Source organism: Aquirufa salirivi (assembly GCF_045310485.1).
In the GTDB taxonomy this organism is placed as follows: Bacteria; Bacteroidota; Bacteroidia; order Cytophagales; family Spirosomataceae; genus Aquirufa; species Aquirufa salirivi.
Genome location: NZ_JBEWZH010000005.1, coordinates 115,344 through 173,014 on the forward strand (window position 1 = coordinate 115,344; position 57,671 = coordinate 173,014).

Below are 57,671 nucleotides of genomic sequence, written 5' to 3' on the forward strand. Positions count from 1 at the left end.
ACTTAGTAAACCTAATGCGAGTTGTTCTATTGTTTCTAAAGTATCTGTATTTGAATAATTTTTCCAGTATCCATCTTCTTTTTTGTTAAATAAATCAGACTTATGGAAATTTTTATAAACGTCTAGTAAATCAAATACTCGTGTTAATGAAGCATGTTTCATAAAAATGGTTCTAGTTTAAACAAATCTAAGTTAGCCAAATCTAAAAACAAAATGTGAGAATTGGATTATTTTTTAGGATTGAGTTTATACAATTAAGGGATAGCTAGGTGCTTTCGAATATCTTGTAAATAAATACTACTTGGATACTTGGATACAAATTGTAGGCTTAAATCCTTATTTCTATAATCCGTTAATTGTAAATAGTGAAATAGCGCATCATCACCGTATATATCTTGATCAAATCGATCATAAATATCTTTAAATAAAATTATGGCCTGTTCTACTTGCTTTTTTTCTAATGACCTTTGAGCCATTTGATACAATATATCATCTTCCAAACTCTGGCCTTTCTGATTTTTGAATAATTCATTCAAGGCCTTATCGGCTTCTTGCTCTTTCTTTTGTTCAAATAGCCATTGAATCGTAGCAAAAGATTTTAAAGCAGTTTCTAAGGTGTCTATACCTGTATTATCTTCAATAACCCAACTTAAATGCAAAGCATCATTGGCAATTTCTTTTTGTGTACTTTGTTTTAATACATCAAAATTGGCTTTCGCTAATTCGAAATCCCCTGTATAATAGTATAATTTACCCGTCTTCAATTTAGCTTCATAAGCTATCGGTGAATCTTTAACCAATTTCTCCACTTGGGCATATTGAAGTAATGCATCGTATTTCCTACCAGCATATAAATACACATCTCCTAACTCCAATTTCATCTGCGCCTGTAAATTGACATTAAACTCTGTTAACTCAATTCCTTTCTGATATACTCTTTCTGCGGAATCCAATTGATTTAATTGATACAAAAATATTCTGGCTTCAGATAAATAGGTCTCAGCAGTACCAGGATTATTTCCTCTGTCCTTTCTTAATTCTCGATAGGATTGAATTAAATTTGAAAACTCTGTTTTTTCAATCACCATCTTATTCTGGATACTTTGTTCTCGAGAAGCTAATGCTAATTGCTTCCAATTCAACAATTGTGGGGAACGAGGGTATGTTTTAATCAAATAATCAAATACTTGATTTACTAAAGGCCATTGCTGTCGTTGAAAACAAGCTATTCCAAAATCATTAACTTCCTTTCCTCCCCACTTAAAACGAATATCCAATGCCTTTCTCTGCATCCAAACTTTTTCCCATTGTTGATTTAAGGCATACCAATGAATGATTAATTCAACAGGATTGGCTTGTTCGGGATTAGCCTGTATCAATGAAACAAGCATTTGCTCTACTTCTCGATTAGCAATTCCCTGATCTTTTAAGCCAATTAACCAATCTTTACTTACTTCTAAGCCTTGTGTATTAATTAACTTATCAACAATTTGTCCACAATACTTAATCCAAAACGATGCTAAATTTTCTTTTAATATTTCATTAAACGAGTAAAATGTTAAAAAAGAACCATTATTAATGCTTTTTTTGAACAATTCATCTAAGTTCTTAGATCTTTTCTTCTCTTTCTTAATTTTTAGAATTTGATGTAATCTATCTACAAATAAAGAATCAGAACTTTTGAAGATAGCTTCAGCCTGAGTAGGATGGCCATATCCTATCAGCAAGAAAGCTAGAAAAAAGTAAGATTTAGAAAATGTTTTCCACATGACTTATTTAAAAAAAATAAAAGTTTTATAAATCTCTTTTTTGTTTCTTATTGTTATTCAATGTGGATAAGTGGATAAGCTGATTTTTGATATATAACATATTGATTATAAATTAATTATATATTTTAAACTTAGATTGATTATGTAGATAAGTTTATAAAAAGCTGTGGATAGTTTTGTAAAATTGTCTACAAATTGGCAGGTCAAATATCTTTCCACAATTTACGTTTGAATTGTTCACTGTTTTGCTTACTTATTAACATGTTTTCCACATTATTTTTGTGTATTTATCAACAAATCAGAAATTTGAAAGTTAGCCTTTAACTTGATTTTACCTTCAAAGAAATATACAGGCTCTGACTTTTTCCTAATTTTAAAATTACCAATATCCCAGTAGCCATTGTTATTTTGATCAGCAATAACGCGTATTTGATACAGCCCAGGTTCCACGTGAATAAATTCAAAGCGTTTGCTTGTTTTAATTGTCATATAGGGCTCAAACGAATCAGCCTTAATTAATTCTACAATGAAGTGACTATTGGGATCTTGAGTGGAAATGTGACCATCTATACTACCGTAATTTTCTACATCTTGCCATTCCATCTTTTGGGTATATGTTTGGCTAGAATCAGCGTCTACACCAACGAATGCATTTTTGTTGAGGCTTAATTCGAATTTTGTTCTACTGGGTAAATAAGCATTTTTGATGGTAAGATTATTTTGGAATTGATTCCATTGAAATGCATGATCGGGTAAAGTAAGAATTTCTCCTTCTTCTGTTTTAAATAAGATACCCGTAGAAGCCCATTGCTGAACGGGTTTTGTAAATTTAATGTGCAAGGAATCAGAGGGAGAAAGTAATTTTCCTGGCCCCGGCCTTACTTCAAAGTTTAGATCTAGCTTTTGAACTTTTTCTTTTTTGGTTAATTCTCTAAATTTTATTTTAAGAGGTATTTGATACTTTCTATCCAAAGAATCCGTCATGGTAGCTTGAACAAAGAGGGTATCTGTGCTTGTTTGGTTTAGTACATAGAATCGAAGGTTTTTGTTGTCTTCCTGTTGGTAATATAGTTGGGCCTTGGGAGGATTTTGTAATGTGAGGAATTTAATACCTCGATTGAATTCATACAAAACCGTTTTGGCAGAAGCTGTTGTCTTACTTAGTTTTAATGAATCTTGATTTTGTAAGCTAATAGCAAAATGTTGTTCTTGATTTTTACTTAAATCAATATACTTGTCGGAAATGAAATCCACCGATTCTTTATTCGAGTTATACAGCAAATTATTATTGATGTCGTTAAAGGCCGCCATATAATATTTTCCTTTAGCTAGGTTTTCAAGTAGGTAATTTCCTGATGTATCCGTTTTAACGAAATAATATGGTTTAGTAAGTTGAATGGACAGGGAGTCATTCCAAGGATATAGTGCCACTAATATATTTTCTGGACGCTTTTGTGTCATTAATTGCTTGACACTCCCTTTGATTTGTAGGGAGTCTATTTCATTGGAAGTACTAAAAACCAATTTTATATTTTTACCGACATTTCTTTCTGAAGCGTCTTCAATGGCATTTCTAAAATTGAATGTATAGGTGGTATTATCTTTCAAAGAACTATCTAATACGATACTGAGACCTTGAGGTTTTATTTTTGTTTGATAGGTTCCTACCGAAGGAGTTATTAATAGTTCTTGATTTAGGTTTCTAATACCGACATATTCATTAAATGTAAGTTCGATTTTTTTTCCTTTAAAATTTCTGCTTTTATTTAATGGAATGGATTCACTGATTTTAGGTGCCAAGGTATCTTTCTTTCCTCCTGGAGGGTTAGCCATTTGGGCACAGCTTTGTAGGATCAGAACGATAAATATTCCCGATAAAAAGGTAAAAAGTACAATGTTTTTTAGCCTACTGAGCATGTTCGAAGATATATAAATTACTGGAATAATTACCTTTTCCTAAGTAGGCTTTGATATTAGAAATTAGACCTATGATAAAGGATAAAATTATTTTTTTAGAACCACTTTGGTATTCATGGCTCATTAACGAAATGTAAAAACTATCAAAGATTAAACCTTTTTTTTCTTTTAATGAGAATCCATATTGTTTGGCTATAGCTTGTATTGTTTCGGGTGTAAAGTGATAAATATGCCTTGGTACATCATATGCTGCCCAGTATTCTTGAAAGTATTGAGCATCGTAGCTGTTGCAATTGGGTAGAGCCAATAACAATTTACCATTAGGGGCTAAGTTCTTTTTAAAGAAAGTAAAGTACTCATGTATTTCATAGACGTGCTCAAGTACATGCCAAAGACTAATGACTTGAAAGGTATCTGATTCTGGAATATGGGTTAAATGAGGATAGATTGATTTACCTGTTAATTGTGCTGCTTTTTGAGCTGTACTTGGATCTAGCTCCATGCCATGAATGTGCCAACCCCTTTCTTGACAAGCTTGAAGGAAATGTCCCGTACCGCAGCCTATGTCTAATATGTTTTTGTCACCCTTTTTCTCCGATTCTATCCAATTGGTTTTTAGTTTCAGGGTAATATTTCTTACCCATTGGTACAATTGGTTTATGAGACCTTTTTCTGTATTGCTATGGGAAATGTAATTTTCTGATTTGTAATAGGGCCCTGCTTCACTTGCTTTGGGTCTTGGATTTGTAAAGCGTAAATGGCAGCTTTGGCATTCTATCACTTGGAATGTTTGATGCGATACGGTGTAATCTTTGGCACTCAGAATTAACGAAAATTCTTTGTTTGAGCAAGCGGGGCATTCTTCTAGTTCTTCCATAATTATCGACCCATGAATAAAAGTAGAATGGATACATCGGATGCAGATACTCCTGATATTCTGCTAGCCTGACCAATAGTTTGTGGTCGGATGGATTTTAATTTAATTCTAGATTCGGTGGAGAGTGTTTTAATTTTGTCGTAGTCAAAAGTATCTGGAATTTTCAGATCTTCCATGGTTTTCATTTTATCTACCATAAGCCTTTCTTTCTCGATATAGCTTTCATATTTAACAATGATTTCAGCTTGTTCGATGACTTCCTGGGAATATGTTTCTTGTATATGCTGAATCAAAGGATGTTGTAATAAAGCGGAGAAGCTTAAGTCTGATCGTCTCAGTAGGTTGACAATGGGAGTTCCTTCTCTAAGGCTTGAACTACCTTGGTTTTCTAACCAGGTATTCATCTCGTCAGGCTTAACTTTATTTGTTTTAAGGTGGTCAAGTAATCGAGCAACGTCGCTTTGCTTTTGTATGAATTTATCCATGCGTTTTTTTGATGCAAGTCCTAATTCAAAGCCTTTTACTGTTAATCTTTCATCCGCATTATCTTGTCTCAAAAGCGTTCTAAATTCAGCTCGTGAAGTAAACATACGGTAGGGCTCGTCTGTTCCTTTGTTGATTAGGTCATCAATCAATACTCCGATATAGGCATCTGATCTTGAAAGAGTGAAGGGGTCTAGTTGTTGTGCTTTTTGGTGGGCATTGATCCCTGCCATAAGTCCTTGACAAGCGGCTTCTTCGTATCCTGTTGTTCCATTTATTTGTCCAGCAAAATATAGTCCTTGAATTAGTTTTGTTTCTAAGGTGGCTAGTAATTGGGTTGGGGGGAAATAATCGTATTCGATGGCATAACCTGGTCTGAAAAGTTTTGCCTTTTCGAAGCCAGGGATAAGTCGAATGGCCTCATATTGTATCTCTTCGGGAAGGGATGTAGAAAAGCCATTCACATAGATTTCTACGGTATTCCAACCTTCTGGTTCTACAAAAATTTGATGACTATCTTTATCAGCAAATCGGTTAATTTTATCTTCTACGGATGGGCAATATCTAGGACCGAGGCCTTTAATTCTACCGGCAAACATGGGAGATTTATCAAAGCCTCTTCTTAATACTTCGTGTACTTTTGTATTGGTATGTGTAATCCAGCAAGACCTTTGTTCTTGAATGGGAGTTTCTGTCAAATAGGAAAAACTGCTAGGGTTTTCATCTCCTTTTTGTTCTTCCATCGCTGAATAGTCTAGGCTTCTCCCATCTACTCTGGGCGGTGTGCCCGTCTTCATTCTTCCCGATTCAAAGCCTAATTGAACTAGCTGTTCTGTTAATCCTTGTGCCATAGGTTCGGCCATTCGTCCTCCCCCAAAATGCTTTTCACCTATGTGTATTAAGCCATTTAAAAAGGTTCCATTCGTAAGTACTACGGTGCGCGCTTTAAACTCAATTCCCATACGGGTTATTACTCCACAGACCTCGTTGTTTTTGATCAGTAATTGTTGAACAGAATCTTGCCAGAAATCGACGTTTGTATTTTGTTCTAAAACCATTCTCCACTCTTCTGCAAAGCGCATTCGATCTGATTGGCATCTTGGTGACCACATGGCAGGCCCTTTGGAACGATTTAGCATACGGAACTGAATCATGGTTTTGTCTGATATCAAACCTGACATTCCTCCAAGTGCATCAATTTCTCGTACAATTTGTCCTTTTGCTACCCCACCCATCGCGGGGTTGCATGACATTTGTGCGATGGTTTGCATATTCATGGTGATGAGCAAGACGCTTGATCCCATTTGAGCGGCAGCATGTGCTGCTTCACAACCGGCATGCCCCGCTCCTACTACAATTACATCGTATGCTTGTTGTTGCATTTTCTATTTTGTTTCACGTGAAACATTTATTGTTCTTTAAAATATAGTGCCAAATAATAATCTTCTTTGGCGGTCATTATGGCTTTATCCTCCTTCTTTTTGTCTTTATACCCAGCTAAATGAAGCAAACCATGAACCATGACGCGTTGTAATTCACTACTTTCTGTATCGAGTTTTTTGCCATTTTCTTGGATTCTATCGTAGGAAATAAAGATGTCTCCTTCAAGTTTTTTGGAATCTTCTGAGTTGTCAAACGTGACAATGTCCGTTAAGGTATCATGGTTTAAATATGTTTTATTGATTTCTAACAGGTAGTCGTCAGAGCAAAATATGTAACTTATTTCTCCAATGGATTTCTGTTCTTTTGTGGCTACGGCTTTTAACCAGGCTTTATGCTTGTTTTTGTTTGGCAGTGAAAAGGCAATCTCTTCTGAGCAAAATTGTATCATGGTTTTTCATTCAAAGAGCTAATTTACAAAAAAGCATCCTCGAAATGTTCTAATTTGGTTGCTTGTGGTAAAAAAGTAATCGATATACTATCGAATCGAATCTCTTTTTCCCAATTTTGTTCTGTTTGGTATTCATTAGCAGCTTGAGAAAGCATGTTGATTTTATGCGTATTGATTTGTTCTTCTGGATAACCAAATCGGGTTCTTTTAAGGGATTTCACTTCAACAAAGACTAAGGTATTTTTATCTAAAGCGATGATATCTACTTCCGCTTTACCTGTTCTGTAATTTTTATCAAGTATTTGGTAGTGATTTCTGCGTAAATAGTCAATTGCTATTCCTTCTGCTCGTCTGCCAAGCTTTAAATGTTTTGCCATTCTCTTATCTTTGTGCGGCAAGGTATATAAGGGAATCATTCCTTTTCAATAATTCCTTGATATTATGAGATGCCTAATAAAGAAGTTCAATTTGTTGATATTGGATTAGCCCCTTACCAAGAATCGTGGGATTTGCAGGAATCGCTCCTGAATCATATTGCTCAAATAAAATTGAGGAATCGTCGCGAGGGATTAGTTCAGGAAACCCCTAATTTTTTACTTTTTTGTGAGCATCCACATGTTTATACGTTGGGGAAAAGTGGCGATGAATCACATTTGTTGATGCAAGAGCCATTTTTAGCGAGTATTGGAGCGAGTTTTTATCGGATTAATCGCGGTGGAGATATTACTTATCATGGTCCAGGACAATTGGTCGGCTATCCTATTTTGGATTTGGAGAATTTTTATACGGACATACATTTGTACCTAAGGATGCTAGAAGAAGCAATCATCTTAACTTGCCAAGATTATGGATTAATAGCTGGAAGAATTGATGGTTTAACCGGAGTATGGATTGATCCAGAGTCTAATAATGCTCGAAAAATATGTGCTCTAGGTGTGAAGGCTTCTCGCTGGATTAGTATGCATGGTTTTGCATTTAATATCAATACGGACTTATCGTATTTCTCGCACATTGTTCCTTGTGGTATCGCTACCAGGGGTGTAAGCTCTTTACAGCAAGAGCTAGGGCGAGAAATGGATATGCAAGAGGTGAAATCTGCTGTTTTAGTACACTTAGCGCAGTTATTCGAATGGAATTTACATCATGTTTCACGTGAAACATTGAACCTAACCCTAAATCAATAATCCATGGAGCCGAAAAAGAATTTTAAAAACACTTTATTTATTGATATTGAAACGGTATCAGGAGAATCTAATTTTTCCCGACTTTCGGATAAAATGAAACAATTTTGGCTAAAAAAAGCGAAGAATGTGACAAATCCACAAAATTTATCTTTAGAAGATTTGTACGTGGATCGCGCAGCATTGTTTGCGGAATTTGGCAAAATAGTGGTGATTGGAATGGGATTTTTATATCAAAATAAGGAGAAAGAGCTCTGTTTAAAAGTTAAGACCATTGCTAATCAGGATGAAAGATCCTTGCTTTTGGAATTTATCGAGTTTATCAATATTACTTATAAATCCAGAGAACTAACGCTGGTCGCCCATAATGGAAAGGAGTTTGATTTTCCTTATTTATGTCGTAGGATGCTAGTGAATGGATTAGAAATTCCTAAACCTTTACAGCTTCATGGTAAAAAACCTTGGGAAGTCTTACACCAAGATACGATGGAATTGTGGAAATTTGGCGATCGAAAAGTCTACATCTCCTTGGATTTATTAGCTGAATTGTTGGGAATTCCCGGTTCTAAAACGAACCTTACAGGAGATAAGGTTCATGGGGTGTATTATCACGAAAATGACTTAGCAAAAATTGGGGCCTACTGTGTAGAAGACGTAGTTACGCTCGCCCAATTATATTTGAGATATCATTTTTTGCAAATGGTGGAAGAAAAAAATATCGATCGAATTACATCAGTTTAGCGGGATTTCCGAAAACTCTTTTAGATGCGGGAACTGGTTCAATGACAACACTTCCCGCTCCTACTGTTGCTCCTTTTCCTATTTTGATGCTCCCTACAATGGTGCTTTGAATTCCAATAAAGCAATTGGTGTCTAATTTACACTCTTTACCAATCACGGAACCTGCTCCAATTTGAACGTATTCTTCAACCTGAGTGCCGGTTTCAATGATTACTCCAGCCCCAATCATGCAATGGTCTGCAAGTTTCGCTTCTGGCTGTATGATAGCTCCCGCACCAATAAAGACGCCATAGGCTAAGTTTTTAACATCAGCAATAATGGCAGATGGATGGATAGCATTCACTGGTTTCACTTGTCGGTCTTCCATGATGGTTTCAATCATCTTTTTTCTTTCTGTTGGGTTTTCTAGTGCAACAAATACACCACAATTTTTACCAATCAAACCCCAATAGGATTCTTCTTCTGTTCCACCTAAAACGGGAATTTCACCTACTTGTGTATCTTTTTTCTTAGGATCATCGTCTAAAAAACCGTAGATAACTACCTCGTTTTTTTGAAAAATAGAGGCAACTTCTAAAGCAAATGGATTAACGCCGATGATGATTACAGGTAAAGATGTCATATTAGGAATTGATTTTTTGAGTGTATGTAATGAGATCAAATGCTACTTGATTGTTTTTTGTCATAACAAGTTGATGATATACACCCTCTTTCTTAAGCATTTTTTCTGAATGCAAATGTAACTCTTCCCCATCGATTTCCGTCAATCCGAACCAAGGACTTAAATCTCCTATGTCTTCCAATATCCAGGCAAAATGGATGGACCCATCTTCCAAGGCGTACTCTTGGATGTTTAAACCAATATCTGCCCGACAAATAGGCTCTTCTTGGTTTAGGGGAGCATTTTTGATGAGTATATCAAAGATTTGTCTTTCATTCGTTGGTAAATGATGATATAGATGGGTCTCTTCTGTTCTCCAAGCTTCTAAGGCTATGGAATGAAAGGCATCCAACAATAAACAGGCATGGTATTTTCTTAAAGTTTGCTTTTCCAAATCCCATCCCGCACCTCCCGATTCCAATAATACCAAGCCATAACCTTTTCCTTGAGCAAAATCTCCAAATGCCCGCGCTTCAAATTCATCTGGCCATTTGGCTATTTTATCTTGTAATAATGGCTGTAATTGTCGGGCCATCCGATTCGCGATTTTAGCCGCTCTCAGCCTAGATGCTGTCCATGTGCCATGCTCATCACCTGCCGTAGCGAGTAATGCAATGTGTGTTTGATGTCGTGTTTTACCAACAGAATATAAACGATTATGGTCGTGTAGATTAAAAGAAAAAATAGGTTTAATTTCATCTAACCATCGAGCTAAAATTTTGGCCTCTGGACTATTCTGGGTTATTGCATCCCGATTCATATCGATGCCCAAAGCCGTCTCTCTTGTCCATCTTTTGGCCCCATCTGCATTTAGTTGAGGAATAATGAAAATACTGACTTTCTGATGTAATTCTTTCTTAAATTCAGACCAATTTGCCTCATTTTGGGATAAAAAAAGAAAAATATCAGCTAAAGCCATGGTGGCAGTAGCTTCATCTCCATGCATTTGAGACCAGGCAGCGATGTGGATTGGCCCCTCTCCAAATCGGACTTCTTGGATGTCCCTTCCTTCAAAAGTTTCACCTAATTTTCGGATACCGAAGAACGTATTTTCGGACCATTCTTGGAATAAATCATTCCAAATTTTTTCTGGAAATCTACGGCTTGAAATGCGCTTTTCTTGAAAGCTTTCGTAGTGATCAAGTAATAAATTAAACATCATGAATATAAAGGTTTAGGGACCCAGTTTGCCCATGCTTGATTTTTGAAAATACCATTTTTACCAGAAATGTACATCACCATGAGCGTACAAATAATGTAACAGAACCAAGCATGAGGTCCGAATAATTCCATACCCATAGCGATGGATGTCAAAGGAGTTTTAGCTAAGCCCATATATAAACTGGTAAAACCCAGAGCCGCTAATAAAGGAATTGGTAATGAAATGATTTCATGTAATGCACTGCTTGCATGTGCTCCGATTAAGAATATAGGAGTAGCTTCCCCCCCTTTAAATCCCAAACCTAAACTTAAGCTGGTGGCAATGGTCTTGCCCAAAGCAAAGTTGGCGGTTTCTCCAGATTCAAATGCGCGCAGTAAAAATGAGGATCCTAAGCCTATGGATTCTTGGAAAAAAGGAAATTGAAAAATAAGTAGTAAAATGAAGCCCGCTAGAATCCCTTTGAGAATGTAGTGAATGGGTAATTGGGCGAAGCTTTTAGAAATAATCGATTCTAGGCGCGAATAGACAAGGCCTAGAAGCCCTAAAAATAGGCCAATACTGGCCAATTTGACCCAAAATAACCCATTTATTTCAGGCAGAAAAATGAGAGGGTAAATGGTGTGATTCGTGCCCCACACGTGGACACTCACCCAATTGGCTCCAAAAGCAGAAAAAAGACAGGGTATGAAGGAGTGAAAAGAAAGATAACCCACTTTGGAGATTTCAAGTCCAAATAAACAACCTGCCCAAGGGGTTCCAAAGACGGAAGCAAAACCTGCCGCCATACCAGCTTGCAACCAATCTTTTTTATCCAACTCTTTTAATTTCAACCACTGGGAAAATTGATGCGCAAGCACTCCCCCCACTTGTACAGCCGTTCCTTCTCTCCCAACCGATGCGCCAAAGAGTTGACTCAACCAAGTGCCTAATAAAATGAATGGTCCTAAGTGCCATGCTATGTCATCTCTTTTTTGGTTAACTCGATCAATCAAATCATTTGTTCCAAATTTACTCGGAGAATGGGGAACTTGAGAGACAAATTGAAAAGCGGCACCAAGAAGGGGTAATGCATATAACAGGGCCAGGTGTTCTGTTCGGTAAATTTGAATCTTTTCCAATCCCCATAAAAACAAAGACGAAGCGGATCCCACTAGAAAAGAAGTGGATAATCCAATGAAAATTCTAGAAAGCCAAAGTCGGGTTGCTGGTATCAAGCTATTGGAATAATTCGCCCAAAGTTAGGGAAATAATGGAAGGATTGAAGAAGGAATGCTGCCAATAGGCAGCTATTCAGGCATTTCCATTAAATCGAATGAATTTAGCTACCTTTGTAGGCATAATTTTCTACGAAATGGTTGATTTTTTAAGCTTGGGATTGAACCCACAATTACAAAGAGCATGTGATGCCTTGGGTTATCAAGAACCTACACCAATTCAAGAAAAGGCTATTCCTTTACTTTTGGGAGGACATGATGTGTTAGGAATTGCTCAAACGGGAACGGGAAAAACGGCAGCCTATGTTTTACCTCTATTGATGCAATGTAAATATGCACAAGGACAAAATCCTAGGGCCTTAATTCTTGCGCCCACGCGAGAACTAGTCATGCAAATTTATGAGGTGATGGTGAGCTTGGCGCAATTTACGGACTTGAGACTTTTGGCATTATATGGTGGATTGGGGCCAAAGCCGCAGATACAAGCGATAGAAAAAGGAGTGGATATCATCGTTTCAACACCCGGACGATTTATCGAATTGTATCGAAAAGAAGTGATAATTGTTAAGGAATTGAAGCATTTGGTCCTTGATGAAGCAGATAAAATGATGGATATGGGTTTTATGCCTCAGATTCGTCAAATTTTGGAAGTGATTCCCTATAAAAAACGTCAAAATGGCTTGTTTTCGGCTACGTTTCCTGAGCGAGTAGAAAACCTATCACATGAGTTTTTGGAGTTTCCACATAAAATAGAAATCACCCCGCAAGCAACACCCGCTAGTCAGGTGAAACAACATGTGTTTGAGGCGCCTAATTTAAAAACCAAAATCAATGCTTTAGCATATTTTATGCAAAATGCTGATTTCGAAAGAGTTATGATTTTTTGTAGGAGTAAAGAGGTGGCCAATCAAGTGGAGAAGTTTTTGAGTAGAAAAATTTTGGCAGAAGATCAAGTTCGGGTTATACATTCCAATAAGGGCCAAAATACGCGAATCAATGCCATGCAGCAATTTAGAGAAGGCTTAGTTCGGGTTTTAGTTACTACGGATGTAGCGGCGAGGGGCATCGATATTCCTAAAGTTTCTCATGTCATCAATTTTGATGTTCCTCTGATTTATGAAGATTATGTTCATCGTATAGGTAGGACGGGTAGAGCGGCTGAAATTGGGGAATCGATCACATTTGTGACTTTAGCAGAACGTTACCATTGGGCAAAAATTGAAACAATCATTCAACAGAAAATAGAGATAGAGCATTTACCTTCAGAGATTTACGAAGAAGACACTCCTTTTTTAGAGCAGCAAGATATGTTGCGGGCTGTGGATGATCAGCGCAAAAGAGAAGATCCGGATTTCAAAGGAGCATTTCATGAAAAGAAGTTTAAACCTCGGACTAAGGCGGGAATAAAAGGTTCCGCAAAAGGCCCTGCTAAAGGAAATAATTCTAAGGGAAAACCTAAAAGCGCATCAAAATTTCGGTCAAATACATCCTCCATAAAAAAGAAAAGGTAGATTTGTGATATGATGCTAAGAAGAAAAGCCTATTTAATAGGATTATTATTATGTTTATCGGTGCCCATGCTAGCTGCCATGTCGGCAGATTCATTGCTTAGAATACCTCGATATCAGGCATTATTTGGAAAAAAGCCGCTAGATAAAAAGGATCAAGAGGAGGTTTCTCAGATTATTAGCAGTGTGGATCAAAGTTTTCCTAATCGAGCAGAAGGGGTTAAGTTTTTATCGGAAAGGGCTTGGGAATATGTCTCTGAAGGCAAATTAGATACGGCCACTTATCGTTTTAATTTAGTTCATGCTTTAGACTCGACAAGCGTGGAGGCTTATTGGGGATTAGGGGTGATCGCTTTTCAGCGTTTGGATTTTCCTGGTGCGATTGAGTTATTGGGGAAGGGTTTACAAATCAACCCCAAGCTGAGTGTCATGCGGGTAGATTATGCCATTGTAAAACTTAGTTGCTATTTAAAAAACATGGATTGTGGTACTTTGGAAGAGGTTGATGCTTTGTTAAGTCAATCTTTACAAGAAGATCCAACGAATGCTAATGCTTGGATGAAGAAAAGTCAGGTGGCATTTTTACAAGAAAAATACGAGTTAGCCTGGAGTTATTTTCATGAATGTCGGGCATTAGATTTGACCCAATTGGATTTAAATTTCTCACAGCAACTCATGGAAAAAATGCCAGATCCCAAGGGTATTTTTAAATGATAATTAGAAAGGAGCTATGGGTATTCGTTCTTTTTTCGCTAAGCCATTTGCCCATTGGGTAGTCAACAAGTATCGGATGACACGATCCGAGGCCATTGAAAAGCAGCATTTTTGGTTAAAATCAAATGTAGAAAAAGCTAAATCAACGCTTTTTGGAAAAGCTTATGGCTTGGATAAAATCCAAAATTACCTTGATTTCAAAGTTAAGGTTCCCATTTTTGAGTACGAGGACATTAAACCCTATATTGAAGAAGCTGTAGCAGGTAAAAAGGATATTTTGTGGCCAGGAAAGCCGGCATATTTTGCCAAAACATCAGGTACTACATCAGGAGCCAAATACATTCCAATAAGTTCAGAGTCCATGCCCTTTCATATTTTAGGAGCGAGGGACGCTTTATTGCATTATGTGCATCACAGTGGCAACGCCTCCTTTTTAGATCAAAAATTGATATTTTTATCGGGTTCTCCTGAATTGGCATTAAAGAATGGCGTCCCAACAGGCCGCCTTTCAGGCATAGTGAATCACCATGTTCCCTCCTATTTACGAACGAATCAGTTGCCTTCCTACGCTACGAATTGTATGGAGGATTGGGAAGAAAAATTAGCTGCGATTGTTCGAGAAACGATGGATCAGCGCATGGGTTTGATTTCTGGAATACCTCCTTGGGTACAAATGTATTTTGATCGATTGGAGGCACAATCAGGGAAAAAAATTGGGGAATTATTCCCTGATTTTCAAGTATTTGTCACCGGTGGTGTGAACTTTGAACCATACCGCGACAAGTTGATGCAGTCCATCGGTAGAAAAGTAGATGTCATTGAAACTTATCCTGCTTCCGAAGGATTCATTGCCTTTCAAGATTCTACGGGCGAAGAGGGATTACTTTTATTGGTAGATGCGGGAATCTTTTATGAGTTTGTACCAACAGACACTTATTTCTCAGCTAGTCCTACCCGACTATGTTTATCGGAAGTAGAGTTAGGAGTCAATTATGCCTTATTGATGACGACGAATGCGGGCCTGTGGTCATATTCCATAGGAGATACGGTTAAATTCGTTTCATTGGATCCCTTCCGAGTGGTGGTAACGGGGAGAATCAAGCATTTTATTTCTGCTTTTGGGGAACATGTGATTGCGGAAGAAGTAGAATTGGCGGTGAAGGAAGCGATGGAAGCATGCCCTGAAACCAAAATTGTGGAATTTACTGTTGCTCCAAACATTACTCCTAAGGATGGACTTATGCCGCATCATGAGTGGTTGATGGAGTTTGATTCAGCACCCAAGGATATGGAATTGTTTCAAAAGACCTTGGATGCTTCTATGCAACGGCAAAATATCTATTATCAAGATTTGATTACAGGTAATATCCTTCAGCCTTTAAGGATTCAATCTTTGGCCAAGGATTCCTTTATTCAATACATGAAATCGAAAGGGAAATTGGGGGGACAAAATAAGGTTCCACGTTTATCCAATGATCGGATATTAGCGGAGGGCTTATTGGGATTAAAAACGGAGTAATGCTGAATAAATGGATTGAATATTGTTATTCAAACCAACTAGCATATTTGACATAATTCATGGCAGTTCGCATGAATACTTCTGCCGCGTCTTCACTTACAGGTTTTAAAAATTTGGCTGGATTCCCAGCATAAATACTCCCAGATGGAATACGCATTCCTTGGGTAACGATGGCTCCTGCTGCAATAATACTTCCCGATTCCACATAGGCTCCATCCATGATGATGGCTCCCATGCCTACTAAAACGCAGTCTTCGATGGTGCAGCCATGGACAATGGCATTGTGGGCAATAGATACATAATTACCAATGATTGTCTCCGTTTTTTGATAGGTACAATGAATCACAGCCCCGTCTTGTACATTGCTATAATCTCCAATTTGAATGCGATTGACGTCTCCACGGATGACGGCATTGAACCAAACAGTACCGTGTTTCCCAATGGAAACATTTCCAACAACCGTGGCGTTGGGAGCTAACCAAACGTGTTCGCCGAACTGGGGTGAATGACCTTCTACTGCTAATATTGTTGCCATAGGTAATTAATTAGGCCATTTTCCTTGTAGTTTCATCACTTTCTCAATGACGTCTCTAACAGCACCTTGACCACCTTTAAAGGGAGAAATGTATTTAACAACTTGATGAATTTCAGGGATTGCATCAAAAGGGCAAGTACTTAGAATTTGAGGTCTAGATAGTATTTCTAAATCAGGAACATCATCACCCATGTACAAAACTTCATCTTCGGCAAGCCCAACTTCTTCTAACCACTTTTCAAAAGTTGCGGTTTTGTTGGAGCTTCCTAAGCTGCTATAAATGTGTTGAAATTTAAGGTTTTCAAGGCGTTTTTGAACTCCAGGATGGCTTCCTCCAGTAATGACACACATTTGATAGTCAGCATGTCGAGCTTTATCAATGGCATATCCGTCGCGAATGTAAAAACTTCTAAAGTGTTCGCCTGTTTCGAGTACATGTACTTGGCCGTCTGTCATGACTCCATCCACATCAAAAACAAAGGCTTTTATACGATTAAACAGGGAAAGGACGTTTTGCATAATGGGTTTATTTACCGCAAATATCCTAAAAATTTGCTTATTTTTACTTGCTTATCCCATGGTTTAGCTGAATATGTTTCGAACCCTAATTTTCTTCGTTTTTGTTTGTTTGGGGATGAGTTTATCCACACAGGCACAAAAATTTTCCAATTCGAAAGGAGACTTTTCTACCGAAGTTAAAAATTGGATGCTACTTAGTCGAAATAAGGAAGCCCCAGCTGTAGCTGATTTGTGGATGGCAAAATGGCCTTATTCCAATCTGAATGCCGCAGAGCAAGATCAGTTTGAAAAACTGGTCAAGACCATGCCTTCCATGGGCTTTAAATCTCCTCAATTAGCTTATCTATTCATTCGATGTACAGTACAATTTAGTGATGATGCGGAAGCATTAAAAAGCCTTATTCAGGTTTGGGGTAAATTAGTGGAAAAGAAAGACTTTCGGACGGCTTTAACTTTGGCAGAAACCGTTGAAAATTGGCAATATAATCAGCAGATACCTGGCTTGGCTTCTATGTCCATTCGGGTAAAAGGTCGATTATTGATTACATGGCCTAGTGATGTTTTAATGGCTGATTCCCTAGGACAAAAATCCGTTGATAATGATGGCTGGGATACGCCTGGTTCATCTGACATAGAAGCACCTAATGCCTCAGATAAAAATTGGCTTGTTGAGACAAAAACCGGCGGTCCTGTGTTATTATGGAAATTTCCTGAAATCAATTATAAAACAGGCAGAGATAGCCTAAATTTTTCCCCTAAAACTTTCCAATGGTCTGTGCTTAATAAGATAGGAAAAGGAACCGATGTAGAGATTGCTGGAGAATTACTCGGTTATCTGGATGCCAAATGGAAGATTAAGTCGTTCGAAATTTTACCTAAAAAAGGCCAGTTGGTGGGCTTGGAAGGAGATTGGATTCAATTTGAAAAGAATTTGGCAGGGAAAGGCAAACTAAGTTTGAAGCGAAAATCAAACTCCCATGTATTCCCCTTTGAATTTCGCTCCATCGATGTCATGGCGTCCCCCATTCAAGAGAAGTCGTGGAGAGCCAATGGACGATTATGGATTTTAGGAGACAAGCGAGGTTTGATTTCTTCTACTAGTCAAACAGCCTATTTTCAAGTGCTTTCAGATAAACAGGTAGTAGGTCAGATTAAAACAAAATTAATGTGGCTAAGTGCCGAGGGAAATGTAAACATCCCAGAAGGGCAATTTGTAGCTTATATGGGCAGTAGAGATACCTTGCAACATCCAAGTATTCGAGCCAACTGGTACCCGCTTCAAGAACTATTGCATATACGGAAAATAGATGGAGGTCCTATGGAGCGCCTATTATTTGAAGATACTTACCATCAAGTTCGAATTTCTGCAGATTTAGCGATTCTACATCCACAGGCAAAAAAAGTAGACTTTTTCCGTTTATCTGGCAAAAACCAAGTACCTGCCTGGGTAGAATCCTTTGATTATTTTGAAGAAAGTAGATTGACGGCCTTACAGGGGATTTTAAATTACAATCCCTTGCGCATATTGTATAATCAAATCATAGAAACAAAAAGTCCTCAGGTTTACCTCAGGGACATTGCTGTCAAATATAAACGGGATTATGCCGCTTTGAAGTCAGGATTTATGATGTACCGAGATGCTGGTTATATCCAGTATCAGCATGAAACGGATCAAATCTCTTTTACTAAAATGGGGCGTCATTATGCTTTGGTTCAATTTGAAAAAAAGGATTTTGATCGATTTTATGTGGCCTCTTTTGCGGATATGATAGAGAAAGATTCTGCCAATATTAGTCTGGAATTATCCAGACAAAGGTTAATTGTTCGGGGAATTGATGAAATACGCGTTTCGGATTCTTTAAAGGCAAATTTTGTTCCTCAAAATAAACAAATTGTCTTTACGAAAGGTCGGGACTTTGATTTTCAGGGAGAAATTAAAGTGGGGAATTATCGATTTAGAGGCCCGAACTTTCAATTTAATTTCGCTGAATTTATCGTCAATTTCCCCAAGATTGATTCTATTACCTTTTTGCCCAGGTTGAAAGATGGTTCATTGGGTACAAGAGAATTAGGAGGGCATTTTAAGTATGAATCAGGGATGTTACAATTAAGTCCTCCGAACAATAAATCCGGTCGATTAGGAGTGGCGGCTTATCCAAAATTAGTTATACCCAAGGGAGTTACGACCTATTTTGATGAATCTTGGCGAGCGCAAGGCTTGTACGGGAAAAAATACTATTTCAAGGTTCCTCGAATCGAATTGGACAGCTTATTGTTGAAGGATATTACATTTGATGGAAGCTTTTTTTCCGATGGATTATTGCCTGTACTTAAAACGAAATTGGAATTAATGCCCGATCAATCGTTTGGTTTTAAGTATTCCATCAAAAGCCCTTTAGATATTTATAAGAGCCAAGCCAAGTTTACGTTCAATGAGGTATTGTTGATGGATCGAGAGGGATTACACGCTTCGGGTAATTTGGCCATTTGGGGCTTAAGCTCCAATACCAAAACCACCACTTTTTATCCAGATTCCTTGGTGGCGAAAGGTTTGGATGGGAAATTGACAAGTATGTATCAGGGAAAAAACATGTTCCCTACTGCCAGTTTTGGCGTTCACCATTTGCATTGGTATCCTGCCGTGGATAGCTTATGGATTTATCCACAGAAAAACAGAATTGGCTTGTATAATAACCAAATCCAATTGGCAGGAAATTTAGGGTTTCACCAGAAAAAAGTGTTTGGACAAGGTCAAGTATTTTATGGAGATGGCATATTTAGCTCTCAGAATTTTCTCTTTGGTTCAAATGCTTGGCAAAGCGACCTAAGTGATGTGAAGATTGGGCGTCAGATGAATCTATTTAAGCCTTCCGTTTATGCTCAATCCATTTCGGTGGAAGCTATAATGGGTTCACAAAAAGTGTCCATGAGAGCAAAGAAATCCAAGGCATTGTCGGATGAAAATAGTACGCTATTGTTTCCGTTCATAGGCTATCAAAGTACTATTTCAGAAGCTACTTGGGATTTGGCGGCACAGCGATTTAAGTTGTCAGGAAAGTCGGGCTTTGAGCTAAGTCAGTGGTCTGCTGATTCTACCATGTTCAGCCAAGATTCAACGACCTTACAAAAGAAAATAGCCTATTCCGATAAGGGACTCATTCGGGCCAGTACAGCCGATTATGATTTAAAAGCTCAGGTATTACAATTGGGAGGTGTTAAACAGGTGGGTATTGGACCAGCCATTGTTTTTCCAGCTAAAGGACTTTTAGCGATTCAGAAAGATGGGCAGTTTAAGCCATTTATAGGCGCTAGAGCCATATTAGATCCAGATAATAAGCGACATATTGTAAGCGAATTGCAGGTTAGTGAAGCGAATGCCGATGGATGGAAAGGTGAGGCCACATACTTATTGCCTCGTGCATCGGGAGATAGTACCAAAATTAAAATGCGTAATTTCAGCTTTGTCGAGGAAACTGCTACTGCTAAAAAAGCAGCCGAAAAATACATTCAAGCGGAGGCCGTTTTGAGCGAAAAAGTTCCTTTGGCATTGTCAGCACATCAACAATTTAAAGGAGAAATTTTTTTTAAGTCCAATCAGGAGTTTTTGAATTTCAAGGGATTTATACGACCAGTCATAGGGCTATCTAACTTTAAAGCGGCATGGATTCCATTCGAAAACCAGGGTGGAGAATCTCCTAATTTAAAGTTGAGTCCAAGCTTACGTGATGAAGCAGGTAGACCTGTGACGGCGGGGATATTCATCAATGCAGACAATAAACTATATCCCACCTTTTTGGGTCCACAGTCGGATGATTTAGATCCAGTACTGTATAGTGCCGAAGGGGAGGTCATGGAAGAGAAAGATTTTTATCAAGTGAAGGGCAAGCAAAGTGATATGAAACTGTATGTCAAAGAGCGAAGGTTAGAAGCGGAAGGGGCCGTTCAATTGTTTACAGGGAATAAGCTACTAACGTCCTTTGGTAAAATTTCTATGTCGACGGATACACTAATTCCAAGATTAGAAACATGGACCAGTTTACAATTTCCTTTTGCTCCAACAATTTTAAAAATCATGGGGGATCGTATTGTGAAGTATAATTTGGAAGAAGGCTTAAGTACGGCTTCGGCAGATGAGCCAGAACTGCGGGATGATTATTTGAAAAGAGCCGAGCAAGTATTAGGTAAGGCGATACCCGAGGCTATAAAATCGAAGATGGATCAAAACCATTTGGCATTAGATAAGGTTTCTTTGGAGTTCAGTAAGTCCATCAACTTTTCGGCAGTGAAATGGGCTTGGTCGCCTAATTTGAGTGCATTTTACTCTTTGGGCGGAATTCCTTTGGTCAATGTAGGAACAGTGGATGTGAATAGTACGCTGAAAGGCTACATGGAAGTAATCAAGAAACCGAGTAAAGAGGAGTTTTATGGTTATTGGGAATTATCCGAAGATCTTTGGTATTATTTTGCGTATTTTAACGGAGAATTAGGGGTTTATTCCTCGGATAATCAATTTTTAGCGGCTGTGAGAGAGGCAGTTAAAAATGAAAAGAAAGATAAAAAAGAGGGAGAAGTTCGAGTGGTAGAAGCAGCCAGTGATGAAAAAGCGGTTTTTGTTAAGAAGTTTTTAACCTTGTATAGGCAAGAACCTCCAGTCAAAAAACAAGCGCCAAAATCAAAGGTAGCACCGAAAGCCACACCGAAAACAAGTCCTACGACAAAACCGAAAACGAAGTCTGGAGGATTTTAATATGGCATCAAAATTAACGCGCTTATTTCAATTTATGGATACGTTGGGTCTTGGAGAAAGGGACCCCTTTGGCAATCCCATTGTTTTTAAGCGTATCATAATGGTGGTTCTGGGCTTTTTGACCTACAGTCGTTTGGTCATGTACAATAAAACCAAAATCAAGGGGACGGAACATTTGGATGATTTGCCGGAGCGAGGCGTGTTATTTTTATCGAATCACCAGACCTATTTTATGGACGTGATTTGTTTGTATCATATTTTCTTTTCGGTCAAATGGGGTTTTAAAAATTCAGTCAATTATCCCATTTATTTGTTGGCTCCCCGTTCTAATTTGTTTTACGTGGCGGCCGCAGAAACGATGAAGGATGACGGGATTTTGCCCAAGGTTTTTGCCCAAGCAGGAGCCATATTAGTGAATCGCTCTTGGCGAGCTAAAGGAGAGAATGTCAAGCGAGAAGTGGATTTAGAAGCGGTAGAAAAAATTAAGAAGGGTTTGGGTTTTGGCTGGGTGATTAGTTTTCCTCAGGGAACTACAAGGGCATTTGCTCCCTTGAGAAAAGGAACGGCTCATCTAATTAAAAGTACGAATCCTATTGTGGTTCCTGTTCGAATTAATGGGTTTAGGCGAGCCTTTGATAAAAAGGGATTGTTATTGAAAATGTACAATACCCAATTGGAAGTAGAGTTTCGTCAGCCTATACAATTTCAAGAAGACGATACGGTGGAGGCGATATTAGACAAAATAGCTTTTGAAGTAGGCTTAACTTTAGAAGAAGAAAATAAGATTGATTAGGCGATGCAGCGGAAAACGAGGGGATTGGTGATTAACAACATGCGGTATCGTGAGACCTCCCTCTTGATTACCATATATACAGCAGAGTTCGGCATTGCTTCCTACATAGAAAATGGCGTTCGATCGGCCAAGGCTAAACATAAAATGGCCCTTTTTCAGCCTTTGACTTTGTTAGACTTAGAAGTTTACCATAAACCAGGAAAAGGTCTACATCGAATCTCTGAGGCCAAATGTTATTATCCTTATCAGCATATCCCTTTTGATATAATTAAGTCCAGCATCGCGCTTTTCTTAAGCGAAGTATTAGGAAAGGTATTGAAAGAAGAAGAAGAAAATATTCCTTTATTTGATTTTTTGGAAGAATCCTTTCAATTCTTGGATAAGACAGAAGCCCATGTTGAGAATTTTCATATTCAATTTTTATGGGAATTGAGTGCCTATTTGGGTTTTGGATCTAGTAGTTCTGCTGAGTTTTTTAGTCAAATGAGTCCGTGGATTGGAGTAGAAAAAATAGCTAGCCTATCTCCTATTTTAGGGGAATTAATTGGGACAGGCTATGGGAAAACGGTTTCTATGACTAAATTACAGCGCAAGGAATTGGTGGCGATCATGTTGCAATATTATCAAATTCATATGGAGTCCATCGGTGAGATTCGTTCCTGGCAAGTTTTACAAGAAGTGATGGCATCATGAAACAAGTAAATTTCTATCAGCTGACTCCCTCCAATACGGAGGAGTATTTTTTAAACATTATTTTTCGATTTCAGCTAAGTAAGACAGGAACTACCAGGATGCAATTGCCTATTTGGCGACCGGGTAGATATCAGGCTCAGCATTTTTCTAAGAATATCCCACAAGTGAGGGCTTTTGATTCAGCTGGTGAGGAAATCAAGCTGAACAAAAAGGGAACCTCCGCTTGGGAATTTCAGGGAAGCAAAAATCAATGCGTGGAAGTGAGATATGCCTATTATGCCCAGCAAGCAGATGCCGGGGGAAGCGTATCAAATCAGGAGATGCTTTATGTGAATTTCATCACATGTTTGCTGTTTATTCAAGGTCAAGAGGAGCGCGCATGTGAAGTCAAGGTAGATATTCCAAAAACGTGGAAGATCGTAACATCATTGAAAGAAAGTAAAAAGGGGCTTTGGTCTGCTCCTACTTATCGCGAATTAGTGGATGCTACATTCATGGCGAGTGAGAAAATAATCCAACATCATTGGAAAGAAGGTCATGTTCATTTTTGGGCAGAGGGGATTGGTCCATCCAATATTTTTCAAGGCAAGTTGTTGGAGGCCTATCGACAAATCTCGGCCTATCAATTGGAATGGATGGGGCATTTTCCTGTGAAGGAATATCGTTTTCTACATTGGATCAAAGAGGAGGCCTTTTACCATGGTGTGGAACATCGCAGTTCTACGATGATGGTATTGGGACCTCCTGATCGAGATTTATACGATGATTTGATTGGTTTGGCTTCCCATGAATTGTTTCACGTCTGGAATATTGCAACAATCCGCCCTAAGGAATTATGGCCCTATAATTATGCGGAAGAAGTGTATTTTCCAACAGCTTGGTTTGTGGAGGGAGTGACAACTTATTTAGGCGATTGGTTTTTAGTGGCCTCTGGGGTATATCAAACAGACGAGTATTTGGCATCTCTTTTAGGCAATCTGAAATTGCATTTTGAACGGGATGGAGCATCTAAGCAATCATTGATTGAGAGTTCGATCGATCTGTGGTTGGATGGCTATGGAAAGGCTATTCCAGGTAAAAGAGTTTCCATTTATTATAAAGGGGCTATTGTGGCTCTTGCTATGGATTTATTGATTCGGAAGAAATTTGCGCACCGAAAATCGATACGGGATGTTATGCTTCTAATGAATGAGAGGTTTGGAATGAAACAGCAAGGCTATACATTAGCAGATGTTTATCAAATAGTGGAAGAGGTCTATGAAGCTAGTTTGACTGATTTTTGGCAGGTGTGGGTAGAAGGGAATGAACCATTAGAAGAGCCATTGAATGAGCTTTTAGATTTTGTTGGCTTGCATTTGGCCCTGTCTGAACGAGGACTGTTATTGAATTTCACAGAGAAGGAATTGAATGTTGACGGTCAGAAATGGCTTCAAGGGTTTATCAAGTAATTGATAAATGATAAAATTTGTCGTGAAACGATTGCAAATGTCACACAAGTTTATTTTATGTCATTTGGCGCACACAGCAATCCTCTAATTCTTTTGGAATTTTACTGCGATGAAAGACTTCGCAAAAAGCATTCGAAAAATTAGATCAGATAAAGGATATAGCCAGGATTATGTGGCGATGAAATTAAATATTTCAACATCTTCTTATTCTAAAATTGAGCGGGGTCAAACAGATCCATCATTATCTCGGATGAAGCAAATAGCGGAGGTCTTGGAGTTTGATTTAGGAGAAATCTTATTGGAAAAACAGGCATTGACCATTGGCAATACCAATGATTTAAATCCCAGTGAGGGCTATAGTTTTGTGATGCGTAAGGAATTTGATGAATCCTTGCGACTGATTCTGGAATTACAAATGAAAATAGCCGAGTTGAGTGCTAAATTGGAGCAACGGGGATAATATTTATTCTGTAACTTTGCAGCTTAATTGGATCAATCATGTTGCAAAGACCTCGTAGAAATCGTCAAAGTGCTGTAATCCGTTCCATGGTGGAAGAAACTCGATTATCTGTTAAAGATATGATGTTTCCGCTTTTTGTCATGGAAGGTCAAAATACTCAAACGGAAATATCTTCCATGCCGGGAATTTACCGGTTTACCTTAGACTTGTTATTGTCAGAGATTGAATCCTGTGTTAAACTGGGTATTCAGTCCTTTGCTTTATTTCCTCAAATCCCAGAGTCTAAAAAAGATTCTATGGCAACGGAGAGTTATAAAAAGGGCAATATTTACACCGAATCCATTTATGAAATCAGTCAACGATTCCCTGAAATCAGCTTATTGACTGATGTAGCGATGGATCCATATAGTTCGGATGGACATGACGGCATCGTTAAAGAGGGTCAAATTTTGAACGATGAAACTTTACCAGTATTGGCCAAGATGGCGATTGCTCAGGCTCAGGCGGGAAGTAAATTGATTGGCCCATCGGATATGATGGATGGTCGAGTAGGACATTTGCGTCAGGCTTTGGATGATGCGGGATATTCTCAGGTGGGTATCATGGCGTATACCGCTAAGTATGCATCGGCATTTTATGGCCCATTCCGCGATGCATTGGAATCTGCTCCTAAGTTTGGAGATAAGAAAAGCTATCAAATGAATCCAGCAAATCGTCGGGAGGCATTGATAGAAGCAGAATTGGATGAAATAGAAGGGGCTGATTTTTTAATGGTGAAGCCTGCTTTAGCCTATTTGGATATCATTGCCTTATTGAAAGAAAATAGTCATTTGCCGATTGCCGCCTATAATGTTTCAGGGGAATATGCCATGGTAAAAGCAGCGGCCCAAAACGGCTGGATCGATGGAGAAAAGGCTATGTTGGAGAGTTTATTATCAATTAAGCGAGCGGGAGCTCAGGTTATTTTGACCTATTTTGCGAAAGAGTTTGCACAATTAAAATTAGCGTAATATATGTCCTCAGATCGTTATTTACAAAGAGGGGTTTCTGCATCAAAAGATGATGTACACAAGGCGATATCAACCTTAGATAAAGGATTATTCCCGAAAGCATTTTGCAAAATTTCTCCCGATATGTTGGGAGGAGACGAGGTATATTGCAACATCATGCATGCGGATGGTGCAGGTACAAAATCCTCTTTGGCATACCTCTATTGGAAAGAAACAGGAGATATTTCTGTTTGGAGAGGAATCGCTCAGGATGCGGTTGTCATGAATACGGACGACTTAATTTGTGTGGGGGCAACGGATCATATGTTGTTATCCAGCACAATTGGGCGTAATAAAAATTTGATCCCAGGCGAAGTTATTGCTGAGATTATTCAAGGTACCGAAGAGGTGCTTCAGATGCTTCGTGATAATGGAATAGGAATTTATAGTACTGGAGGAGAAACGGCAGATGTGGGTGATTTGGTACGGACCATCATTGTTGATAGCACGGTGGTTGCCCGTTTAAAACGTTCAGATGTGGTTTCTAATGAGCATATTCAAGCGGGGGATGTTATTATCGGTTTGGCATCAGATGGCCAAGCTAATTACGAAAAAACCTATAATGGCGGAATGGGAAGTAATGGATTAACTTCTGCCCGTCATGATGTGTTGGGTCATTATTTAGCGGGTCAATATCCTGAGAGTTTTGATCCTCAAGTTCCTCGGGATTTGGTTTATTCTGGTTCAAGAAGATTAGAAGAGGCTGTTGCTGGTACGCCCATGAATGTCGGTCAACTGATTTTATCACCTACTAGAACCTATGCTCCTGTGATCAAGGCGATATTAGAAGAGTTGCGTCCTCATTTGCACGGGATGGTCCATTGTTCGGGTGGTGCCCAAACCAAAGTGATGCATTTTGTGGATCAAGTGCACATCATTAAAGATCACTTGTTTCCAGTGCCTGCTTTATTTGAGATGATTCAAAAAGAGAGTGGAACCAGTTACCAGGAAATGTATCAGGTGTTCAACATGGGTCACCGGATGGAAATCTATGTTAATCCTACGTATGCAGACCAGATTATTCAGATTTCGCAAAGCTTTGGTATACCCGCTCAGGTGATTGGTCGAGTAGAATCTTCTCCAAGCAAGAAGTTGAGCATTCGAAGTGAATTTGGGGAGTTTGTGTATTAATCACAATTAAATCAAGCGCTTACTTGTAAGTTTGCCAATAACTTTTTATATTTGCACCCCCATTTAAAAGGCTTTTGAAAGGTATTCCTAGCCTCGTGGGATTGTTTCACTTAAATACATAAAAGAATGTACGCAATCGTAGAAATTGCCGGGCAGCAATTTAAAGTAGAAAAAGACCGTTCCGTTTATACCCACCGTTTGGCGGGAGAGGAAGGCGCTGCACTGGTTTTCGACAAGGTTTTACTTGTTGACAAAGACGGAGATGTGACCGTTGGAGCCCCTACTGTAGAGGGAGCTAAAATCACAGGAAAAATTGTAGCTCACGTTCGTGGCGAGAAAGTCTTGGTTTTCAAGAAGAAGCGCAGAAAGAGTTACCAAAAAATGAATGGTCACCGTCAGGATTTGACGAAGGTTTTGATCGAGTCAATTTCTTTAAAATAATTGTTTAATCAACGTTTTATACGTTTAACATAATAAAACATGGCACATAAAAAAGGGGCCGGATCATCCAAAAACGGTCGCGAATCGCATAGTAAACGACTTGGCGTTAAGTTATTTGGTGGCCAAGCAGTTATCGCAGGTAACATTATTGTTCGTCAAAGAGGAACAGCTCACAATCCAGGATTGAACGTAGGTTTAGGAAAAGATCATACTTTATTTGCTTTATCTGATGGTGTTGTAACCTTCAAAAAAGGATTTAAAGGTCGTTCTTTCGTTCACGTTTTACCTATCGCTGCTAGTGCAGTAGCTGCTGACAAACCAGCGGTTGCCAAAGCGCCAGCGAAGAAAGCAGCTCCAGCTCCTAAAGCTGAAGTAGCAGAGGAAGCTGTGGTAGAGGCAGCTCCAAAAGCGAAGAAAGCACCAGCAAAGAAAACAGCTCCAGCAGCTGAGTAATTTGACTGATTGATATTAAAAGAACCTGGTGTTTTTACATCAGGTTTTTTTTGTGCGTTTGAAACCAAAAAGCCCCTACCTTTGTTGGGTTAAATAAAAATGATATGCTGCAATCACAAATACATATATACACCGAGTCAACACCCAATCCACAGTCCATGAAATTTGTTTTCAATGTGGAATTATTGCCTGATGGCATGTCGTTTGACTATACTCAACCCGCTGATGGATTAACCAAGGAGAAAAATTCACCTTTGGCGGTAGCTTTATTTGGTTTTGATTTTGTCAAGCGAGTATTTATCACCAGCAATTTTGTCACTTTAACGAAAGCAGAACATGTGCTTTGGGAGGATGAACTTTTTGGAATCAAGCAATATTTAAAAAAGTATTTTGAAGAGAAAAGGCCCGTTTTTAGTTTACCAGAAAGTGCTATTTCAGAATCCGATGCTGAGGAGTCTGACGTGATTGCTAAAATCAAAGAAGTGTTGGAGCAATATGTGAAGCCAGCCGTTGAATCTGACGGAGGGGCGATCTCTTTTTATTCATTTGATGAGGAGTCGGGTCAAGTGAAAGTATTATTGCAAGGATCTTGCTCGGGTTGTCCATCATCTACCATGACCTTAAAGGCCGGCATTGAGGCCTTAATGACACGCATGGTACCTCAAGTGAAGGAAGTAGTCGCCGAAGGTGTTTAATCAGTTTCTTGGACAAGAAAAAATCGAATCTTTCGTTTACGTTGACAGCGTTTCAAACGCTGTCAACGTTTAGAGAAAATCTAAAACTTCAAACATTTCTTTCACTTCACGGAAGTTCTCATGAATGATTTGGTGAGAGACTTGTTCATGTGCCCAAGTGGTGTGAAAAGGGACATGAACACCATGTCCACCAATGGCCAAAACAGGTAAAATGTCCGATTTTAGGGAATTGCCAACCATGAGAAATTCGTTTGTTTGAATATCTAAATGTTGGATTAGTTTTAAATAATCATGCTCCTTTTTGTTGGACATGATTTCAATGTGATGGAAGTGTTTTTCTAATCCAGATTTTGTTAATTTCCTTTCTTGATCCAGTAAATCTCCTTTGGTTGCAACGACTAAGCGATATTTTTGAGATAAAGCTCCTAATACCTCTTCAACTCCTGGTAAAATTTCAATGGGTTTGTGGATTAATTCTTTTCCAATAGCTAGAATGCGCTCAATTCCATCCAGGCCAATAGTTCCTTTAGAAATTCGTGTGGCAGTTTCAATCATGGATAACATAAATCCTTTTACTCCATACCCATAGGTATCGAGATTGTCCATTTCTGTTTTAAAAAGTTCTTGTGATGTACTGTGAATAGGAAGGAAATCTTCCATCATTTGGCAAAAGTGCTTCTCTGCCTCAATAAAATAGGGCTCATTAACCGACAATGTATCATCCGCATCAAAGGCGATAACTTTCATATATCAGTTTGTTGGACAAGAAAATTAGCGGATTATCGTTAACCTTGACAGCGTTTAGAACGCTGGCAAGGTTTAGAAAAAATCAAAATTTTAGAATGACTTTGCAATTGTAATGAAATCTCCAGCTTTTAAAGAAGCGCCGCCGATTAGACCACCATCTACATCTGCACAAGCAAATAATTCTGCTGCATTCTGTGCATTGCAACTTCCTCCATACAAGATAGAACAAGCATCAGCAACCGCTTGGCCGTATTTACCAGCAATATGCTGACGTAAATAAGCATGCATTTCTTGAGCTTGGGCAGAAGAAGCTGTCAAACCGGTTCCAATTGCCCAGATAGGCTCATAAGCAATTACTACTTGACCAAATGCCTCAGCACTTAAATGAAACAAGCTTTCTGTTAATTGTTGTGCTACAAAAGCTAAAAATTCGCCACCTTCGCGTAACTCTAGGCTCTCTCCGCAACAAAAAATAGGGGTTAATTTATTTTCTAAAGCGGCATCCACTTTAGCAGCCAATTGAGCATTACTTTCTTGGAAATACTGTCTACGCTCTGAGTGCCCTAAAATAACATAAGGAATACCAGCAGAAGCCAACATAGGTGCAGAAATTTCACCAGTATAGGCACCAGAGGCCTTTTCGTGGCAGTTTTGGGCTGATACAGATAAATTAGTGATACCCTCAGTCGCTTTATTTACTTCAGAAATAAATAGCGATGGAGGAGCCATAATCACCTGTACGTTGGATGGTACATCCGATTTTACTAATGCCGCTACTTCAGCAGCTAATGCTACAGCTTCAGTAGCTGTTTTATTCATTTTCCAGTTTCCTGCAACAATCTTTTTTCTCATACGTTCATCTTTTTTGGTGTGCAAAATTACAATTCCTTTCTGGCTTAAGAAAAATTACTTCGAAAAATCAATCCCAAAGCCCCAAAGATTCAGGCTTTTGCCGTATTTTCACAGCTTGGTATTTTCAAATTCGACCATTCCATGAAACTTCAAATCAAAGCCTTTAGTGCAAGGTTACTTTTCTTATTTTTAGTCATCTTGGCTAATCTTACCTTGGCGCAATCCAGTTTATTTCCTCATACCAAGCAGAAATGGGTGGATTCGGTCTATGCAACGCTGAGCCTAGACCAAAAAATTGGTCAAGTATTAATGCCCCGTGGTAATACAGGACCCATTTATGATACGGCCCGACTGAATTCCATCGTGAGGGACTATCATGTGGGAGGCTTTGTGTTTTTTGCCGGATATCCAACGAACCAAGCCAGACTGGTTAATAAATTACAAGCCATATCCAAAGTGCCTCTATTTATTGGTATGGACTTAGAATGGGGCTTAAATATGCGTTTGGATTCTACGGTTCGCTATCCCTACCAAATGACGCTTGGAGCGATGCAAGGGAATGATGCTTTGATTGAAAAGATGGGTTTTCAAATAGCTCAGCAATGCAAGCGCATGGGTGTTCATATCAATTATGCTCCTGTGGTGGATGTCAATAATAATCCCAATAACCCTGTTATAAATTTTCGTTCCTTTGGCGAAGACCGAGATTTAGTCACTCAGAAAGCTCTGGCTTACATGCGAGGTCTTCAAAAAGGAGGGGTAATTACATCAGCGAAACACTTTCCTGGTCATGGAGATACAGGAACCGATTCTCATTATGATTTACCTATTTTAAGCCACAGTAGAAGCCGATTGGATAGTTTGGAATTATTCCCTTATCGTGAATTAATTCAAAAAGGTTTGCAAGGAATCATGGTAGGGCATTTAAATATTCCTTCTTTAGATACTACGGCCAGCTTGGCTTCCACGCTTTCTAAGCCGATTGTAAAGGGCTTATTACGCGATGAATTGAAATTTGAAGGTTTGGTATTTACGGATGCCATGGACATGAAAGGGGCCACCAAAATGTTTCCCGAAGGAACAGCGAATGTAAAAGCAATATTAGCTGGAAACGATATATTAGAAACATTTGTCGATGTTCCGTCTGCTTTTAATGCCATCAAGAAGGCCCTTAGTACGGGGGAACTATCTGAAGAAGATTTGAACTTTCGAGTAAAAAAAATATTGAATGCTAAAGCATGGGCGGGTTTAGATCAATATCAACTTATTGCCATTGAAAACCTGATTGAGGATTTAAATCCAATCCATTCAGAAGTGCTGAATAAGCAGCTGGCTGAAAAGACGGCAACTGTTTTGAAGAATGCAGATAACCTGATTCCACTTCGAAATTTGCAACAGCTAAAGGTGGCCACGTTAGCTATTGGTAAGGCCAATTATGGAAGTACTTTTCCTACAGAGTTTCAAAAAATGGCGCAGAACTACATGGAAATGGACCATTTTTATGTGGATGAAACCAGTGCTGATACGACGATTAGTAATACCCAAGCAAAATTAAATGCGTATGATGTTGTTCTTCTAGGGATTCACGGAACATCCATTCGTCCAGTCAATAATTACAGTATCAAAGCTCCTATCAAAACCTTGGTAGATCGTTTTATTAGTCCAAAAACGGTAGTTGTACATTTAGGTAATGCCTTTACTTTGACCAAATTTGATTCATTGCAAAAGGCAGCTGCCTTGATTACCATGTATCAAGATGGGATTGCACAACAAGAAGTGGCAGCCCAATTGATTTTTGGTGGATTGCCTGCCTCAGGAAAGTTTCCCGTGACCTTAAATGCCAGGTATGTACGTGGGATGGGTATTTCTACTCCTACTTTGGCTCGTTTGCAATACAATGTTTTGCCGGAGGCAGTGGGGCTTCAAGGAACTTACTTAAACAAACAAGTTGATTCATTAGCCAAATTGGCCATTCAAGTCAAAGGCGCCCCAGGAGTAGTTGTTTTAATTGCCAAGGAAGGTAAAGTGATTTACCATAAAGCTTTTGGAAATCAAATCTATGAATCCAGTATTCCATTACGTAAATCGGATATTTTTGACCTAGCTTCTATTACCAAAATATCCACGTCGATTCCCGCTTTAATGAAATGGGAAGATGAAGGTAAATTTTCTCTTCAAGAGGGCATGGGGGCATTAATTCCTGAATTAAAAACCTCCAATAAGGCGAATGTGAAATATTTGGATGTACTGACTCATCAGGCAAGATTAAGAGCTTGGATTCCGTTTTGGCAGGAATATGTGGATAGTACCGACATGATTTTTCACAGCAAAAAATTCAATGAGCGATTTGCCAAGAAAGATTTGAAAACAACGGTAGTAGAGAAGTTTATAACCAAGACGCAAGGAGAAGATCGAGTGAAAGCATTGATTAAGCAACAGTATAAAATGCTTTGGGATAGTTGTGTCGATATAAAATCTGAAGTAACTCGTTGGAAACCTAAAACCATCTCTTATCAATATTCAGAAGAATATCCAATCAAGATTACGGATCATTTGTGGGGACATAGCAGCTTATCTAGCCAATTGTTTGCAGCTATTAAAAACTCACCTTTAAGAGAGAAGAAAGAATATGTGTATTCGGATCTTTCTTATTATTATTTACCTCGAGTTTCTCCTCGAATGTCAGGTAAAGAATGGACGGAATTTTTATCGGATACTTTTTATAAACCATTGGGCGCAAGTACCTTGGTTTACCAAGCGGATAAGCATTTCCCTATGGACAGAATTGTACCTACGGAATATGATTCTTTATTTAGAAAAACCTTAATTCATGGAAAAGTTCATGATGAAGGTGCGGCGCTTTTGGATGGAATCAGTGGACATGCAGGTTTATTTGGAAACGCCAATGACCTTGCTAAATTGATGCAAATGTATTTGCAAAGAGGATATTATGGAGGCCAACAGTTTATCAAGGAGGAAACCATGAGAACGTGGTCATCCTATCCATTTTCCATCGATGAAAACTCACGCAGGGGAATTGGATTTGATAAACCAGACCGCAAGAAGCCAGGAATTTCTGCAGCGGCTTCAGCTAGTGCAGAAAGTTTTGGTCATTCAGGATTTACGGGCACATATACTTGGATAGATCCTGCACATGATTTGGTGTATGTCTTTTTATCCAATCGTGTTTATCCAACTCGAAATAATAGTAAGATAAGCGACATGAATATCCGAACAGGAATTAATGAAGTGATTTATCAAGCCATGAAAAAAGGGAACTAAATCCATGAAAATTCTGATCACAGGAGGTACGGGTTTTATTGGGAAGGAATTGCAAAAGCAATTAAGATCAAGTGGTCATGAAGTAGTTATTTTATCTCGAAGTGGTGGCGATTTTCATTGGGATCCTTCCATAGGAGAAATGGATAGTCGTGCTTTGGAGGGGGTAGATGCCATTATTCACCTAGCGGGAGCTGGTATAGCAGAAAAGCGTTGGACAGAATCTAGAAAGGAAGAGTTAATCCAATCTAGAGTACAAAGTTCACAAACTTTGTACCAGGCCTTGAAACAGCATCCTCATCAAGTGCATACGCTTATTTCTGCGTCGGGCATTGGATATTATGGAGCGGACACGGGTGAGAGAGTATGTGAAGAAAGCACAGAGCCTGGTCAGGATTTTATTTCCACTTGTACACAAGCTTGGGAGGGAAGCCTGAAAGGAATGGAGGATTTGGGAATACGCGTAGTCAAGTTTCGAATAGGTTTGGTCATGGGAAACGGAGGGGGGATTTTCCCTGTTTTACAAAAGCCGATTCGTTGGTTTGTAGGGGCAAATATCGGAACTGGAAAACAGTGGCAGTCGTGGATTCATTTGAAAGATTTGATCGGTATGTTCCAATGGGCATTGCAAGAAAAATCCATGAAAGGCGTTTATAATGCCGTAGCGCCTGAACCACTTCGTCAATCCGAATTGAACCAGCAATTAGCCCGTGCGATGCATCGACCTTTATTTTTGCCAGCGGTTCCAGCATTTGCTCTGCGATTAGTTTTGGGAGAAATGGCAGTTTTAGTGACAGGCGGAAATTTAGTTTCTTCGAATCGCATACAGAAAGAAGCCGGTTTTTCGTTTAGATTTGTACGATTTTCAGAAGCTCTAAAGGATTTAATCCCTTAATATGTCAAAAAAAATATTGATTTACTGTGGTTCATCGAAGGGAAATAACCCGGTGTATGAAGAAGAAGTTAAACGATTAGCTCAAGAGCTGAAGAAGCACGATTGTTCCATCATTTTCGGAGCGGGAAGTGTTGGTTTAATGGGTGTTATGGCCGATGAATACCTTCGTTTAGGTGGAGAAGTCATCGGTGTGATTCCTTCTTTTATGGAGCCTTGGGAAGTGAAACATTTGGGCATTCAGACTTGCCATGTGACAGAATCCATGCATGAAAGAAAGCAATTGATGGCCGAACTGGCCGATGGAGTTATTGCCATGCCAGGAGGTTTTGGGACATTTGACGAGTTATTTGAAATGTTGACTTGGAAGCAATTGGATCTACATCAAATGCCCATCGCGATATTTAATACCGCAGGTTATTATGATCTATTGTTGCAACAGTTGCAACACATGATTCAGGAAGGCTTTTTGAAGGAACGAAATTTGACTGCGCTGCATGTGGAATCTGATGCAGCAAAACTAGCGGAATGGATGATGGATTATGTGCCCGAGAAGACGGAAAAGAAATGGATATACCGCGCCTAATGCCATATTAAGGATGATGAAATATGTGATTTTTTTCTTATTGTTCCTTGGTCTTTTGGACACTCAGGCTCAAAAATTGCCTGAAAATTTGGGTTCAGCGATTAATTCTGATTATTCAGAATTGAATCCTGTGATGGCGCCCGACGGAAAGACGCTCTACTTTGGTAGGAAAAATCACCCATCCAATAAATATGGAACGACGGGCTCAGAAACCGTAGCAGGATCCCAGGATATTTGGTATAGCGAACGAATTGGAGATGTTTGGAGTACGGCCAAAAGAATGCCTGATGTGCTGAATCGTGACCAATACAATACGATTTTATCTATTTCCCCAGATGGTCAAACCATTTTATTGAAAGGGGCTTATGTTCAAGGGGTCTATGAAACTCGGGGTTTTTCTATGTCGAAAAAGACACTGAATTCATGGTCCATTCCAGAGAAATTAGATATTCCCGATTATGAAAAATTGAGTCGGGGAAAGAATGAATATGCCTATTTAACCATGGATGGTAAGGCGCTGTTGTTAGCCTTTTCAGAGAAAAAGAATTCGGATCGAGATGATTTATATGTGAGTTTTCTGAATGATGGGAAATGGACTGAACCTAAGAATTTGGGAAGATCCATCAATACGGATTTTTCCGAAACAACTCCATTTTTGGCAGCGGATGGTAAGACTCTCTACTTTTCTTCCGATAGACCCGGAGGTCAGGGAAGCCAAGATATTTATATGTCGAAGCGTTTGGACAATAGCTGGACGAATTGGCGTACTCCAATTAATTTAGGAGGACCTATCAATACGGAAGAATACGATGCTTATTATAGCTTGTCGGCCAAAGGAGATTTTGCTTATTTTTTATCTTCCAAAAGTTCTTTAGGGAAGAAAGATATCTTTCGGATTGCGATAGAAGCAGAGCCAGAAGTCCCTGTTCCAGCTAAGCCTGCAGAGCCTAAAGCGGAAGAAAAACCAGTATTAGCCCAACAAGATGTCAAAGGAAGCCCGAGGTCCGTTTCCAGTGAGCAATCGGAAGCGGTTGTTTTGGTCTCAGGCCGAGTTTTGGACCCACAAACGGGTAAAGTGCCAGATGAGACGAACATCAGCTATGAGGATTTAAAAACGGGTAAAACCATTGGTATAGCAAAACCTGATCCTAAGACGGGTTTGTATAAACTCGTGTTACCATATGGCGTCAATTATGGTATTACAGCTAAGGCCAAAGGCTTTTTGCCAAGTTCAATCAACATCGATTTAAGTAAATTGAGAGGACGTTATTTGGAATTGGACGAGCGTGATTTAGTGATGGCTCCTATTGCCAAAGGATCTAGTATGACGATTAATAACTTATTCTTTGAAACGGGAAAAGCGACGTTGACGGCTGAATCAGACCCGGAATTGAAGCGCATTGTTCAAGTCATGCAAGAAAACGCCACCCTGCAAATCGAAATCTCAGGACATACGGATAATACAGGTTCCGATGAGTTGAATAATAAGTTATCACAAGATCGTGCTGACGCGGTTAAAAATTACTTAATCAACCAAGGAGTTAAGTCGGACCGAATAAGAACCAAGGGCTATGGTAAAACGAAGCCTAAGGCGGATAACTCAACAGAAGAAGGCCGACAATTGAATCGTCGAGTAGAATTTGCGATCTTGTAATTAAGGTTGCTGGCGAATTTCGGGGATTTGCTCTTTCATGATAACTTTCATGTCTTTTAGATGAGCGTGTATCGTTTGGGTATAAGTGCTATACCCAATAGCTGAAAAGCGAATATTCCCTATTTCAGGAGCATTATTGATGGTAAAATGACCTTTGGTATCGCTGATGGTCTTGCTGTGATTCATGTTAATCCTAACTCCATGAAGTGGATTTCCTTTCTGATCCATGATTTGCCCATGAATAGTTTGCGGCTCCAAGTTTGGAAGTAAAATCAAGTATAAAAAGGCTAACATGTATCGATTCTTTGGGCATATGAGAGCACAAAGGACAGACAATTGTATGACCGAATTGTTAAGGAATTGCTATCAAATGATTAATTGATATGGGGCAATTAGATTTGAACTTTATCGATGAAGTTGACCACTTTTTGGAAAGGAAGGCTTAGGTACTTTCTAACACGCAAGAAGCGTTTTCTAGGTTTAGGCTCAGGGGCTTTGATATAGAAACAAGGAAATTTCTTGTACATCTCATGCCCATTTTTAATTAAAATTTGTGCGTATTGATCGAAAATCGTGGCGACATCGGACTTTTCTTGAAAGGTATAGCGATTTTGGTACTTTGAAATTTCAGTAGGATTTTCTGGATGATAACCTGAGAAATGGAAAAAGATGAGTGGCACCGAATCATTGACAGAGTAGGGAATATTTTCCCCAGTCAAGGTTCTTTCATGTAGGTTCCAGTAGGCCATATTTAGGCCTAAATGCCGACTAATGTACACATCGTCAAAGTAAATTGGGGCAAAATTCACCCACAATTGATCTACAAACATGCCATTGGCTAAATCGATGTAACATTGGTCGCGGAGGCGTTCTTTCCACCAATGTAAGAAAGCTAGGGTATTCGGACTACGTTTGGTGCCGAGGAATCCTAGGTTAAAAATACCCGTATTCAACAAATCCGTTTCTTGCGGACGAGAGGTGTCTGGATATGGGCTAACAATATGGGGAGTAAGAACTAGACTATGGTTTTTTAATGGAGACTCAATGTCACTAAGTGCTTGAAAAACCAAAATGTCTGGATCAAAGTAATGGACTATTTCAGCCTCTGGATAGGTATTGTACACATATTCCATGAAAAAAGGCTTCACGGCGGTGTTTAATTCGGTGATATTGTATTTATCGCAAAGCTCATCCAGATCCTCGATTCCAATGGTATGTAATTCAATCAAAGGATAAGCGGGCAATTGGGATTTATCGATGCTGGATTGGTCCAAACGATCCACTAGACCTATTAAAAAGGTGTAGTCCGGATTATGCTGTAAAAGAGAGTCTCCCAATGATTTAGCTTGCGCTAAATAATTAATGGAGCAAATGGTAAGGACAATTTTTTGCATGGTATAAATCCAAGATTTGTCAACTTTTTAAAAGTTGACAAATCTAAAGTGACAAATCTAAAGTGGCAAATCTAAGTTGACAAATCAAATCTACGGCGACAATTCGAGCTTGACAAATCTTAGCGTAGCAAACTGCTATAAATGACATTTTCAACCTTTCTGCTATAATCTCCATGTGAGTTAGGAGTATGCTGGGTCATGATGAGGCAGATCATATTTTCTTTGGGATCAACCCAATAGGTGGTTCCGTAATATCCACCCCAGTTAAAAGAGCCTTTGTTTCTGCCATGTAAATGGCTGGATCTTTCTGAGGTAATGGAAAAGCCTAATCCAAAATTATCGGCTCCTTCTTTGATGAAATCCAACTGCGGACTGGTCATCAGCTCTACGGTTCTCCTTCCTAAAATCTGTTTTCCATTGTATTTCCCCCCATTGAGTAACATTTGTAAGAATATGGCATAGTCAAATGCCGTAGAGGAAAGTCCTGCCCCACCTGAGAAATAAGATTTTTTATCTAGGGGATAATTGGGGTTGATATTTCGAAAAGTAGGGGCCCAGGCTATGATGTTTTTTTGTGCATCTTCGGTATAAACACTGGGAAGTCGGCTGGCCTTTTCAGCCGGGACATTGAAATAGGTATCCTTCATTCCTAGTGGATCAAAGATGTTTTTTTGAAGGTATTCTTCTAGACTTTGTCCACTAATCACTTCAATCAGGCAACCTAATAAATCCGTATTGAGGCCATAGGTAAATTTCTCTCCGGGTTGATGTTCCAAAGGTAATTTGCCTAAGATTTTCATTTTTTCTAACAAATTGGCACGAAAAGTCCCTAGGCCTGATGGAACACCAGCTTTGGCATAAATGGCCTTCATGCGATCAGAGCCGATATCAGCATAACCGAGACCTGAGCTGTGAGTTAGTAAATCACGAAAGGTAATTTCTCTTTTGGCATTTATGAAGGTGAAGCTAGTATCGGCAGGATTATAATCTTGGATGACTTTTGGTTTCTTGAATTCTGGGATAAAATCTCCAATGGATTGATCTAGGCTAAATTTCCCTTTTTCATACAGTTGCATGATGCCCACGCTGGTAATGCCTTTGGTTTGACTCATGATGCGGAAAATAGCATCAGGTGGCATGGGCTTTTTGGAGGCTAAGTCGGCATAACCGTGACCTTTATAATGAATGACTTGGTTGTCTTTGATCACGATGGTAACAGCACCTGTTAACCAATTTTTATCTACATACTGTTTCAAAACGGTGTCCACATAGGCCAATCGTTGATTGTCTATGCTTGGATGTGGCTTAATGCTGGGAGAAAGAACTTGGCCGTAGTGGCTAAAACTGATACAAAATAGCAGCAGGAAGAGTAAATATTTTTTCATGGATTCAATTTTCTGTGGATTTTAAGCCAAGATATAAGGATTTCAGGAGGAATAATAATTAGGTCAAAAATGGAAGTTTTGATTAGCCCATTTACCAACAAAAAACCCCTCCAATTGCTTGGAAGGGTTATTGTCGATTATCGTACCTGGGATGGGAATCGAACCCACACGAGCGTTACGGCTCACAGGATTTTAAGTCCTGCGTGTCTACCAGTTCCACCACCCAGGCGGCCCTGTAAAACTCAAAAGCACCGTGGGGTGCTTCCAAGTGGAGCGAAAGACGGGGTTCGAACCCGCGACCTCGACCTTGGCAAGGTCGCGCTCTACCAGCTGAGCTACTTTCGCATTTTCGTGGGGCAAAATTAAGAACCTTTGCTTATTTATGCAAGAGGAAACGTAAATTTCCCTTAAATATTCTATAATTTTGTTTTTTCTAACATTCCATGAACATCACAAAACTAGATCAAACCGATCACAAACTGCTGGAAATTTTGCAACAAAATGCCAAAATTACCAACGCCCAATTGTCGAAGGAAATAGGCCTTTCGCCTGCTCCTACTTTGGAACGTGTCAAGAAATTAGAGAGTCTTGGAATCATCCAAAGTTACCATGCTCAAGTAGACCGAGATAAAGTAGGTTTAGGTGTAACTACTTTTGTTACAGTGACTTTAACAGGCCACAAGAAGCAAGTGACGGAGTCATTTGTCCATCAAATCAACCAAATACCCGAGGTGATTGAATGCCATCACGTGACTGGTGCCGGTGATTTTATGTTGAAGATTATCTCCAAGGATATCTCCACCTATCAGAAATTGATGTTGGAAAAAATCAACGAAATCGAAGAGGTTTCTGCCACCTCCACTATGGTGATTTTATCGACTTTCAAAGAATCAAAAGTTTTACCAATTCCTTGATTAAAGACGCTGCATGAGCTGCGGAATCATGCGATTCTTCCAAGAAGTGAAACTTCCTTGGATAATTTCTTTGCGGGCTTCGCCTACTAACCATAGGTAAAAGCGCAGATTGCATACGCTGGCAATCATAGCGCCCAGCATTTCTTCACAGCGAATCAAATGCCGAACGTAGGCTTTGCTGTATTGGCCATGGACCGTGTCAGCAAAAGCGGGATCTAACACCGAAAAGTCGGACTTCCACTTTTCATTTTTGATGTTGATGATGCCTTGTGTGGTGAAAATCATACCGTTTCTCGCATTACGCGTAGGCATAACACAGTCAAACATATCAATTCCTAAGGCGATTCCCTCTAAAATATTGGCCGGCGTACCCACTCCCATCAAATAACGGGGCTTGTCTTTTGGTAAGATATCCGTTACCTCATCGGCCATTTCATACATATCCTCCACAGGTTCTCCTACCGATAGGCCACCAATGGCATTGCCAAAGGCACCCTTCTCTGCAATGTATTCAGCAGAAATTTTACGAAGATCTTTATATACGCTACCCTGAACGATTGGAAACAAGGCTTGATTGTGCCCATATTTTGGCTCTGTAGCCTCGAATCTGTTGATACAGCGATCTAGCCATCGGTGGGTCATTTCCATGGATTTGCGGGCATATTCGTACGTACATGGATACGGCGTACATTCATCAAAGGCCATCATGATATCAGCTCCAATGGTTCTTTGGATGTCCATCACGGATTCCGGACTAAAAAAATGTGTACTGCCGTCGATGTGCGACTTAAATTTGACTCCTTCCTCTACGATTTTTCTTCCTGTACCTGCCAAGGAATAAACTTGATATCCCCCTGAATCGGTTAAGATAGGGCCTTTCCAAGAATTAAATCGATGTAGTCCTCCTGCCGCTTCTATCACATCTAAGCCCGGTCTTAGGTAAAGATGATAGGTATTGCCTAAGATTATTTGTGCTTTTATTGGGTCTGTTAATTCGGAAATATGAACACCTTTTACGGTACCTGCTGTGCCAACAGGCATGAAAATGGGGGTTTGAATAGTACCGTGGTCGGTGCTTAAGCTACCGGCTCTAGCCTTGGAATGGGCATCTGTGGATTGAATCTCAAATTTCATACCACAAAGGTAGGGAAAAAATAAAGCGGTACATGAGTTCACATGCACCGCTTCTTTTATTTGATTTTGGACTATTCTACTTTCATGACCCCATTCATGATTCTCCAGTGACCAGGGAATGTACATAAATAAGGGTAGTTGCCTTTAGTAGTAGGTGCTTTAAATACCAATTTAGCTCTTCCATCTGGATCCACTAAAGCAGTATAAGCAATTACCTCTGGAATATTCGGAATATAATTCTTTTGAGCTCCATCAGCTGCGGTAATCATCTTATCGGCTGCTAAACCAATTTTCTCCTGACTTCCCATTTGTCCAATCACTAAATTGTGTTGCATGGCGTCAATGTTTTCAAAGAGAATTTCCACATTGGCTCCTGCTGGAACACTAAATTCTCGAATGTCAAATTGCATGGCTTCTTTCACTGTTTTAATGACTTTTCTAACCACATTGGCAGAGCCTGCATTATTGGCAATTTCGATTTTCCAAGTAGCCGCTAAACGCTCATAGTAATCAAAATCACTTGAACGAATAGAAGCGCCTATTTTTTTGAAATAAGCCAAATTATCCGCTGATAACTTAGGATCTTTTCTTGCATTCCAAGTAGCTGATGCTCCTTTCAAAGCTGCACCAAAAGCAGGAGATTCAATAATCTCGATACTGTTTAAGGTGTTCACTAATTCATCTCCTGACCAAGTAGATGCACCTCCACGGAAAACTTTTTCCATCATGTAAACATTCAATGAGCTTGGCCCACTGACTTCTAACGCTTTTCGATAAATGTTGTTATTACGTACACTTTCAGGCAAAGCTCCTGTTTTGTCTATCTGAATCTCCATGCTGTAAGAGCCCGCTATATCAGCACTCCAACCAAAATTACCTGTCCATGGACCATTGGTATTTTTAGTTACTGAAACTGTTTCTCCTGGCGCCACTCCATCCGTGAAGGTGAATGATTCCATGTCGATCCGACGGCCCATGCCTTCAATCTTTAAGAAAACAGGTAAAACCTTTCCTTTTTCTAAAGCCTGATCTCCCTTGTTTTTGATTCGAATTACAAAAGAACTATTCTCTCTCAACTTGAATTGACCACCTTTGATTTGGACCTCAGCTACCACTAAATCTAGTCCTTTGCTGGTTCCATCTACACTCGGATTATTCAATTCTTTTCCTACTTTTTCAGCTGTGGCAACAGGCTTTCTTTTACCTTCTGTCACAATGAAATCCTTCATTCTTTGACCTCCTTTAGCCATGGTCCAAGCAGAATAAGCTTCTGGTAACCAGCGATCACGATTGTTTTGTTCTTTCGCAATTTTTGCCTCCATGGCTTTGTTCAATACAGCACTTTCTGGCATTTCAATGCTAGCTAACACGGCATGAAGGGCAACCAAAGTATCTCGATCGTTCAGTACATTTTTTTGAACCAATACCTTAGACCATGCTTGTGTTCTAGGCAAAATTTGAACAGCATTTTTACGTACGGCTGCACTTGGGTGGGATAGAGCCTGAGTGAGTCCTATTTTAACCGCAGGAAGTTCTAAAGCTTGTAAGCCTTCCAATGTTCTAAGTGCGTGAATAGCTCCTACATTCAATCCTAAATCATCTACTTTTTTGTTCGCAATAAGGGCAATTAAAGCAGGAACGATGTCTTTTTTGCCACGCTCAACTAACAATCTCTGGGCATGTAAACGCCAGAATAAATTGTTGTTAGATAAGGCTTTGATACAAGCTGCTGGATCATTGGCAGACAAGCTTATAGGCTGGTAAGCAGGAGCTTGATTCCAACCGACACGGTAGATACGTCCGTGAGTATAATCACGCAAATCTGTTTCGTAAGCATTACCTGTTCCATTAGCAAAGCCTTTAGGAACTGGATTATGTTGAATGATGAAACTATACCAGTCTGCGATCCAAACTGCGCCATCTGGGCCAACTTGTGCAAATACGGGAGAAACCCATTCATCGGCTCCAGCCAATAAGTTAAATGCTTCTACATCATTAAAATCACTACCCGTTTTCACCATATTATTTTGGTGAACGACGTGTCCTGTTGGTTCCGTAACGAAAGCGATTTTATTCCAATACTTTTTCGGGAAGGATCTTGCTGAATAGAAATTGTGACCTGCTGCGGCTGTGAATCCACCAAAAACGTCTACTTGACGTACTTTTTTGGTGATGGACTTCATATCCTTGTGTGTGTCGGTACTTTTACTACCGTTAAATGAATATGGAGCTTGCCAGATATTTTTATGAGGAATTGGAATGTACCAACCGTGGGAGTTATTGGCAGTAGATCCAAAGGCATCTCCTGCTTCATTGAAATCAAATCCCCAAGTATTGTTGGAAGTATTTGTCACATGTTCCATTTTAGAACCATCTGGTTTAAAGCGGAAAAAGGCATTTCCGAAATTCAGCGAGTCGCTGCCTACTTTTCCTTTAAAACCCGAGTAACCTACGGAACCCCAAATCCAGTTGTCGAAACCATAATGTAAGTTAGAAGGCCCAGCATGTGTATCACCCGTTCCAAAACCGGTGATTAATTCTTGCTTGACATCTGCTTTATCATCACCGTCTGTATCTTTTAAAAATAAGATATGGGGTGCCTGTGAAATGATTAGACCGCCATTGGCAAAAACCATACCTGTAGGAATGCTTAGACCTTCGGCAAATCGGGTAAATTTATCTGCTTTGCCGTCTTTGTTGGTATCCTCACACATTAAAATATAGTCGCTACCACCCGTGTTTTTGCGCTCGTTTGGATAGTCTTTCGTGATTAAAACAAATAAGCGTCCTTTTTCATCCCATGCCATAGCAATCGGGTGCATGACATCAGGTTCTGCGGCAAAAACGGTTAAGTTAAAATCAACAGGGATTTGAATGTATTTTACAGATTCCTCTGGGCTCAAAGGCAATTGCTGCAATTGTGGGCCTTGTCTTTTTTCGTAATTAGGCAAATTGGCTTCGCGATAAGACAAAGGAGCCAATTTCAAGTTTTCCAACAAAGTGGCTTTGTCTTTACCCACCGCATACAAAATGCCTTGCTCTACCAAGGTTTGAAATCCCGTTGTTTCCCAAGTTCTTTCATCATGACCATAAGCGGTATAGAAAACGTTTCCTTTTCCATAAGTTCGTACCCAAGTATAAGGTTCTGTGGCTTGACCGGGTTTGTCTTTGGCTTGTTCTGGCCCGATAATACGTGATTGAATCACGTTATTGTCAGCTTGTAATTGGCTGTGTAAATAGGTTTCATCTACGGTTTTGATACCATGAAAACCTTTTAATACAGGGTGCTGAGGCTGAATATTGTTAATTTGGATGGAATCCATTTTATGACGCCAGAATTGACCGCCTACCATTTTTACATATTCTGGAGAATTTCTAAAACAGAATGAAGCGCAGTGCAAGGCTACAAGTCCATGGCCAGAACCGATGTAGTCCAACAAGGCTTTTTCCTGCGGTTTTGGAATGGAATCGTGATTGGCAAAAATGATCAAACCATCAAACTTGTTTAGATAGCTTGGATTTAGATCTTTCAGGGACTCCGTATAAGTCAAATTGATGCCCTTTACTCCTAGAGCCGACTGCAAGGAAGGAAAGCGGTCGAGTGGTTTATGATGGCCACGATCTCCTAAAAAAAGCATTTCTAATCTTCTTGGCTTTTGGTTTTGTGCCAATAGCTGAAAGGAAGCAGCTAATAATAAGAGGAAACAAGTAAATTTTTTCATGTGTTGTTTTGCCTACGCGAAAGGATTAAAATTCTGGGATTTCGATGATTTTACCGCCTTGAAGAGCAGATTCATGGGCTAATATTCCCACAGAGGTCCAGTTGGCCGACTGTGGGGCATTCGGGAATGGATCACGATCTTGAGCTAATGCTTGTAAAAATTCATTGACTAAATGCGGGTGAGAACCACCATGTCCTCCACCTTGCGTAAAGGAAAGATGGGTATTATCATTCTCGTCGTAAACCCCTTTCGTGGTAAATCGTTGAATTTCTTCAGGTAGGTAATGAGCAAAATCGGGGGTTGCTACTTTTTCTGGAATTTCTGGCTCTGGTTTTTTAGCTGTATGCACGACCATTTCTTCCCCTTCAATCAAAGGCCATTCCACGCTTTTTTTAGAACCATAGACTTCGAAACTTTCGCGGTATTGACGAGCTACATCAAAAAGCGAGCGATAAACCACGGCACTAAGGTCTGAATTACGGAATTTGATATGTGCTGATTCGACAGCAAAAGGCGAGTTATAATGTTGAATCAACTCTTCACGGATTGTACCTGAACCAAAGCATGATACATACTCTGCTTCTAAACGAAGTAAACCTGCTACGGGTCCTACGCAGTGAGTAGCATAGTGCATAGGAGGTAAACCTGGCCAATAATCTGGCCATCCGTCCATGTCTTGTTGGTGTGAACCTTTCAAGAATTGAATCTTTCCAAGTTCTCCTTTTTCGTATAATTCTTTGATGTAAAGAAACTCACGGGAGTAAACCACCGTTTCCATCATCATGTATTTTTTACCCATTTTACGACTCGCTTCTACAATCGCCTTGCACTCGTCTACTGTGGTGGCCATAGGAACAGTACAAGCTACGTGCTTACCTGCTAATAAGGCTTGAAGTGTCTGCTGTGCATGTAAATGGATAGGAGAATTAATATGAACGACATCCACATTAGGATCTTGAAGTAGTTTTTCAAAGTCGGTATACCGAGTTTCAATTCCGTACGCGTCGCCAATTGAATTTAGTTTTTCCTCGTTTCTTTGGCAAATGGCATACATATTAGCCAATGGGTGCTTTAAATAAATGGGGATAAATTCGGCTCCAAAACCAAGGCCGACAATGGCAACGTTGAATTTTTTCATAGTAGATAGTAATTGAATAAATAGGATGAAGTTTTCTGCTTCACACGTTTGATTAAAAGGCAATATCAGAATTTTTTTACTCTTTTTTACCTGATTTTATTAAGAAGGGGTGAATCATGACAGTCATGACTAAAAGCGATGTACCCCAATAAAAGCCCGAATGCATAATTTCTTTGCTTCCAAAGATAAAAACCGCCAATAAAATACCATATACGGGTTCTAGGGTAATTACGAGGTTAATAGAGAAAACAGAAAATACGCGGTATAAGCGAATGGTTTCCGTATAGGCATAAACGGTGCAGACGATAGCCAATATACTGATCCAAAGCCAATCTAGGCCCAGAGGCATAAAATGCTCCATATTGCTCGAAAATCCATAGATCCAGACTAGACCGGTGATTATTCCGGCCGTAATCATTTCATATACGGTAATAAGTCTTGGGTCATATTGGTGGGTATATTTCCCATTGATGACCGAAAAAAGGGCACCAAAAAAACCAGAAGCAATGCCCATGAGGAGTCCCAAGGCTTGAGCTTGTTCCACCGAAAAAATGATGATGAGAGCTATGATGACGAGTACTCCTAAAAAGACTTCTACGCGTTTAATTTTTTCTTTTTTGGTCCAAGGCTCTAATAGGCTAGTCCAAAAGGTTTGAGTGGATAATCCAGCCAAACACATGGCTACGGTAGATACTTTGGCCGCACCAAAAAAAAGGAGCCAATGCAAGGCGATGAAAAGCCCATTTAACATCCATTGATAAAGGATTTTTTTTGGGATTTGAAAGCTGATTTGTTGAAACCGCAGGATGGCCAGCAAAAAGACGGAGCTGATGACACATCGAAAAAAGACGATGCTTAGAGCATTGGCTTGTGTAGCATTTCCGAGAATAGCAGTAAAGGCATACAGTATGACAATGAAGTGAATCTTCAAATAGTCAATAAAACGTGGTGCCTGTCTCATTATCTAGGGAGGGTATAGTAGAGGCCAATACCTATGCCACCAAATATGATGTTGGGTAACCATACGGCTAATAACGGAGGCATGCCACCACCTTCGGCTATTCCTTTACTCATCATGAAAAAGAGGATGTAGACAAAAGCTAGGGAGAAACCCAAAGCGATTTGAAATCCGACTCCGCCCCTTGATTTTCTGGCAGATACTAAAAAGCCAATGATGGTTAGAATGATGACCGAGAAAGGATTCGCAAAGCGAAGGTATTTTTCAATCAGGAAAATTTCGATGCCATCGGCTCCTCGTGAACGAACCAATTGAATATGTCTTTCCAATTCAGGAAGTGTAAAAGTCTCGTGTAAGAGGTGTTTGTTTTGAAAATCTTTGGGATATAAGTTGAGGGTCGTATCGATTTTTGAACCAAAAACAATGCCTGTTTTTTTTCCTACCAATGTTCTAATTCGATAATCGTGAATTGTCCATTTTTTGCGAACAGAATCCCAAGTAATGTGGTCAGACATCAACTTTTCTTTGATTTCATTGTTGGAAATGCGTTCTAAACTGAAACGGTAGCCAGTATTGGTACTATTGTCGTAGCTTTCAATGTAGGCATAAATCTCTGGAGCAATTTTGATGTGCACATCACGCTTATCAAAGAAATAGGTGTTGTTGATGTATTTATGTTCGAAAGGCACCCGAATTTTGTTGGCATTAGGGACAATCCAGCCAATCATGATGAAGGTTCCAACGGCCACAATACTTGAGCCAATAAGATAAGGTCTCATCAGTCGAGTGAAACTTACACCCGAACTTAGGATAGCGATGATTTCCGTTTTGGCGGCTAGGTTAGCGGTGAAGAAAACCGTGGCAATAAAAACCATTAATGGACTAATGTAATTAGCCCAATATGGAATAAAATTCAAGTAATAATCAAAGAGGATCTCATTCAAGGGAGCTTGTTTGCGGATAAAATCATCGATTTTTTCCGTGTAGTCGATCACCATGACAATCAATACAATTAAAAAAACAGCGAAAACATATGTTTTCAGAAATTTTTTCAGAATGTAGAGATCCAGTATTTTCATTAGTTTGTAGTTGCAGTACCAGCAGCGTCACTTTTATATTTTACCATGGAAAACAGGTGAATGAAAATGACACGGGCCATTCGGAAATTGAATGGAACCATCAGTAAAGAAACGAAGGTGATTGGTATGATATAGCCTTCAGCAGAAGGGTCACCAAAGAAATTGTAGATGATGACGCCTCCGACGATCATGATGCCTACGGTAAAGGCATAAGAAATATACATGGCACCAAAGAAGAAACCTGGCTCAACTTCGTAGCGTAGTCCACAAGATGGACAATGCTCGTGCATTTCGCTAAACTTCAATAAATTCCACCACTTATGAGTAAAAATTCTGCCTTCATGGCATTGAGGGCAACGCGCCTTGACAACGGCGGCTAATTTGGATGGATCTGACATATTTTCTGTTTTAAAGGGACAAAGGTAAAGAAAATTCAAGGATTAATTTGAAAGCGGTCGGGCATCTTAGGGGAATTTGTATCTTTGTAAATAACTAAAACTACCACATTATGTATGCTATTTTATTGAATGTACACTCGTATTTACGCTGGCTTGTTCTTATTCTTGGAATCTTAGCCATTTACCGAGGTTTTAAAGGGGCACAATCAGGAGCACCATTTACTGAATCCGACAGAAAATCAGGTTTATTTTTCTTGATTTCTGTACATACCCAATTATTGATTGGTTTGTTATTGTATTTTGTTTTTAGTCCAGTTACTCAAGCTGCATTTGCTGATTTCGGCGCTGCGATGAAAGATCCTGCTGTTAGATTGATCGCTGTGGAGCACATCACCGTTAATATTTTGGCAGCTATTTTGGTTACGGTGGCTTATTCAAAAAACAAGAAAGCCATTGCAGATGCACAAAAACACAAGAATGCTTGGTTGTTATTTGGAATAGCTTTGCTTTTGATTTTGAGTCGTATTCCTTGGAGTCGTTTAGCTTAGTATGAGTCATAAATGCGTTTTTTTGGATCGCGATGGCGTGCTGAATGTAGACCGAGTTGATTACGTATACCATTTAGGTCATTTTATTATTCCAGAAGGGGTTGTGGAGGCTTTGAAAGCATTAAAAGAAGCAGGCTATATCTTGATTGTTATTACGAATCAAAGTGGTATTGCCAAAGGAATATATGAAAGGAAAGACGTGCAAATTATTCACGATGCCATTCAAGAAGCATGTGGAGGGGCATTGGATGATTTGTATTATTGTCCTTATCATGAATTGCATGATAGTGCTTCATTGACTAGGAAGCCTGGTTCTTTATTGATTGAGAAAGCTGCGGCCAAGTATGATGTGGACATGTCTCAATCTTACATGGTGGGGGATCATGAAAGAGATATTTTAGCTGGAACAAGGGCTGGACTGCGGACCGTTCGAATAGCTGAGGAAGGAACAGCCACTCAAGCAACATTTTTAGTGAAAGATTTATTAGCAGCATCAAACATTATTTTATCGTAATAATATGGAAAAGATCTATTTGAGTGACGCCGGCCCTAAAGTGTCTCCAGCTATATATGGTTTTTGGAGATGGGAGAAGGAAAGTGCTAACAGTTTAAAAGACATGGACCAAATTGTTCATTTGTGTTTGGAACTAGGCATTAACACGTTTGACCATGCGGACCGTTATGGAAAATATAGTTGTGAAAGTCTTTTCGGAAAGGTTCTTGCCAATAAATCGTTTAAGCGAAGCGATGTGGTTTTGTTTTCAAAATGTGGCGTCAATAATCCAGATCCTTCCAAGCCAGAAATTCGGGTGAGCCATGTAGATAGTTCGGCTAAGCACATTTCTGAAAGTGTGGAAAACTCCTTAAGAAATCTACAAACAGATTATTTAGATGTTTTTTTATTGGATCAATTGGATCCGCTTTCGGATTTAGAAAGTACAGTTTTGGCTTTAGAGAAGTTAAAAAGCTCAGGAAAGGTAAAGAACATTGGAGTTTCTAATTTCTCGGTTTATCAGCACCAATTATTGGAATCGTTTTTATCTATTCCTGTGGTTTCAAACCACATTGATTTGAATTTATTAAATACTTCTGCGCTGGATAATGGTGCCTTAGATTATATCAAGCAAAAATACATGCGTCCATTGGCGGTATCCCCATTAGCGGGTGGTCGAATTGAACATGGAACGGATGAGTTAGCCTTGAAAGTACGCAAGAAGTTGGTTGAAATGGCAGATAAGTACAATAGCAATATTGAATCGATTGCCGTAGCCTGGATTGTTAAATTAGGGGCTTTGCCTTTGATTGGGACTTTGGAAGAAAAACGAATTCGCAATATTGTGAACTCATTTAGTGTCAAGTTAGACCACCAAGATTGGTATGAATTATACCATACTACGCGCCCTTCGCCCGTGGTGCACGATTAAAATATCAATTTCTTGGTGGGATTTTCATGCATTTTCTACTTAGCTTAGTAAGCAGCTTTAGATTTGTCAACTTTTCAAAAGTTGACAAATCTACTTCCTTACCTTTTTTTCCGACCGATATTATTTCTTCGGTCCTTGCCTCTTGGAATTACATTGGCTGGGCGACCTTCTCTACGTCGAATTCGATTATTTCCAAAACGGTCACCTCCTGATTTCATACCGATTAACTCCAGGTCAATCGTTCTTTTAGCCAAATTGGTATCTCGAACTTTTACTTTTACGGCATCTCCAAAAGAGAAAACTCGACCATTGGATTTGCCGACAATGCGATAATTTTCTTTATCTAAATCGTAGTAATCGTCGTTTAAGTCGACCATCCTTACTAATCCTTCGCAAGAAGTTTCTCCAATCTCCACAAAGATTCCAAATTCCGTAACACCTGTGATGATACCGTCAAAAACTTGAGGTTCATGTAAGGACATGTATTCCACTTGTTTGTACTTCACAGAAGCTCTTTCAGCGTCTGCAGCTAGCTTTTCTCTATCCGAACAATGCTTACATTGGATTTCCAATGGAGCCCTTTCTGGTGAAGCCCCTTTGTCTAAGTAAAGTTGCAATAAGCGATGCGTCATGACATCGGGATAACGGCGAATCGGGCTGGTAAAGTGGGAGTAGAATGGAAAAGCTAAACCAAAATGGCCTACAGCATCGGTACTATAGCGTGCTTTCGACATGGTTCTTACCGCGAGACTTTGCAATACATGTTCTTCTGCTTTACCTTCCACATTTTCCATCAGGGCATTAAATGACTGGGAAACTTGCTTAGGCTCCGTAGAGACTTGGTAGCCAAATTTCTTGGCAAAAGCCGAAAATACACGCAATTTTTCAGGATCAGGAGCTTCGTGAACTCGGTAAACCATGGTATTCCGAGGTTCCGTTTTTTTCAATTCATGCACGTATTCAGCCACTTTTTTATTGGCCATCAACATGAACTCCTCGATTAACTTATGGGCATCTTTTCTCTCTCTTGGAAATACCGCCAATGGAGTACCATGTTCATCCAATTCAAATTTAACTTCAACCGTTTCAAAGTTGACCGAACCATGTGTAAATCTATAATCGCGTAGCTTTTTGGCAATACGATTTAAATCTTTGATGACAGGCTCATAAGCATCGATTTCCTCGCCTTCGTTTTCTATTAAAACCTGAGCATCTTCATAAGCAAATCTACGATCTGAATGTATGACTGTTCTACCGAACCACTCCTTGACGATTATGCCATTTGGGTCAAATTCCAATAGGGTAGAGAACGTTAATTTATCTTCGTGAGGCCTTAAAGAACATAAACCATTGGATAGTTTTTCAGGCAGCATAGGCACCACTCGGTCTACTAAATAGACTGATGTTGCTCTTCGAAATGCCTCCTGATCTAAAATACTACCTGGTTTAACATAATGGGATACATCAGCAATATGAACACCGATTTCCGTATTTCCGTTGGCCAATTTTTGATAACTTATGGCATCATCAAAGTCTTTGGCATCTTTGGGGTCAATCGTAAAACTGAGGATCTTACGGAGGTCCTTTCTTTTTTTAATTTCTTCTTTTGTAATTTCAGTGGAAATAGCTTCAGCAGCCAATTCTACCATTTCTGGGAACTCATAAGGCAAGCCAAATTCAGCTAAGATGGAATGCATTTCGGTCTCATTTTCTCCAGCTTTACCTAAGATTTTAATAACTCTACCTTCTGCTTTTTTGCCAGGTGTTCCCCAGCGCGTTACCTCTACAATGACTTTATCCAAATGGTTGGCTTGTAAGGTCTCTGTTTTTGGAATGTAAATATCCTCATAGATTTTTTTGGAATCAGGAATGAGGAAAGAGTAATGGGCAGTTACTTGAATTACGCCTACAATTTCTGATGATTTTCTTTCTAGAATTTCTATAACCTCACCTTCTGGGCGGTCATTTTTCTTTTTCTCAGAAGGTCTTCTTGCTTGAACACGTACTCGATCTCCGTCTTTGGCATTCATTAAATCCGCCGAAGCCACCCATACATCTTTGCTTCCATCATCTGGAATGACGAAGGCAAAACGCGTATTGACATGATCAACACGACCTTCAATTTGGAAGGATTCATTATCAAAACGGTAATTTCCATCGGATTGACGGATCAAACGATTTTCAATCACTAGTTTTTGTACCAAATCAGCATAAAGCTCTTTGGTTTTACGATCACGAATGGCAAAAGCCTTATGAATTTGGTTTATCGAATAAGAACGATAATCGTTCAGTTCAAAAAACTCTAGGATGTCTTTTTGTAAACTAGCCAAAAAACGTTGTTCCTTAGGGGAAGTTGGCATATTATTGAAATTTAAAACTTCCCCGAAGGTACGGGTTTTTACCTATAGAATGATTATCAGCCGTTTATTTCCTTTGGTGTGTTAAATCAAAAGGATATTTCCACATTTGGCTTGACAATAAGACTAATTTGGTAAAATGTGCAAGGATGGGATTAATTCCCCGAGCATCATTCCCTAATCCTAATTCTATTTAGTACTTTTGAGCTTGTTTTTTCCTCTTATTCATGAATCGATCTCGAGTTGCTATACTATTGTTGCTTGTCTTTGTCCTCTCAGGCATAGTTTATTGGTTTCAGAGTACCAATAAAGTTAGTGAAGAGAATGCTACAACTGTTCAATTAGTCGATACGCCAAATTTTAGCGCTGACTCAGCTTATGCTTATGTGAAGCAGCAAGTGGATTTCGGACCAAGAGTCCCGGGGACTGATGCACATCAAAAATGCCAAGAATGGATCATTGCTAAGCTGAAATCCTATGGTTTACAAGTGAGTATTCAGCCATTTACAGCTACGAATTACGCAGGAAAAGTGCTAAAAGGAACCAATATTATGGCCCAATTTCAGCCAGATATTGGAAAGCGAATATTGTTAGCGGCTCATTGGGATACGAGAGCTGTGGCAGATAAAGATTCCGTACGTAAAAATGAACCTATCGATGCGGCCAATGATGGTGGAAGTGGTGTTGGAGTGATGATTGAATTGGCAAGACAATTATCACTGGCTCAGAAAAAGCCTTCGATAGGGGTTGATTTCTTGTTTTTTGATTTAGAAGATACAGGCGAACCACAAGGAGTAGATACCCATGTTCAAAATACTTGGGCATTAGGTTCTCAGTATTGGGCAGCTCATATATTCCCAGAAAATTACCGTCCTTTTTATGGAATCTTACTCGATATGGTAGGAGGCAAAGGGGCAGTATTTCCTCAGGAATATGGTTCAATGCAATATGCGCCTACCGTTGTTCGGTCCATTTGGTCAGCAGCAGCTGACTTAGGATTTGGGAACTTATTTCTGCAAGAAGAAGGGCCAGGAATAACAGACGACCATACGGCAGTCAATGAAGTCGCAAAAATTCAAATGATTGATATTATAGATTTACGGCCACAAGCTCCCGGAAGTATGGGAGATATTTTTGGTCCATATCATCACACGCATGGAGATAACATGTCCATCATTGACCCCAAAACCTTACAAGCAGTAGGGCAAACTATATTACAAGTTTTATATCGAGAATAATATGTCAGAACAATTACAATACGTTCATTTGAACGATACCCATGTGGCCTTAGGAGCAAAAATGGTGCCCTTTGCAGGATTTAATATGCCTGTTTTATACAGCAATTTAATTGAGGAACATATCTGTGTTCGTCAACAAGTTGGGGTATTTGATGTAAGTCATATGGGGGAGTTTTATTTGAAGGGAGAAAAGGCATTGGATTTGATTCAATATGTGTGCTCCAATGATGCTTCTAAATTGGTAGATGGTAAAGTTCAATACAGCTGCTTACCCAATGATCAAGGAGGAATTGTGGATGATTTATTGGTTTATCGTGTAAAGGAAAATGAATATATGTTGGTGGTGAATGCTTCCAATATTGAAAAGGATTGGAATTGGATTTCCTCGCACAATACCTTTGGTGTGGAAATGACAAATCAAAGTGACGACTATAGTTTGTTTGCGGTTCAAGGGCCTAAAGCCATTTTAGCATTGCAAAAATTAACTGAAGTAGATTTATCATCGATGCCATATTATACCTTTAAAATAGGTCAAATGGCTGGTATTGCTGATGTGATTATTTCTAATACAGGTTATACGGGAGCTGGCGGGTTTGAGATTTATGTCAAAAACGAGCAGGCGCTATCTATGTGGAATGCCATTTTTGAGGCAGGTGCAGAATTTGGTATTAAGCCCATTGGATTAGGTGCGCGAGATACTCTCCGTACTGAAATGGGCTATTGTTTGTATGGACATGATATTGATGATACGACCTCACCCATTGAAGCAGGTTTGGGATGGATTACTTCATTTAATAAGGAATTTATAGCTTCTGATATTCATGCCAAAATAAAGGCAGAAGGTGCCAAAAAGAAATTAGTCGGATTTGAGATGATTGACCGTGGTATTCCTCGTCAACATTATCCTATCGTGAATGAAGCTGGAGAATCCATTGGGGAAGTTACATCTGGTACTCAGTCGCCTAATTTATCCAAAGGAATAGGCATGGGATATGTGAAGACAGAATATGCTAAAGTAGGTACGGAAATTTTTGTACAGATTCGTGATAAGTCATTGAAAGCCGTGGTTGTAAAAATGCCATTTATTTAGAGTAATTATGAGAAAAATCGACGTTTGTTTGTCGCCAGAACTCATTCATTTGTATGATGTTCCTGCTCTAGCAGTGGTTGTTGTGGATATTTTTAGGGCAACTTCCTGTATGGTGACGGCTTTTGCACATGGGGCAAAGGAGATTATTCCAGTGGAGAAAATGGACTTATGTAGTTCGTATGGAACGAAGGGATATTTGACTTCGGCTGAAAGAAATGGAGTCACTCCTAAAGGGTTTGATTTTGATAATTCCCCATTTAGCTATCAAGCGGAAAAGGTAAAAGGAGCTAAGATTTGTGTCACAACGACCAATGGTACTGTGGCGATTCGAAAGTCTAGAAAATCTCCAGCGCTTTTTATAGGAGCTTTTTTAAATATTTCACGAGTAGCAGAGGCATTGAAAAACTGGGAAGGAGATGCTTTGATTGTTTGTGCGGGTTGGAAAGGTAAGCCGAATTTGGAAGACACCTTATTTGCGGGGGCTTTGATTGATTTACTACAAGGGTCTTACCATGTAGCAGATGATGCTGCCATGATGGCTTTGGGAGCGTATCGGGAGTCTTCGGCTAATTTAATGCAAGCCGTGAAGGGATCTTCTCACGTAAATCGATTGTTGGGATTGGGTATAGAAAAGGATATTAATTTCTGTTTGGAGAGAGATGTATACCCCGTACTGCCTGTTTTAAAGGGCAATAAATTGGTGTTGAAATAAGTAATGAAGATGTAGGTGCAAGGCCTAATTAACAAAAAGGTGATGAAGTTATATAGTACACAACATCAGAGTCCAGATGTTTCATTAGAGGAAGCCATATTTCGTGGTTTACCACCCGATAATGGTTTGTATATGCCATTGTCTATTGAAAAGATGGATCCATCATTTTTTGAAACCATTCAAGAGAAGAGTTTTCAAGAGATTGCGGAGGCTGTTTGCCAACATTTATTAGGTTCGGACTTGACCAAGGAAGAAATTCATGGAATTATTAGTCAATCGATGACATTTGAGGCTCCTTTATTTGATCTAGAAAAAGATGTTGAGGTTTTGGAATTATTTCATGGTCCATCCATGGCATTTAAAGATTTTGGAGCTCGCTTTATGGCGGCGATTATGTCGCACTATTTGTTGAAGTCGAAAAGAGAAATTCGCATTTTAGTAGCTACTTCTGGAGATACGGGTGGAGCGGTGGCCCAGGGATTTTATAATACTCCTGGGATTTCAGTTACCATACTTTATCCAAAAGGAAAGGTTTCAGATATTCAAGAAAAGCAATTAACGACTTTAGGTGGTAATGTTCATGCCTTAGAAATAGCTGGGACTTTTGATGACTGTCAAAGCTTGGTTAAGCAGGCTTTTTTGGATGAGGAATTGAGGGCTAAATTTAATTTAGCCTCTGCTAATTCCATTAATATATCTCGATTGATTCCTCAGTCCTTTTATTATTTTGCGGCTTTTGCGCAAGCGAAAAGAAAGGGCTTGAAAATGCCGATTGTTTTCAGTGTACCGAGTGGTAATTTTGGAAATTTGAGCGCAGGCTTAATGGCTTATCGTATGGGATTACCTGTCATGGCATTTGTGGCAGCATGTAATGAGAATAAGGTTGTACCTGATTACTTAACCACAGGAGAGTACAAACCCAAACCTAGTGTGGAGACGCTTTCTAATGCCATGGATGTGGGGAATCCATCTAATTTTATTCGGATGAAGTTGTTGGCTGGTGAAGATTGGGATTCAGTGAAGGAATTGGTAAAAGGGTACTTTACAAATGATGAACAGACGAAGGTAAGGATGAAAGAGGTTTATGATAGGACTGGATATGTCATGTGTCCACATACAGCAGTTGCGTATGATGGTTTACAACAATACAAGGCAGAATCGGTAGGGGAATTTACGGGAATATTGCTTTCAACAGCTCATTATGCTAAATTTCTACCCACTGTGGAATCTACTTTAGGTAGAGAAGTGCCAATTCCTGAGCGTTTGTCGGTTCTTTTAAATAAAGAAAAAGTGGCAACTTCCTTAGGGAGTGATTATGCAGGTTTTAAGCAATATTTATTAGGAGAATAAATTGTTTTAAAACAACGCTGGCAAGGTTTCAAACCTTGCCAGCGTTGTTCGAACGAATTTAAAAGGAAGCTTATTGTCCAATAAGTTGGATTGTTACATCCATGTGAAAAAGACTAAAGTAATGCCTTAAACTTATCAAATTCCTGATAAGCGATAATTCCAATTAAGATAATTAATAGGGGGCCAGCACCTAATCCGCCTAGAACTAATAATTCTAAGAGTAGAATATTTAGGGCAATAGGGCTCAGAATTAATAAAGAAAGGGCCCTTTTAGATGGA

General features: G+C 39.3%; 51 protein-coding genes, 2 tRNA genes and 1 pseudogene (2 of these 54 cut by a window edge). 27 read left to right on the top strand and 27 right to left on the bottom strand.

Going from position 1 to position 57,671, the window contains the following annotated elements; all coding sequences use genetic code 11:
• The 7 genes from U0R11_RS08295 to U0R11_RS08325 all read right to left on the bottom strand — a co-directional run.
• Nucleotides 1-162, bottom strand: the 5' portion of a protein-coding gene (locus tag U0R11_RS08295; protein WP_406751241.1) for an AMP-dependent synthetase/ligase. The gene continues 1,611 nt to the left of window position 1, outside the view; the window shows 162 of its 1,773 coding nt (coding positions 1-162); it begins with the start codon at nt 160-162; its stop codon lies beyond the left edge, outside the window.
• Nucleotides 163-254: 92 nt separating this feature from the next.
• Nucleotides 255-1,769, bottom strand: a complete 1,515-nt coding sequence (locus U0R11_RS08300; protein WP_406751242.1) for a tetratricopeptide repeat protein — start codon at nt 1,767-1,769, stop codon at nt 255-257.
• Between the two features lie 273 nt (nt 1,770-2,042).
• Complete coding sequence (locus tag U0R11_RS08305; protein ID WP_406751243.1) at nt 2,043-3,602, bottom strand: Ig-like domain-containing protein; 1,560 nt, start codon at nt 3,600-3,602, stop codon at nt 2,043-2,045.
• A 73-nt stretch (nt 3,603-3,675) separates the two neighbouring features.
• Complete coding sequence (locus U0R11_RS08310; protein ID WP_406751244.1) at nt 3,676-4,563, bottom strand: class I SAM-dependent methyltransferase; 888 nt, start codon at nt 4,561-4,563, stop codon at nt 3,676-3,678.
• 2 nt (nt 4,564-4,565) lie between these two features.
• Nucleotides 4,566-6,428 (bottom strand): tRNA uridine-5-carboxymethylaminomethyl(34) synthesis enzyme MnmG, encoded by a 1,863-nt coding sequence (mnmG, locus tag U0R11_RS08315; protein WP_406751245.1) that lies wholly within the window; start codon nt 6,426-6,428, stop codon nt 4,566-4,568.
• 26 nt (nt 6,429-6,454) lie between these two features.
• Nucleotides 6,455-6,877, bottom strand: a complete 423-nt coding sequence (gene ybeY, locus U0R11_RS08320; RefSeq protein WP_406751246.1) for an rRNA maturation RNase YbeY — start codon at nt 6,875-6,877, stop codon at nt 6,455-6,457.
• Between the two features lie 23 nt (nt 6,878-6,900).
• Nucleotides 6,901-7,254: a YraN family protein gene (locus U0R11_RS08325; protein WP_406751247.1), complete on the bottom strand. Its 354-nt coding sequence runs from the start codon at nt 7,252-7,254 to the stop codon at nt 6,901-6,903.
• A 69-nt stretch (nt 7,255-7,323) separates the two neighbouring features.
• Between U0R11_RS08325 and lipB the strand changes: the two genes are divergently transcribed.
• Together lipB and U0R11_RS08335 are read left to right on the top strand one after the other, a co-directional pair.
• Complete coding sequence (gene lipB, locus U0R11_RS08330) at nt 7,324-8,061, top strand: lipoyl(octanoyl) transferase LipB (RefSeq protein WP_406751248.1); 738 nt, start codon at nt 7,324-7,326, stop codon at nt 8,059-8,061.
• Nucleotides 8,062-8,064: 3 nt separating this feature from the next.
• The gene (locus U0R11_RS08335; protein ID WP_406751249.1) at nt 8,065-8,799 is read left to right on the top strand and encodes a 3'-5' exonuclease; all 735 of its coding nucleotides are present in this window, start codon (nt 8,065-8,067) and stop codon (nt 8,797-8,799) included.
• Here U0R11_RS08335 and U0R11_RS08340 read toward each other — a convergent pair.
• Genes U0R11_RS08340 through U0R11_RS08350 form a run of 3 tightly spaced genes read right to left on the bottom strand, consistent with a single transcriptional unit; the run spans nt 8,786 to nt 11,836 of the window.
• The gene (locus U0R11_RS08340) at nt 8,786-9,421 is read right to left on the bottom strand and encodes a NeuD/PglB/VioB family sugar acetyltransferase (RefSeq protein WP_406751250.1); all 636 of its coding nucleotides are present in this window, start codon (nt 9,419-9,421) and stop codon (nt 8,786-8,788) included. The genes U0R11_RS08335 and U0R11_RS08340 overlap by 14 nt on opposite strands.
• A gap of 1 nt (nt 9,422) precedes the next feature.
• Entirely contained in the window at nt 9,423-10,622 is a 1,200-nt protein-coding gene (locus U0R11_RS08345; RefSeq protein WP_406751251.1) for a M14 family zinc carboxypeptidase, read from the bottom strand.
• On the bottom strand, nt 10,619-11,836 hold the full coding sequence (locus U0R11_RS08350; RefSeq protein WP_406751252.1) for a chloride channel protein: 1,218 nt from the start codon (nt 11,834-11,836) through the stop codon (nt 10,619-10,621). The genes U0R11_RS08345 and U0R11_RS08350 overlap by 4 nt, the downstream gene beginning before the upstream one ends.
• A 137-nt stretch (nt 11,837-11,973) precedes the next feature.
• Between U0R11_RS08350 and U0R11_RS08355 the strand changes: the two genes are divergently transcribed.
• The 3 genes from U0R11_RS08355 to U0R11_RS08365 are packed head-to-tail and all read left to right on the top strand — an operon-like array spanning nt 11,974 to nt 15,577.
• Entirely contained in the window at nt 11,974-13,347 is a 1,374-nt protein-coding gene (locus U0R11_RS08355) for a DEAD/DEAH box helicase (protein ID WP_406751253.1), read from the top strand.
• A 9-nt stretch (nt 13,348-13,356) separates the two neighbouring features.
• On the top strand, nt 13,357-14,058 hold the full coding sequence (locus U0R11_RS08360; protein WP_406751254.1) for a tetratricopeptide repeat protein: 702 nt from the start codon (nt 13,357-13,359) through the stop codon (nt 14,056-14,058).
• A gap of 16 nt (nt 14,059-14,074) precedes the next feature.
• Nucleotides 14,075-15,577: a GH3 auxin-responsive promoter family protein gene (locus U0R11_RS08365; RefSeq protein ID WP_406751255.1), complete on the top strand. Its 1,503-nt coding sequence runs from the start codon at nt 14,075-14,077 to the stop codon at nt 15,575-15,577.
• Nucleotides 15,578-15,602: 25 nt separating this feature from the next.
• Here the strand turns inward: U0R11_RS08365 and U0R11_RS08370 are convergent, their stop codons facing one another.
• Together U0R11_RS08370 and U0R11_RS08375 are read right to left on the bottom strand one after the other, a co-directional pair.
• Nucleotides 15,603-16,112: a gamma carbonic anhydrase family protein gene (locus tag U0R11_RS08370; protein WP_406751256.1), complete on the bottom strand. Its 510-nt coding sequence runs from the start codon at nt 16,110-16,112 to the stop codon at nt 15,603-15,605.
• A gap of 6 nt (nt 16,113-16,118) precedes the next feature.
• Nucleotides 16,119-16,631, bottom strand: coding sequence for a KdsC family phosphatase (locus tag U0R11_RS08375; RefSeq protein ID WP_166373526.1), 513 nt, complete (start codon nt 16,629-16,631; stop codon nt 16,119-16,121).
• 73 nt (nt 16,632-16,704) lie between these two features.
• Here U0R11_RS08375 and U0R11_RS08380 point away from each other — a divergent pair, with 73 nt between their 5' ends.
• From U0R11_RS08380 to U0R11_RS08425, 10 genes and pseudogenes are all read left to right on the top strand, one after another.
• On the top strand, nt 16,705-21,378 hold the full coding sequence (locus U0R11_RS08380; RefSeq protein ID WP_406751257.1) for a hypothetical protein: 4,674 nt from the start codon (nt 16,705-16,707) through the stop codon (nt 21,376-21,378).
• 1 nt (nt 21,379) lies between these two features.
• On the top strand, nt 21,380-22,171 hold the full coding sequence (locus U0R11_RS08385; RefSeq protein WP_406751258.1) for a lysophospholipid acyltransferase family protein: 792 nt from the start codon (nt 21,380-21,382) through the stop codon (nt 22,169-22,171).
• A gap of 3 nt (nt 22,172-22,174) precedes the next feature.
• Nucleotides 22,175-22,864, top strand: a complete 690-nt coding sequence (gene recO / locus U0R11_RS08390) for a DNA repair protein RecO (protein ID WP_406751259.1) — start codon at nt 22,175-22,177, stop codon at nt 22,862-22,864.
• Nucleotides 22,861-24,312, top strand: a complete 1,452-nt coding sequence (locus tag U0R11_RS08395) for a M61 family metallopeptidase (RefSeq protein ID WP_406751260.1) — start codon at nt 22,861-22,863, stop codon at nt 24,310-24,312. Before recO ends, U0R11_RS08395 begins: the two co-directional genes overlap by 4 nt.
• A 109-nt stretch (nt 24,313-24,421) precedes the next feature.
• A complete protein-coding gene (locus U0R11_RS08400; RefSeq protein WP_406751261.1) occupies nt 24,422-24,772 on the top strand; it encodes a helix-turn-helix domain-containing protein in 351 nt (116 codons plus the stop codon).
• Nucleotides 24,773-24,810: 38 nt separating this feature from the next.
• Nucleotides 24,811-25,782 carry a porphobilinogen synthase gene (gene hemB / locus U0R11_RS08405; protein ID WP_406751262.1) on the top strand — a complete coding sequence of 324 codons (972 nt, stop codon included), beginning with the start codon at nt 24,811-24,813 and terminating at the stop codon, nt 25,780-25,782.
• Between the two features lie 3 nt (nt 25,783-25,785).
• A complete protein-coding gene (locus tag U0R11_RS08410; RefSeq protein ID WP_406751263.1) occupies nt 25,786-26,952 on the top strand; it encodes an AIR synthase related protein in 1,167 nt (388 codons plus the stop codon).
• Between the two features lie 126 nt (nt 26,953-27,078).
• On the top strand, nt 27,079-27,393 hold the full coding sequence (gene rplU / locus U0R11_RS08415; protein WP_129027216.1) for a 50S ribosomal protein L21: 315 nt from the start codon (nt 27,079-27,081) through the stop codon (nt 27,391-27,393).
• A gap of 39 nt (nt 27,394-27,432) precedes the next feature.
• Nucleotides 27,433-27,687 (top strand): annotated as a pseudogene (gene rpmA, locus U0R11_RS08420) (50S ribosomal protein L27); the annotation flags it as partial.
• A gap of 263 nt (nt 27,688-27,950) precedes the next feature.
• The gene (locus tag U0R11_RS08425) at nt 27,951-28,541 is read left to right on the top strand and encodes a NifU family protein (RefSeq protein ID WP_406751264.1); all 591 of its coding nucleotides are present in this window, start codon (nt 27,951-27,953) and stop codon (nt 28,539-28,541) included.
• A gap of 69 nt (nt 28,542-28,610) precedes the next feature.
• Here the strand turns inward: U0R11_RS08425 and U0R11_RS08430 are convergent, their stop codons facing one another.
• Nucleotides 28,611-29,288 carry an HAD family hydrolase gene (locus tag U0R11_RS08430; RefSeq protein WP_406751265.1) on the bottom strand — a complete coding sequence of 226 codons (678 nt, stop codon included), beginning with the start codon at nt 29,286-29,288 and terminating at the stop codon, nt 28,611-28,613.
• Nucleotides 29,289-29,378: 90 nt separating this feature from the next.
• The gene (gene tpiA, locus U0R11_RS08435; RefSeq protein ID WP_406751266.1) at nt 29,379-30,140 is read right to left on the bottom strand and encodes a triose-phosphate isomerase; all 762 of its coding nucleotides are present in this window, start codon (nt 30,138-30,140) and stop codon (nt 29,379-29,381) included.
• Nucleotides 30,141-30,281: 141 nt separating this feature from the next.
• On the opposite strand from tpiA, the gene U0R11_RS08440 reads away from it, so the two are divergent.
• The 4 genes from U0R11_RS08440 to U0R11_RS08455 are packed head-to-tail and all read left to right on the top strand — an operon-like array spanning nt 30,282 to nt 36,551.
• On the top strand, nt 30,282-33,422 hold the full coding sequence (locus U0R11_RS08440) for a glycoside hydrolase family 3 N-terminal domain-containing protein (RefSeq protein WP_406751267.1): 3,141 nt from the start codon (nt 30,282-30,284) through the stop codon (nt 33,420-33,422).
• Between the two features lie 4 nt (nt 33,423-33,426).
• Nucleotides 33,427-34,314, top strand: a complete 888-nt coding sequence (locus U0R11_RS08445) for a TIGR01777 family oxidoreductase (protein WP_406751268.1) — start codon at nt 33,427-33,429, stop codon at nt 34,312-34,314.
• Between the two features lies 1 nt (nt 34,315).
• Nucleotides 34,316-34,897, top strand: coding sequence for an LOG family protein (locus U0R11_RS08450; RefSeq protein WP_406751269.1), 582 nt, complete (start codon nt 34,316-34,318; stop codon nt 34,895-34,897).
• A gap of 16 nt (nt 34,898-34,913) precedes the next feature.
• Nucleotides 34,914-36,551, top strand: a complete 1,638-nt coding sequence (locus tag U0R11_RS08455) for an OmpA family protein (protein ID WP_406751270.1) — start codon at nt 34,914-34,916, stop codon at nt 36,549-36,551.
• On the opposite strand, the gene U0R11_RS08460 is transcribed toward U0R11_RS08455, so the two are convergent.
• The 5 genes from U0R11_RS08460 to U0R11_RS08480 form a co-directional block, all read right to left on the bottom strand.
• A complete protein-coding gene (locus tag U0R11_RS08460; RefSeq protein WP_406751271.1) occupies nt 36,552-36,845 on the bottom strand; it encodes a carboxypeptidase-like regulatory domain-containing protein in 294 nt (97 codons plus the stop codon).
• A 98-nt stretch (nt 36,846-36,943) separates the two neighbouring features.
• Nucleotides 36,944-37,945: a glycosyl transferase gene (locus U0R11_RS08465; RefSeq protein ID WP_406751272.1), complete on the bottom strand. Its 1,002-nt coding sequence runs from the start codon at nt 37,943-37,945 to the stop codon at nt 36,944-36,946.
• A gap of 119 nt (nt 37,946-38,064) precedes the next feature.
• Nucleotides 38,065-39,330: a serine hydrolase domain-containing protein gene (locus U0R11_RS08470; RefSeq protein WP_406751273.1), complete on the bottom strand. Its 1,266-nt coding sequence runs from the start codon at nt 39,328-39,330 to the stop codon at nt 38,065-38,067.
• 143 nt (nt 39,331-39,473) lie between these two features.
• A tRNA-Leu gene (locus tag U0R11_RS08475) sits at nt 39,474-39,559 on the bottom strand.
• Nucleotides 39,560-39,599: 40 nt separating this feature from the next.
• Nucleotides 39,600-39,675: transfer RNA gene (locus U0R11_RS08480), tRNA-Gly, on the bottom strand.
• Nucleotides 39,676-39,773: 98 nt separating this feature from the next.
• On the opposite strand from U0R11_RS08480, the gene U0R11_RS08485 reads away from it, so the two are divergent.
• Nucleotides 39,774-40,244 (top strand): Lrp/AsnC family transcriptional regulator, encoded by a 471-nt coding sequence (locus U0R11_RS08485; protein ID WP_166230451.1) that lies wholly within the window; start codon nt 39,774-39,776, stop codon nt 40,242-40,244.
• Here U0R11_RS08485 and tgt read toward each other — a convergent pair whose 3' ends face one another.
• The 6 genes from tgt to U0R11_RS08515 all read right to left on the bottom strand — a co-directional run bounded on the left by tgt (nt 40,245) and on the right by U0R11_RS08515 (nt 48,673).
• Complete coding sequence (gene tgt, locus U0R11_RS08490; RefSeq protein WP_406751274.1) at nt 40,245-41,378, bottom strand: tRNA guanosine(34) transglycosylase Tgt; 1,134 nt, start codon at nt 41,376-41,378, stop codon at nt 40,245-40,247.
• Between the two features lie 71 nt (nt 41,379-41,449).
• A complete protein-coding gene (locus tag U0R11_RS08495) occupies nt 41,450-45,100 on the bottom strand; it encodes a PVC-type heme-binding CxxCH protein (protein ID WP_406751275.1) in 3,651 nt (1,216 codons plus the stop codon).
• A gap of 25 nt (nt 45,101-45,125) precedes the next feature.
• Nucleotides 45,126-46,238 (bottom strand): Gfo/Idh/MocA family protein, encoded by a 1,113-nt coding sequence (locus U0R11_RS08500; RefSeq protein WP_406751276.1) that lies wholly within the window; start codon nt 46,236-46,238, stop codon nt 45,126-45,128.
• 76 nt (nt 46,239-46,314) lie between these two features.
• Entirely contained in the window at nt 46,315-47,199 is an 885-nt protein-coding gene (locus tag U0R11_RS08505) for a DMT family transporter (protein WP_406751277.1), read from the bottom strand.
• The gene (locus U0R11_RS08510) at nt 47,199-48,275 is read right to left on the bottom strand and encodes an LptF/LptG family permease (protein WP_109321778.1); all 1,077 of its coding nucleotides are present in this window, start codon (nt 48,273-48,275) and stop codon (nt 47,199-47,201) included. Before U0R11_RS08510 ends, U0R11_RS08505 begins: the two co-directional genes overlap by 1 nt.
• On the bottom strand, nt 48,275-48,673 hold the full coding sequence (locus tag U0R11_RS08515; RefSeq protein WP_406751278.1) for a DUF983 domain-containing protein: 399 nt from the start codon (nt 48,671-48,673) through the stop codon (nt 48,275-48,277). The genes U0R11_RS08510 and U0R11_RS08515 overlap by 1 nt, the downstream gene beginning before the upstream one ends.
• 110 nt (nt 48,674-48,783) lie before the next feature.
• Here U0R11_RS08515 and U0R11_RS08520 point away from each other — a divergent pair, with 110 nt between their 5' ends.
• The 3 genes from U0R11_RS08520 to U0R11_RS08530 are packed head-to-tail and all read left to right on the top strand — an operon-like array spanning nt 48,784 to nt 50,645.
• A complete protein-coding gene (locus tag U0R11_RS08520) occupies nt 48,784-49,221 on the top strand; it encodes a hypothetical protein (RefSeq protein ID WP_166373502.1) in 438 nt (145 codons plus the stop codon).
• A gap of 1 nt (nt 49,222) precedes the next feature.
• Nucleotides 49,223-49,735, top strand: a complete 513-nt coding sequence (locus U0R11_RS08525) for a D-glycero-alpha-D-manno-heptose-1,7-bisphosphate 7-phosphatase (RefSeq protein WP_406751279.1) — start codon at nt 49,223-49,225, stop codon at nt 49,733-49,735.
• A 4-nt stretch (nt 49,736-49,739) separates the two neighbouring features.
• Complete coding sequence (locus U0R11_RS08530) at nt 49,740-50,645, top strand: aldo/keto reductase (protein ID WP_406751280.1); 906 nt, start codon at nt 49,740-49,742, stop codon at nt 50,643-50,645.
• A gap of 98 nt (nt 50,646-50,743) precedes the next feature.
• Here U0R11_RS08530 and rnr read toward each other — a convergent pair whose 3' ends face one another.
• The gene (rnr, locus tag U0R11_RS08535) at nt 50,744-53,005 is read right to left on the bottom strand and encodes a ribonuclease R (RefSeq protein WP_406751281.1); all 2,262 of its coding nucleotides are present in this window, start codon (nt 53,003-53,005) and stop codon (nt 50,744-50,746) included.
• 224 nt (nt 53,006-53,229) lie between these two features.
• Between rnr and U0R11_RS08540 the strand changes: the two genes are divergently transcribed.
• From U0R11_RS08540 to thrC, 4 genes are read left to right on the top strand one after another with little or no spacing between them, the layout of a single operon-like run.
• Nucleotides 53,230-54,240, top strand: coding sequence for a M28 family peptidase (locus U0R11_RS08540; RefSeq protein WP_406751282.1), 1,011 nt, complete (start codon nt 53,230-53,232; stop codon nt 54,238-54,240).
• Between the two features lies 1 nt (nt 54,241).
• A complete protein-coding gene (gcvT, locus tag U0R11_RS08545; RefSeq protein ID WP_406751283.1) occupies nt 54,242-55,330 on the top strand; it encodes a glycine cleavage system aminomethyltransferase GcvT in 1,089 nt (362 codons plus the stop codon).
• A 7-nt stretch (nt 55,331-55,337) separates the two neighbouring features.
• Entirely contained in the window at nt 55,338-56,042 is a 705-nt protein-coding gene (locus tag U0R11_RS08550) for a 2-phosphosulfolactate phosphatase (protein WP_406751284.1), read from the top strand.
• Between the two features lie 42 nt (nt 56,043-56,084).
• Nucleotides 56,085-57,392, top strand: a complete 1,308-nt coding sequence (thrC, locus tag U0R11_RS08555; RefSeq protein ID WP_406751285.1) for a threonine synthase — start codon at nt 56,085-56,087, stop codon at nt 57,390-57,392.
• Nucleotides 57,393-57,505: 113 nt separating this feature from the next.
• Here the strand turns inward: thrC and U0R11_RS08560 are convergent, their stop codons facing one another.
• Nucleotides 57,506-57,671: the final stretch of a hypothetical protein gene (locus tag U0R11_RS08560; RefSeq protein WP_406751286.1), read on the bottom strand. It continues 197 nt past the right edge of the window; 166 of the gene's 363 nt are visible here — the last part of the coding sequence; its start codon lies beyond the right edge, outside the window — the gene reads right to left on this strand; the stop codon is at nt 57,506-57,508.

Bases quoted from the DNA above. Each gene is read 5' to 3' on its own strand.
- U0R11_RS08300 (WP_406751242.1), bottom strand. From the start codon at position 1,769: ATGTGGAAAACATTTTCTAAATCTTACTTTTTTCTAGCTTTCTTGCTG.
- U0R11_RS08305 (WP_406751243.1), bottom strand. From the start codon at position 3,602: ATGGCTAACCCTCCAGGAGGAAAGAAAGATACCTTGGCACCTAAAATC.
- U0R11_RS08310 (WP_406751244.1), bottom strand. From the start codon at position 4,563: ATGGAAGAACTAGAAGAATGCCCCGCTTGCTCAAACAAAGAATTTTCG.
- mnmG (WP_406751245.1), bottom strand. From the start codon at position 6,428: ATGCAACAACAAGCATACGATGTAATTGTAGTAGGAGCGGGGCATGCC.
- ybeY (WP_406751246.1), bottom strand. From the start codon at position 6,877: ATGATACAATTTTGCTCAGAAGAGATTGCCTTTTCACTGCCAAACAAA.
- U0R11_RS08325 (WP_406751247.1), bottom strand. From the start codon at position 7,254: ATGGCAAAACATTTAAAGCTTGGCAGACGAGCAGAAGGAATAGCAATT.
- lipB (WP_406751248.1), top strand. From the start codon at position 7,324: ATGCCTAATAAAGAAGTTCAATTTGTTGATATTGGATTAGCCCCTTAC.
- U0R11_RS08335 (WP_406751249.1), top strand. From the start codon at position 8,065: ATGGAGCCGAAAAAGAATTTTAAAAACACTTTATTTATTGATATTGAA.
- U0R11_RS08340 (WP_406751250.1), bottom strand. From the start codon at position 9,421: ATGACATCTTTACCTGTAATCATCATCGGCGTTAATCCATTTGCTTTA.
- U0R11_RS08345 (WP_406751251.1), bottom strand. From the start codon at position 10,622: ATGATGTTTAATTTATTACTTGATCACTACGAAAGCTTTCAAGAAAAG.
- U0R11_RS08355 (WP_406751253.1), top strand. From the start codon at position 11,974: ATGGTTGATTTTTTAAGCTTGGGATTGAACCCACAATTACAAAGAGCA.
- U0R11_RS08360 (WP_406751254.1), top strand. From the start codon at position 13,357: ATGATGCTAAGAAGAAAAGCCTATTTAATAGGATTATTATTATGTTTA.
- U0R11_RS08365 (WP_406751255.1), top strand. From the start codon at position 14,075: ATGGGTATTCGTTCTTTTTTCGCTAAGCCATTTGCCCATTGGGTAGTC.
- U0R11_RS08370 (WP_406751256.1), bottom strand. From the start codon at position 16,112: ATGGCAACAATATTAGCAGTAGAAGGTCATTCACCCCAGTTCGGCGAA.
- U0R11_RS08375 (WP_166373526.1), bottom strand. From the start codon at position 16,631: ATGCAAAACGTCCTTTCCCTGTTTAATCGTATAAAAGCCTTTGTTTTT.
- U0R11_RS08380 (WP_406751257.1), top strand. From the start codon at position 16,705: ATGTTTCGAACCCTAATTTTCTTCGTTTTTGTTTGTTTGGGGATGAGT.
- U0R11_RS08385 (WP_406751258.1), top strand. From the start codon at position 21,380: ATGGCATCAAAATTAACGCGCTTATTTCAATTTATGGATACGTTGGGT.
- recO (WP_406751259.1), top strand. From the start codon at position 22,175: ATGCAGCGGAAAACGAGGGGATTGGTGATTAACAACATGCGGTATCGT.
- U0R11_RS08395 (WP_406751260.1), top strand. From the start codon at position 22,861: ATGAAACAAGTAAATTTCTATCAGCTGACTCCCTCCAATACGGAGGAG.
- U0R11_RS08400 (WP_406751261.1), top strand. From the start codon at position 24,422: ATGAAAGACTTCGCAAAAAGCATTCGAAAAATTAGATCAGATAAAGGA.
- hemB (WP_406751262.1), top strand. From the start codon at position 24,811: ATGTTGCAAAGACCTCGTAGAAATCGTCAAAGTGCTGTAATCCGTTCC.
- U0R11_RS08410 (WP_406751263.1), top strand. From the start codon at position 25,786: ATGTCCTCAGATCGTTATTTACAAAGAGGGGTTTCTGCATCAAAAGAT.
- rplU (WP_129027216.1), top strand. From the start codon at position 27,079: ATGTACGCAATCGTAGAAATTGCCGGGCAGCAATTTAAAGTAGAAAAA.
- U0R11_RS08425 (WP_406751264.1), top strand. From the start codon at position 27,951: ATGCTGCAATCACAAATACATATATACACCGAGTCAACACCCAATCCA.
- U0R11_RS08430 (WP_406751265.1), bottom strand. From the start codon at position 29,288: ATGAAAGTTATCGCCTTTGATGCGGATGATACATTGTCGGTTAATGAG.
- tpiA (WP_406751266.1), bottom strand. From the start codon at position 30,140: ATGAGAAAAAAGATTGTTGCAGGAAACTGGAAAATGAATAAAACAGCT.
- U0R11_RS08440 (WP_406751267.1), top strand. From the start codon at position 30,282: ATGAAACTTCAAATCAAAGCCTTTAGTGCAAGGTTACTTTTCTTATTT.
- U0R11_RS08445 (WP_406751268.1), top strand. From the start codon at position 33,427: ATGAAAATTCTGATCACAGGAGGTACGGGTTTTATTGGGAAGGAATTG.
- U0R11_RS08450 (WP_406751269.1), top strand. From the start codon at position 34,316: ATGTCAAAAAAAATATTGATTTACTGTGGTTCATCGAAGGGAAATAAC.
- U0R11_RS08455 (WP_406751270.1), top strand. From the start codon at position 34,914: ATGAAATATGTGATTTTTTTCTTATTGTTCCTTGGTCTTTTGGACACT.
- U0R11_RS08460 (WP_406751271.1), bottom strand. From the start codon at position 36,845: ATGTTAGCCTTTTTATACTTGATTTTACTTCCAAACTTGGAGCCGCAA.
- U0R11_RS08465 (WP_406751272.1), bottom strand. From the start codon at position 37,945: ATGCAAAAAATTGTCCTTACCATTTGCTCCATTAATTATTTAGCGCAA.
- U0R11_RS08470 (WP_406751273.1), bottom strand. From the start codon at position 39,330: ATGAAAAAATATTTACTCTTCCTGCTGCTATTTTGTATCAGTTTTAGC.
- U0R11_RS08485 (WP_166230451.1), top strand. From the start codon at position 39,774: ATGAACATCACAAAACTAGATCAAACCGATCACAAACTGCTGGAAATT.
- tgt (WP_406751274.1), bottom strand. From the start codon at position 41,378: ATGAAATTTGAGATTCAATCCACAGATGCCCATTCCAAGGCTAGAGCC.
- U0R11_RS08495 (WP_406751275.1), bottom strand. From the start codon at position 45,100: ATGAAAAAATTTACTTGTTTCCTCTTATTATTAGCTGCTTCCTTTCAG.
- U0R11_RS08500 (WP_406751276.1), bottom strand. From the start codon at position 46,238: ATGAAAAAATTCAACGTTGCCATTGTCGGCCTTGGTTTTGGAGCCGAA.
- U0R11_RS08505 (WP_406751277.1), bottom strand. From the start codon at position 47,199: ATGAGACAGGCACCACGTTTTATTGACTATTTGAAGATTCACTTCATT.
- U0R11_RS08510 (WP_109321778.1), bottom strand. From the start codon at position 48,275: ATGAAAATACTGGATCTCTACATTCTGAAAAAATTTCTGAAAACATAT.
- U0R11_RS08515 (WP_406751278.1), bottom strand. From the start codon at position 48,673: ATGTCAGATCCATCCAAATTAGCCGCCGTTGTCAAGGCGCGTTGCCCT.
- U0R11_RS08520 (WP_166373502.1), top strand. From the start codon at position 48,784: ATGTATGCTATTTTATTGAATGTACACTCGTATTTACGCTGGCTTGTT.
- U0R11_RS08525 (WP_406751279.1), top strand. From the start codon at position 49,223: ATGAGTCATAAATGCGTTTTTTTGGATCGCGATGGCGTGCTGAATGTA.
- U0R11_RS08530 (WP_406751280.1), top strand. From the start codon at position 49,740: ATGGAAAAGATCTATTTGAGTGACGCCGGCCCTAAAGTGTCTCCAGCT.
- rnr (WP_406751281.1), bottom strand. From the start codon at position 53,005: ATGCCAACTTCCCCTAAGGAACAACGTTTTTTGGCTAGTTTACAAAAA.
- U0R11_RS08540 (WP_406751282.1), top strand. From the start codon at position 53,230: ATGAATCGATCTCGAGTTGCTATACTATTGTTGCTTGTCTTTGTCCTC.
- gcvT (WP_406751283.1), top strand. From the start codon at position 54,242: ATGTCAGAACAATTACAATACGTTCATTTGAACGATACCCATGTGGCC.
- U0R11_RS08550 (WP_406751284.1), top strand. From the start codon at position 55,338: ATGAGAAAAATCGACGTTTGTTTGTCGCCAGAACTCATTCATTTGTAT.
- thrC (WP_406751285.1), top strand. From the start codon at position 56,085: ATGAAGTTATATAGTACACAACATCAGAGTCCAGATGTTTCATTAGAG.